The sequence below is a fragment of the Citrobacter sp. JGM124 genome, assembly GCF_018257795.1.
GTDB lineage: Bacteria > Pseudomonadota > Gammaproteobacteria > Enterobacterales > Enterobacteriaceae > JGM124.
In genome coordinates, this window is record NZ_JAERJD010000011.1 from 1 (window position 1) to 57,671 (window position 57,671).

Annotated in this window: 53 protein-coding genes and 1 riboswitch (1 of these 54 running past the window's edge); of the genes, 26 read left to right on the forward strand and 27 right to left on the reverse strand. The window is 48.6% G+C overall.

The annotated features are described in order from the left end of the window. Positions 1–88: 88 nt before the first annotated feature. Together murI and btuB are read right to left on the reverse strand one after the other, a co-directional pair. Positions 89–955: a glutamate racemase gene (gene murI, locus JK154_RS15110; protein ID WP_211993393.1), complete on the reverse strand. Its 867-nt coding sequence runs from the start codon at positions 953–955 to the stop codon at positions 89–91. Further along, positions 900–2,741, reverse strand: a complete 1,842-nt coding sequence (btuB, locus tag JK154_RS15115) for a TonB-dependent vitamin B12 receptor BtuB (protein WP_211993394.1) — start codon at positions 2,739–2,741, stop codon at positions 900–902. The genes murI and btuB overlap by 56 nt, the downstream gene beginning before the upstream one ends. Before the next feature lie 64 nt (positions 2,742–2,805). Then, a riboswitch (cobalamin riboswitch) is annotated at positions 2,806–2,992 on the reverse strand. Between the two features lie 121 nt (positions 2,993–3,113). Between btuB and trmA the strand changes: the two genes are divergently transcribed. Further along, positions 3,114–4,220 carry a tRNA (uridine(54)-C5)-methyltransferase TrmA gene (gene trmA / locus JK154_RS15120; protein ID WP_211993395.1) on the forward strand — a complete coding sequence of 369 codons (1,107 nt, stop codon included), beginning with the start codon at positions 3,114–3,116 and terminating at the stop codon, positions 4,218–4,220. Positions 4,221–4,433: 213 nt separating this feature from the next. Here the strand turns inward: trmA and JK154_RS15125 are convergent, their stop codons facing one another. The 5 genes from JK154_RS15125 to fabR form a co-directional block, all read right to left on the reverse strand. Beyond that, entirely contained in the window at positions 4,434–5,162 is a 729-nt protein-coding gene (locus tag JK154_RS15125; RefSeq protein WP_211993396.1) for a hypothetical protein, read from the reverse strand. A 760-nt stretch (positions 5,163–5,922) separates the two neighbouring features. After that, entirely contained in the window at positions 5,923–7,527 is a 1,605-nt protein-coding gene (locus JK154_RS15130; RefSeq protein WP_211993397.1) for an FGGY-family carbohydrate kinase, read from the reverse strand. A 12-nt stretch (positions 7,528–7,539) separates the two neighbouring features. Further along, on the reverse strand, positions 7,540–8,268 hold the full coding sequence (locus JK154_RS15135) for an SDR family oxidoreductase (RefSeq protein WP_211993398.1): 729 nt from the start codon (positions 8,266–8,268) through the stop codon (positions 7,540–7,542). Between the two features lie 490 nt (positions 8,269–8,758). Next, positions 8,759–9,142 carry a YijD family membrane protein gene (locus JK154_RS15140; protein WP_211993399.1) on the reverse strand — a complete coding sequence of 128 codons (384 nt, stop codon included), beginning with the start codon at positions 9,140–9,142 and terminating at the stop codon, positions 8,759–8,761. A 13-nt stretch (positions 9,143–9,155) separates the two neighbouring features. Then, positions 9,156–9,797, reverse strand: coding sequence for an HTH-type transcriptional repressor FabR (gene fabR, locus JK154_RS15145; RefSeq protein ID WP_211993492.1), 642 nt, complete (start codon positions 9,795–9,797; stop codon positions 9,156–9,158). Positions 9,798–9,995: 198 nt separating this feature from the next. Here fabR and sthA point away from each other — a divergent pair, with 198 nt between their 5' ends. Next, on the forward strand, positions 9,996–11,396 hold the full coding sequence (gene sthA, locus JK154_RS15150; RefSeq protein WP_211993400.1) for a Si-specific NAD(P)(+) transhydrogenase: 1,401 nt from the start codon (positions 9,996–9,998) through the stop codon (positions 11,394–11,396). Here sthA and oxyR read toward each other — a convergent pair. The 5 genes from oxyR to argC form a co-directional block, all read right to left on the reverse strand. Further along, entirely contained in the window at positions 11,379–12,293 is a 915-nt protein-coding gene (gene oxyR / locus JK154_RS15155) for a DNA-binding transcriptional regulator OxyR (RefSeq protein WP_211993401.1), read from the reverse strand. The genes sthA and oxyR overlap by 18 nt on opposite strands. Before the next feature lie 83 nt (positions 12,294–12,376). After that, positions 12,377–13,750, reverse strand: a complete 1,374-nt coding sequence (gene argH, locus JK154_RS15160) for an argininosuccinate lyase (RefSeq protein WP_211993402.1) — start codon at positions 13,748–13,750, stop codon at positions 12,377–12,379. A gap of 85 nt (positions 13,751–13,835) precedes the next feature. Continuing rightward, positions 13,836–15,053: an argininosuccinate synthase gene (locus tag JK154_RS15165; RefSeq protein ID WP_211993403.1), complete on the reverse strand. Its 1,218-nt coding sequence runs from the start codon at positions 15,051–15,053 to the stop codon at positions 13,836–13,838. Positions 15,054–15,081: 28 nt separating this feature from the next. Further along, a complete protein-coding gene (gene argB, locus JK154_RS15170; protein WP_211993404.1) occupies positions 15,082–15,858 on the reverse strand; it encodes an acetylglutamate kinase in 777 nt (258 codons plus the stop codon). A gap of 16 nt (positions 15,859–15,874) precedes the next feature. After that, positions 15,875–16,876 (reverse strand): N-acetyl-gamma-glutamyl-phosphate reductase, encoded by a 1,002-nt coding sequence (argC, locus tag JK154_RS15175; protein WP_211993405.1) that lies wholly within the window; start codon positions 16,874–16,876, stop codon positions 15,875–15,877. 183 nt (positions 16,877–17,059) lie between these two features. On the opposite strand from argC, the gene argE reads away from it, so the two are divergent. Both argE and ppc read left to right on the forward strand, forming a co-directional pair. Next, the gene (argE, locus tag JK154_RS15180) at positions 17,060–18,214 is read left to right on the forward strand and encodes an acetylornithine deacetylase (RefSeq protein WP_211993406.1); all 1,155 of its coding nucleotides are present in this window, start codon (positions 17,060–17,062) and stop codon (positions 18,212–18,214) included. 231 nt (positions 18,215–18,445) lie between these two features. Beyond that, on the forward strand, positions 18,446–21,097 hold the full coding sequence (ppc, locus tag JK154_RS15185) for a phosphoenolpyruvate carboxylase (RefSeq protein ID WP_211993407.1): 2,652 nt from the start codon (positions 18,446–18,448) through the stop codon (positions 21,095–21,097). Positions 21,098–21,238: 141 nt separating this feature from the next. Here ppc and metF read toward each other — a convergent pair whose 3' ends face one another. The 3 genes from metF to metB form a co-directional block, all read right to left on the reverse strand. Further along, entirely contained in the window at positions 21,239–22,129 is an 891-nt protein-coding gene (gene metF / locus JK154_RS15190; protein ID WP_211993408.1) for a methylenetetrahydrofolate reductase, read from the reverse strand. A 218-nt stretch (positions 22,130–22,347) separates the two neighbouring features. Beyond that, positions 22,348–24,780, reverse strand: a complete 2,433-nt coding sequence (locus JK154_RS15195; RefSeq protein ID WP_211993409.1) for a bifunctional aspartate kinase/homoserine dehydrogenase II — start codon at positions 24,778–24,780, stop codon at positions 22,348–22,350. 2 nt (positions 24,781–24,782) lie between these two features. Next, positions 24,783–25,943, reverse strand: coding sequence for a cystathionine gamma-synthase (gene metB, locus JK154_RS15200; protein ID WP_211993410.1), 1,161 nt, complete (start codon positions 25,941–25,943; stop codon positions 24,783–24,785). A 273-nt stretch (positions 25,944–26,216) separates the two neighbouring features. Between metB and metJ the strand changes: the two genes are divergently transcribed. Further along, on the forward strand, positions 26,217–26,534 hold the full coding sequence (gene metJ, locus JK154_RS15205) for a met regulon transcriptional regulator MetJ (RefSeq protein ID WP_008457553.1): 318 nt from the start codon (positions 26,217–26,219) through the stop codon (positions 26,532–26,534). A gap of 102 nt (positions 26,535–26,636) precedes the next feature. Here metJ and rpmE read toward each other — a convergent pair whose 3' ends face one another. After that, positions 26,637–26,852 carry a 50S ribosomal protein L31 gene (rpmE, locus tag JK154_RS15210; RefSeq protein WP_211993411.1) on the reverse strand — a complete coding sequence of 72 codons (216 nt, stop codon included), beginning with the start codon at positions 26,850–26,852 and terminating at the stop codon, positions 26,637–26,639. Between the two features lie 207 nt (positions 26,853–27,059). Here rpmE and priA point away from each other — a divergent pair, with 207 nt between their 5' ends. From priA to rraA, 7 genes are all read left to right on the forward strand, one after another. Beyond that, positions 27,060–29,255 (forward strand): primosomal protein N', encoded by a 2,196-nt coding sequence (gene priA / locus JK154_RS15215; protein ID WP_211993412.1) that lies wholly within the window; start codon positions 27,060–27,062, stop codon positions 29,253–29,255. Between the two features lie 167 nt (positions 29,256–29,422). After that, positions 29,423–30,457, forward strand: coding sequence for a DNA-binding transcriptional regulator CytR (cytR, locus tag JK154_RS15220; protein WP_211993413.1), 1,035 nt, complete (start codon positions 29,423–29,425; stop codon positions 30,455–30,457). Between the two features lie 83 nt (positions 30,458–30,540). Then, a complete protein-coding gene (gene ftsN, locus JK154_RS15225; protein WP_211993414.1) occupies positions 30,541–31,518 on the forward strand; it encodes a cell division protein FtsN in 978 nt (325 codons plus the stop codon). Between the two features lie 88 nt (positions 31,519–31,606). Continuing rightward, a complete protein-coding gene (gene hslV, locus JK154_RS15230) occupies positions 31,607–32,137 on the forward strand; it encodes an ATP-dependent protease subunit HslV (protein ID WP_211993415.1) in 531 nt (176 codons plus the stop codon). Between the two features lie 9 nt (positions 32,138–32,146). After that, complete coding sequence (gene hslU / locus JK154_RS15235) at positions 32,147–33,481, forward strand: HslU--HslV peptidase ATPase subunit (protein ID WP_211993416.1); 1,335 nt, start codon at positions 32,147–32,149, stop codon at positions 33,479–33,481. Between the two features lie 201 nt (positions 33,482–33,682). Further along, positions 33,683–34,612, forward strand: a complete 930-nt coding sequence (gene menA / locus JK154_RS15240) for a 1,4-dihydroxy-2-naphthoate polyprenyltransferase (protein WP_211993417.1) — start codon at positions 33,683–33,685, stop codon at positions 34,610–34,612. A 92-nt stretch (positions 34,613–34,704) separates the two neighbouring features. Beyond that, positions 34,705–35,190, forward strand: coding sequence for a ribonuclease E activity regulator RraA (gene rraA, locus JK154_RS15245; RefSeq protein ID WP_211993418.1), 486 nt, complete (start codon positions 34,705–34,707; stop codon positions 35,188–35,190). Positions 35,191–35,279: 89 nt separating this feature from the next. Here rraA and zapB read toward each other — a convergent pair whose 3' ends face one another. Then, entirely contained in the window at positions 35,280–35,519 is a 240-nt protein-coding gene (gene zapB, locus JK154_RS15250; protein WP_211993419.1) for a septal ring assembly protein ZapB, read from the reverse strand. Between the two features lie 456 nt (positions 35,520–35,975). Here zapB and glpK point away from each other — a divergent pair, with 456 nt between their 5' ends. The 3 genes from glpK to fpr all read left to right on the forward strand — a co-directional run bounded on the left by glpK (position 35,976) and on the right by fpr (position 39,423). After that, positions 35,976–37,490: a glycerol kinase GlpK gene (gene glpK, locus JK154_RS15255; RefSeq protein ID WP_211993420.1), complete on the forward strand. Its 1,515-nt coding sequence runs from the start codon at positions 35,976–35,978 to the stop codon at positions 37,488–37,490. Positions 37,491–37,567: 77 nt separating this feature from the next. Then, positions 37,568–38,578: a class II fructose-bisphosphatase gene (gene glpX / locus JK154_RS15260; RefSeq protein ID WP_211993421.1), complete on the forward strand. Its 1,011-nt coding sequence runs from the start codon at positions 37,568–37,570 to the stop codon at positions 38,576–38,578. A 98-nt stretch (positions 38,579–38,676) separates the two neighbouring features. Continuing rightward, complete coding sequence (gene fpr / locus JK154_RS15265) at positions 38,677–39,423, forward strand: ferredoxin--NADP(+) reductase (RefSeq protein ID WP_211993422.1); 747 nt, start codon at positions 38,677–38,679, stop codon at positions 39,421–39,423. A gap of 10 nt (positions 39,424–39,433) precedes the next feature. Here the strand turns inward: fpr and JK154_RS15270 are convergent, their stop codons facing one another. Then, entirely contained in the window at positions 39,434–39,853 is a 420-nt protein-coding gene (locus JK154_RS15270; RefSeq protein WP_211993423.1) for a DUF805 domain-containing protein, read from the reverse strand. 99 nt (positions 39,854–39,952) lie between these two features. On the opposite strand from JK154_RS15270, the gene JK154_RS15275 reads away from it, so the two are divergent. Together JK154_RS15275 and tpiA are read left to right on the forward strand one after the other, a co-directional pair. Further along, on the forward strand, positions 39,953–40,549 hold the full coding sequence (locus JK154_RS15275; protein ID WP_211993424.1) for a DUF1454 family protein: 597 nt from the start codon (positions 39,953–39,955) through the stop codon (positions 40,547–40,549). 108 nt (positions 40,550–40,657) lie between these two features. After that, entirely contained in the window at positions 40,658–41,425 is a 768-nt protein-coding gene (gene tpiA / locus JK154_RS15280; protein ID WP_211993425.1) for a triose-phosphate isomerase, read from the forward strand. 89 nt (positions 41,426–41,514) lie between these two features. Here the strand turns inward: tpiA and JK154_RS15285 are convergent, their stop codons facing one another. From JK154_RS15285 to cpxP, 4 genes are all read right to left on the reverse strand, one after another. Further along, positions 41,515–42,504 carry a sulfate ABC transporter substrate-binding protein gene (locus tag JK154_RS15285; RefSeq protein ID WP_211993426.1) on the reverse strand — a complete coding sequence of 330 codons (990 nt, stop codon included), beginning with the start codon at positions 42,502–42,504 and terminating at the stop codon, positions 41,515–41,517. A gap of 272 nt (positions 42,505–42,776) precedes the next feature. Next, positions 42,777–43,739 (reverse strand): 6-phosphofructokinase, encoded by a 963-nt coding sequence (pfkA, locus tag JK154_RS15290; RefSeq protein ID WP_211993427.1) that lies wholly within the window; start codon positions 43,737–43,739, stop codon positions 42,777–42,779. Between the two features lie 183 nt (positions 43,740–43,922). After that, positions 43,923–44,825, reverse strand: coding sequence for a CDF family cation-efflux transporter FieF (gene fieF, locus JK154_RS15295; RefSeq protein WP_211993428.1), 903 nt, complete (start codon positions 44,823–44,825; stop codon positions 43,923–43,925). A 234-nt stretch (positions 44,826–45,059) separates the two neighbouring features. Next, positions 45,060–45,515, reverse strand: coding sequence for a cell-envelope stress modulator CpxP (gene cpxP / locus JK154_RS15300; protein ID WP_211993493.1), 456 nt, complete (start codon positions 45,513–45,515; stop codon positions 45,060–45,062). A 150-nt stretch (positions 45,516–45,665) separates the two neighbouring features. Between cpxP and cpxR the strand changes: the two genes are divergently transcribed. The 3 genes from cpxR (at position 45,666) to trmL (ending at position 48,390) form a co-directional block, all read left to right on the forward strand. Further along, positions 45,666–46,364 (forward strand): envelope stress response regulator transcription factor CpxR, encoded by a 699-nt coding sequence (gene cpxR / locus JK154_RS15305; protein WP_211993429.1) that lies wholly within the window; start codon positions 45,666–45,668, stop codon positions 46,362–46,364. After that, positions 46,361–47,731 (forward strand): envelope stress sensor histidine kinase CpxA, encoded by a 1,371-nt coding sequence (gene cpxA, locus JK154_RS15310; protein ID WP_211993430.1) that lies wholly within the window; start codon positions 46,361–46,363, stop codon positions 47,729–47,731. Before cpxR ends, cpxA begins: the two co-directional genes overlap by 4 nt. Positions 47,732–47,916: 185 nt before the next feature. Further along, positions 47,917–48,390: a tRNA (uridine(34)/cytosine(34)/5-carboxymethylaminomethyluridine(34)-2'-O)-methyltransferase TrmL gene (trmL, locus tag JK154_RS15315; RefSeq protein WP_211993431.1), complete on the forward strand. Its 474-nt coding sequence runs from the start codon at positions 47,917–47,919 to the stop codon at positions 48,388–48,390. Here trmL and cysE read toward each other — a convergent pair. From cysE to JK154_RS15340, 5 genes are all read right to left on the reverse strand, one after another. Further along, the gene (gene cysE, locus JK154_RS15320; RefSeq protein WP_211993432.1) at positions 48,387–49,208 is read right to left on the reverse strand and encodes a serine O-acetyltransferase; all 822 of its coding nucleotides are present in this window, start codon (positions 49,206–49,208) and stop codon (positions 48,387–48,389) included. The genes trmL and cysE overlap by 4 nt on opposite strands. Before the next feature lie 75 nt (positions 49,209–49,283). Then, a complete protein-coding gene (gpsA, locus tag JK154_RS15325; protein WP_211993433.1) occupies positions 49,284–50,303 on the reverse strand; it encodes an NAD(P)H-dependent glycerol-3-phosphate dehydrogenase in 1,020 nt (339 codons plus the stop codon). Continuing rightward, the gene (secB, locus tag JK154_RS15330) at positions 50,303–50,770 is read right to left on the reverse strand and encodes a protein-export chaperone SecB (protein ID WP_211993434.1); all 468 of its coding nucleotides are present in this window, start codon (positions 50,768–50,770) and stop codon (positions 50,303–50,305) included. The genes gpsA and secB overlap by 1 nt, the downstream gene beginning before the upstream one ends. 180 nt (positions 50,771–50,950) lie before the next feature. Beyond that, positions 50,951–51,202, reverse strand: coding sequence for a glutaredoxin 3 (gene grxC / locus JK154_RS15335; RefSeq protein ID WP_211993435.1), 252 nt, complete (start codon positions 51,200–51,202; stop codon positions 50,951–50,953). Positions 51,203–51,225: 23 nt separating this feature from the next. Further along, positions 51,226–51,657 carry a rhodanese-like domain-containing protein gene (locus tag JK154_RS15340; RefSeq protein ID WP_211993436.1) on the reverse strand — a complete coding sequence of 144 codons (432 nt, stop codon included), beginning with the start codon at positions 51,655–51,657 and terminating at the stop codon, positions 51,226–51,228. Positions 51,658–52,118: 461 nt separating this feature from the next. Here JK154_RS15340 and envC point away from each other — a divergent pair, with 461 nt between their 5' ends. From envC to JK154_RS15370, 6 genes are all read left to right on the forward strand, one after another. After that, on the forward strand, positions 52,119–53,360 hold the full coding sequence (gene envC / locus JK154_RS15345; RefSeq protein WP_249215956.1) for a murein hydrolase activator EnvC: 1,242 nt from the start codon (positions 52,119–52,121) through the stop codon (positions 53,358–53,360). Between the two features lie 48 nt (positions 53,361–53,408). Then, on the forward strand, positions 53,409–54,335 hold the full coding sequence (locus JK154_RS15350) for a divergent polysaccharide deacetylase family protein (RefSeq protein ID WP_211993494.1): 927 nt from the start codon (positions 53,409–53,411) through the stop codon (positions 54,333–54,335). Between the two features lie 268 nt (positions 54,336–54,603). Continuing rightward, a complete protein-coding gene (gene rfaD, locus JK154_RS15355) occupies positions 54,604–55,536 on the forward strand; it encodes an ADP-glyceromanno-heptose 6-epimerase (RefSeq protein WP_211993438.1) in 933 nt (310 codons plus the stop codon). A gap of 16 nt (positions 55,537–55,552) precedes the next feature. Beyond that, on the forward strand, positions 55,553–56,602 hold the full coding sequence (gene rfaF, locus JK154_RS15360) for an ADP-heptose--LPS heptosyltransferase RfaF (protein WP_211993439.1): 1,050 nt from the start codon (positions 55,553–55,555) through the stop codon (positions 56,600–56,602). Continuing rightward, on the forward strand, positions 56,602–57,567 hold the full coding sequence (gene rfaC, locus JK154_RS15365; RefSeq protein ID WP_211993440.1) for a lipopolysaccharide heptosyltransferase RfaC: 966 nt from the start codon (positions 56,602–56,604) through the stop codon (positions 57,565–57,567). The genes rfaF and rfaC overlap by 1 nt, the downstream gene beginning before the upstream one ends. Continuing rightward, positions 57,564–57,671, forward strand: the start of a protein-coding gene (locus JK154_RS15370; RefSeq protein WP_211993441.1) for a sugar glycosyltransferase. It continues 789 nt past the right edge of the window; the window shows 108 of its 897 coding nt (coding positions 1–108); its start codon is at positions 57,564–57,566; its stop codon lies beyond the right edge, outside the window. Before rfaC ends, JK154_RS15370 begins: the two co-directional genes overlap by 4 nt.

A 57,671-nucleotide genomic window follows, 5' to 3' on the forward strand; every position in this document is an offset into this window, starting at 1 on the left:
GTTGTTCCGTGTCAGTGGAGGCGCATTATAGGGAGTTATTCTCAGCTGACAACCCCTATTTTAAAATAATTTACTGACCGTCGTTTTTTTACCCAAAATGCTCAGAAAGCGTCAGATCTTTCAGTTTTGAAAAACCATAACGGTGTAAAACGGGTATTAATTGTGCTGTTTCTGGAGTGAGAGCCAAACAATAAGCGGTATTTTCCTCTATTGAGCTCGCATCAGGGGCCTCATGCTCCAATAACCACACGGTACGACGAGCAATCGCAGCTCCTGAATCAATTAAGCGCGTTCCTGGTGGTAGCACTTCAAGCAGTTCTTCACGTAATAGAGGGAAATGAGTACAGCCTAATACGACCGTATCGGGCGGTTCGGACATTCTGAGCCAGGGTTTTAAAATTCGTCGCAGCTCATCCAGCGATACAGGCTCACCGTGCAGTTTGGCTTCGGCCAGTTCAACCAGTTCTGCCGAACCGAGCATCTCAATTTTGCATTCTGTCGCAAAACGAGCGATCAACTCATGGGTATAAGGCCGTTTAACCGTGCCGCGCGTGGCGAGCAAGCCGACGACGCCATTCGCCGTCATCCGTGCTGCCGGTTTTATTGCCGGGACGACGCCAACAACCGGGAAGTTGAATGCCTCACGTAATGCAGGCAACGAAACGGTACTGGCGGTATTACAGGCAACAACGGCCAGAGCAAGGGGAGATTGTTGCTGTACCGCAGTCACAATAGATAAGACACGTTCAACAATAAACTCTTCGCTCTTCTCACCATATGGAAAGGCAACGTTATCGAATACATAAATATAATGAAGATCCGGCAGTAACTGCCGGATTTCATCATAGACAGACAACCCACCCACACCGGAATCAAATACCAGCACGGTAGGGCGTGGATCAGAAGGTGTAGCCGCCAGACAAGTAGTATTCACGTCCTGGGGTTTGGTAGCCATAAGCTGTCTCGTAATCTTTATCGAACAGATTGGCTATTTTACCACGAATGGTGAGGTGTGAGGTGACAGGATATGAGACAGAAATGTCGACCAGGCTATAACTTGGTAATTGGTTTTGGCTTGTATTGTTATTAAGACGCTTACCATAGTACTGATAAGCCACATTCATCTCTGCTCCTAACATGTTCCAGTCCAGCTGATATTTATACTGGTGTCTGGAGCGGCGTGCCAGGACTTGATTATCGGAGTCACGACGCGGGTCAAGATAGCCGAAAGTCAGCTGATGGCTAAAAATACCGGTATCAAAGGAACCTGTCCACTCCACTCCCTTGATAGTCGCCGCTTGTAAATTACTGTAGTTACCAATCCAGTCATCTCCGACTTTGGTAGAATTATAATCTATTAAGTTGTTGATTTTATTTCTATATGCGGATAACTGCCAGTTGACTGGCCCCGTTTGCCCTTCAAAGCCGAGTTCAAACTGTTTAGATTTTTCTGGCTTTAAGCCGGGATTAGGGTCGATATTAAATCTTTTCTGACCAAAGAGTTGCCCCAGAGTTGGAGCCTGAAAACCCGTTCCATATGAAGCGGTTACACGATAGTCAGGAATAAACTGCCACCCAGCAGCTGCCTGCCAGGTCCCATTCCAGCCATACTGGTTGTTATCATCCCCACGGACAGACCCTTCGAGGGTAACGGTTTCAATCTGCTGTTGTCCGGTAAGGTAATACCCCGTGTTATTGCGGCTATAGTCCTGGGAAACGATTGTGTCTTCAGTGGTTAACTTTTGCTGTTGCCAGTCAATCCCTGCGCTAACCGTACCCTGTCCCAGCGCCAGGCTATTCCCCCACTGAAGATTACGTTGCGTCATATCATCAAGCGAGGACCCGGTATTGTAGAGCCCCTGAGTGGTCAAATAATTATAATCTTTATAATGCTGATAGCTCCCCCTCAGGAATGTGGAGTAAATATCGTTCGCATAGTTGATCCCGGTGTCATAAGTATGGTTATACAACTGGCGTTCATTTTTGCCTGCAGAATATCCCGTCTTATTGCTATAACCGTAACCACGGATAAAACCTGTTATATTCTCGTTAAAGGTGTGATTAACCCCTCCCCAGAAGGTTTTACTGTTAAAGCCACTTCGTCCATCACCCAACGGATCTTTTGCATCCGGCTGAACGTTAAATCCTTTGGTATCCTCGTAAGCACCAGCAAGGGTCAGCAACGTATTGTCACCCACTTTATGACGTAAGCTACCGTTATATTCCTGAAGACGATTAGACCCGACCCCAGCCTGAATTTGTCCACCGGGGGTGTCGTCCTGTGTAATGATATTTATTACCCCACCAATCGCATCAGCCCCATAAACTGCAGAGCGCGGCCCTCGAATGAGCTCAAGACGCTGAATCAGTGACACCGGGATCTGACTGAAATCCGCAGTCCCCGTAATACCCGCCTTAGCCAGTGGGATACCGTCAATTAGCACTAAGGTGTGACGAGCTTCAGCGCCACGAATATAGACAGAACTGCTTTGCCCTAACCCACCATTTGAAGCAATATCCACACCAGGTAAACGACGCAGAATATCGGTCAAGGATTTTGACTGCCATTGATCGATCTGTTCCCGAGTAACAACAGAGATGGGTGCCAGCACGGTATTTACCGGCTGCTGGAAACGGTTAGCAGTAATCACCATTGAATCTGCAGAATGGTTATCTTGCGCCCAGACGGAAAAAGCTGTGGCGGATAATACCGACAGCAGCGAAAGTTGCTTCATTATCATTTATAGAGCATCCACTTTATACCAGGATGCCGCAGACATAGCAGATAGCACGCGATTACTATGTTTATTGCGACGTTAGTCCGGCAGGTCTTCGGGCTTGGTGACATACTTCAGATGATAACTTCCCACCTTTTCAGGCAGTGTTTGCAGAATATGCGTTCATCTTGTCGCTCCTTACCGCTGCGCGTCAGCCCCAGAATTTCACTGGGTTCCCTTTTAACTCTCAGGAGGCCGGGCGCACATGCTAACGTCATTATCAGATAGATGTCCAGACTTCCATAAAGACTTATGCTGATATCGGGCTGGACATCCAGGGCTGAATCCCTACAATCGCCGCGTAATATGTATTCATTGACGACTGGATAGCTTGCCATGACCCCTGAACTTCTCCCGATAGAGCAGTACGATGCCCAGCTGGCTGACAAAATCTCACGCCTGAAAGCAATGATGGCCCCGTTTGCTGCCCCCGAACCGGAGGTATTTCGCTCCCCGGTAAGCCACTACCGGATGCGGGCAGAATTTCGTATCTGGCATGACGGCGATGATCTCTACCACATCATGTTCGATCAACAGACCAAGAGCCGCATACGCGTCGACAGCTTTCCTGCTGCCAGCGAGTTGATAAACCAGCTGATGCCCATCATGCTGGACGGAGTGCGTAACATTCCTGCTCTGCGCCATAAACTCTTTCAGATTGATTATTTGACCACAGTGAGTGGGCAGGCCATCGTTTCATTACTTTATCACCGCAAGCTGGATGATGAATGGCAACAGCATGCAGAAGCCTTACGCGATAGCCTGCGTCATGCTGGTTTCAATATTCATCTCATAGGCCGGGCCACAAAAACTAAAATCAGCCTCGATCAGGACTATGTGGACGAGTCCCTGGTTGTGGCAGGTAAGGCCATGATCTACCGGCAGATTGAGAACAGCTTTACCCAACCGAATGCGGCCGTAAATATTCATATGCTGGAGTGGGCGCTGGATGTTACTCAAAACGCTCGCGGGGACTTGCTTGAACTATATTGTGGAAACGGTAACTTTTCACTGGCATTAGCACGTAATTTTAACCGGGTACTGGCAACTGAGATTGCCAAGCCATCTGTGGCAGCAGCACAATATAATATTGATGCTAACCAGATTGATAATGTTGAAATCATCCGTATGGCGGCGGAAGAGTTCACACAGGCCATGAAGGGTGAACGTGAGTTTAATCGTTTGAAAGGTATCGATTTAAAAAGTTACCAGTGCGAAACCATTTTTGTCGATCCCCCACGCAGTGGCCTCGATCAAGAAACACTCACCATGGTACAAGCTTATCCGCGTATTCTGTATATTTCTTGTAACCCAGTCACTTTATGTGAAAACCTCGAAACCCTGGGCAAAACACACCACATTGAACGCCTCGCGTTGTTTGATCAGTTCCCTTATACCCACCATATGGAATCTGGGGTGCTCCTGACGCGCCGAGACATCTAATCGAGCCAGCTACCGTTGAAGGGCTATTCCAGCCCTTCTCTGTCTATCTATCAAGTAGCATCATACCGGCTCTATATATACACCAGCATATGGATGCCATTCAGCAGTCATGTTTTGAGACCGTCATCGTAATCATCCCGGACAGAAAACAGCATCCCCCGGAAAGGCCCCAACACTCTGCAGATCCCGACCACTCGGTTAGGGTCATTGCAATTATTTTTCCAGCTCGGGAGCCTGCCCCGTATGATAAATCTGCACTAAATTCAGTGCACGATTGTGTCCATAACGTTCATCAAAGCGTGCTTTTCCCTTCGTAGAGGATAAGTCATACACTCGTCCTGACTGCCCATCAATGACCAGATCAGCCGTTTCAGTCCTGACAAGATTCATGGCATGAGAAAAATATCTGTTTTTGACCGGCACCATAATAATATTTCTACTGTGTTCTCGTGTGCTGGCAAGAAGCTGACTGGAGAGGCTCTGGTCTGCTTGCATAACAAAAGCGTTGTAGTTTTCCTCTACGACATTTTGTGGCAATTGCCCCTGGCTGGTCTGCTTTGCGACCCAGAAATTATCCACTTTCCCTTTCGCCAGCTCCGCTAAATTCATATCGACAGCCTTACTACAAAAAACACAATTCTGATTCAGCGCCCCTGTTGAAAAGAAACTAAGAAGGTTGCGAAATATACCAAGGTAGTAATTTTGATTAACGTTTTTAGCAATATAAGAGAATGCCGACAAATAACCTTTGCGAGTACTTTCAGTAAAGGCACTGGCCTTACGTATATTACAGGACAGGCCCGATAAAAAAGAGGGTGATTCAGTGACTTTATTTATATATTGATTCGCCTGGCTATAATACTCGTTACGCCAGTCATCTCGTTTTCTGGCAATGTTCGCAGACAGTTTTTCATTGCGTGAGGCATCTGAAAATGGTGCCACTGTCTTGATTTCGGGCTGCTTACTATTATCAACAGCGTTTATAACTCGTGTATTAACTGCACACTTCAGGCTATCAACATTTTTAACTAATGATGGATGACATCTGGAATGGATAGTAGGTTGTAAAAGTAGCCCGGATACTGAAGAAGAACCTCCAGCCTTTTGTAGACTTAAAGACATAGTGCGTTTCCCTACAGACTATTCTTCTAAAATTTATATTTCAGTAAGTATATTAATAAAACTGTTTTTGAATGAAGCCACCAGAATATTTTCTGACTGGTGAAATTCAATGCTGTAATAAAAATCTGACATTCTGGAATTTTACATCACATAAGTTAACAGTGAATTGAATATTGAATGTGCTGACTATAGCCAAATCAATGAACAAAACAACCATTAAACAATCATTAATATTGCCGTATAGAATGACTGTACTGATGCTTTACCAGGATACCGTTGCCTGTCCTGTATCCTGAGATGCTATATCACAATACCTTATTATATCTTATGAAATAATTACCTCCATACCATACGAATATGCCCCCCGAGATAGGTAGTGCCTGATTACTCAATAAAATTACAGGTCTTTAATACTTCATTATACTTTCTTGGTTCAAGCAGTGACTTGGGGAATAACCCGGGTGAACACCATTCAAGGCCATCGCCTGGACACTTATCCTGTGACCCGGCGATAATGGCATGCATTCCAATATGCGGCCCCTGAATAGTACTACGCTGACAATGTACTCGCGTGAGCTTGTTAACCTTCAAGCCCTTTTGCAGTTTGTTGTAGCATAGTGAATGAGCGATAGCGCCGTTGATGCTGTTCCTGAACGCTATCGTCGGGCAAATACCGCAGGTCTATTGAAGTCAGGGCTGCCATACCTTCAGGAAGGTCCGCAAAAATCCCCCCCGCGACCGCTCCCAGAATCGCACTTCCTAATAGTACGGGTTCCGTCGTACGAGTCGATAATATCGGTTTACCACAAGCATCCGCCAGTAACTGGCGGATAAATGGATGCTGCCCGGCCCCTCCACTGATGACAATGTTGTCGACAGGTGCTCCCGCTTGTTCTTGTACTTCAAGAATTTGGCGTAGACCGTAGCCGATCCCGCAGACACCGGCGACGTAGAACTGCAGCAAATTTTCAAATGAGCCATCCATATCCAGACCCGCAATCACTGCCCTGGCATCTGGATCGGCGAAAGGTGCACGGTTTCCCAAAAATTCAGGGACAACATGGATCCCTTTAGCCAAATCAATTGTTTTTGAAATATCATCAACTTGCTCAACAAGCAAATCTGCCAGATAGACCGGTAACGCTTTACCAAAACGTTTAGCTTCTGCTTTCGCAGCCGGTGCTGCTGGATGCAAGGATAACAGCCGATCAATGGCTGCGCCGGCTGCACTTTGTCCCCCCTCATTGAGCCACATCCCGGGCACCATTGCAGAGAAGTAGGGGCCCCAGACCCCTGGAATAAATATGGGCGCTTCTGTGGTAGTCATCGTGCAAGAAGAAGTGCCAAAGACATAGGCCATGTTTCTTAATACACTCTTAAAAACCCCCAGACTGCCAATTCCCCCCGCATGTGCATCAATCATCCCTACAGCGACAGGCGTACCAGGTAGCAACCCAAGCTGATGAGCTGCTTCTGCTGTCACCCCCTTTCCACAAGCGGTACCCGGCGGCTGCATATTCTGCCCGATACGGGCGTACCCTTCCTGGGGGAATGCTTCCAGCCCAATGGACTCGAAGTAACTGTCATCCCATCGTTTCTCATGTGCAAGCCAGGTCCACTTACAGGTGAGGGTGCAGACAGACCGAACTAAATCACCACTAGCACGCCATGTGAGCCAGTCTGCCAAATCAAAAAATTGCCATGCGGCATTAAAGGTTTCTGGTAGGTTTTCCTTCAGCCACAGCAATTTTGGCGTCTGCATCTCGGGTGATATCTTGTCACCCACATAACGTAAAACGGGGTGGCCCATCTGATTAATGCGCCGGGCTTGTCCTGTGGCCCGGTGATCCATCCAGACAATGATATCGCGCTGGGTGTCATTGTCCGCATTCACTGGCAGTGGCTCACCATGATGGCCCACAACGACCAAAGAACAGGTCGCATCGAAACCAATCCCGGCAACAGATTGAGGACTGGCCCCTGATTCAGCAAGAGCTTGTTTGACGGAGTCACATATCGCTTGCCAAATTTCTGCCGATGATTGTTCAGCATAATGTGGTTGCGGCTGATAAAGCGTGATCTCACGTCGTGCCGTGGATAACATCTCCCCGGCGAGGTTAAAGACTCCTGCCCGCGCACTTCCCGTGCCGACATCAACGCCGATAACGACCTGATCTTTATTCATTCATTCTCCAGGTTATAAATCAACGCTGTTGGGTAAAATCACTAAATCACGAACCGTTACATGGCTTGGCCGTGTCAGCATAAAGAGTACGGCTTCGGCCACTTCAATCGGCTGCATCAGGCTACCGCTGGCTAAAGCTTCTTCCATTTTTTCTGGTGGCCAGTCAGCCAGCAGAGACGTCACTACTGGTCCAGGTAAGACCGCACCTACGCGTACACCATGGCTAAACACCTGGCGACGAGTTGAGTGGACAAAAGCCTGTACTGCGAATTTAGATGCGGTGTAAATCGGCTCCCAGATAACCGGAACGACTCCCGCGACAGAGCTGGTGAACAAGATATCACCCGATTTCTGTGCGATGAGATGCGGTAAAACGGCACGTACGGAACGGAATGCCGCATTAATGTTTAAATTCAATACATTATCCCACACATCTGGATCACCTTCCGCGACTAATCCACCAATATAGGCCCCCGCATTAGCATGGAAAATATCCAGCCGTCCAGCGGCTTCCAGGATACGTGGCAGCATGCTATCGACATCTTTCGGATTCAGAAGATCCACAACCAGTGGGATAGCATCAGGCCCCAGTTCTTTGACCCGCTCCTGAAGTTGATCGGCTGCACGGTCAATCAGAACCACTTTCACGCCAGCATCAATCAGTATTCTGGCACACTCAAGGCCGATCCCAGAAGCGGCCCCAGTAATGGCTGCAACTTTATTCGCAATCGAAACACCCATTTATGACTCCTTTAAAATCAAACTCGCCTGTAACTAACAGGGTAGCGGTGTACGAAATAACAATAACCGTATTAGCCAGGACGCCATCTGTAATCATTTAACGAAAGGAGGAGAAGATATTGAACAAGGTCAGCCTGTCAGAAATGGCTCGAATGACAATAACTCCTCATAAAACAGACTATGCATTATCGCAATCCCCGGCTGACTGGGAGCATAATGATGCAGCCAACATAACATCAAAGGTCACTGTTGTACTACAGGGCATGGAACCACTTAGGCAGGTTGCTTCTCTATTAATATCAAAAAGGTGAACTGCCTCAGGATTACCTACAATGGGATAGGCTGAACGTCACGACTTGAGGATGGAAACCGGGCGGGAGGCAATCCACTCGATCTGACCTGAGCCGGGACGGCTCAGGTGGGGGATTCTGCTTACTTGATAATGGGGTTAGGTATTCGTCATTTTCACTCAATGAATGACCTGACAACGCTACCCTTCGTTCATCTCGTCATGGTGCGGATCAGTAGTCTGTTTTTTCCGGGTACGCATCCTGGCGAAGATCCAAAACAGCAGCACAACAGACAAAATAGAGGGCACAAAATTAGAGCCAATATCCGGGTGTACAACCCGAATGAAAGTACTGTACAAGAGGATACCTAACACAAACCAGGCCACAGCCAGGCTCGGTAAACCTTCAGCCATGGTACTGTCCTTATAACGCTGACTCAGGGTATACACCGCCAGTACCAAGGCAATAATAGGGAAAATAGAAAATGGCACTAACCCACTAAACAAGGCAGCAAAAGAACCATTTATCGAAACACCAGCAATCAGTGCCAGCACTAAAGTTCCTCTTTCAGGTAACTGTTTCATTTATCTGTCATCCTTATTCTTCGGGTATTTGAGCCAGTGTTAATCTTTCTTGTTCTCGTCGATACCAGTAGTACGCACCTTTTGAAATCATACGTAACTGAAGGACTAATCGCTCTTCTAATTGGCGTCGCTGTTCAATATCCACATCTAATGCTTCTGCCCCAGCACTGAACACTATTGTAACCATGGCATCCGCTTGCGCCTCGGTAAAACTGCGCGGCATATGATTTTCGTGCTCCAGATAATCAGCCAGCTCGGCAATGAAATGCTGAATTTCCCGCACCACCGCTGCACGGAAAGCGGCAGACGTTCCGGATCGTTCACGCAGTAACAAACGGAATGCATTAGGATTATCACCAATAAATTCCATAAAGGTCGCAACAGAGGTACGAATGACACTGCCACCTTTAGCAATACGCTGACGCGCCTGCCGCATAAGCTGGCGCAGCATTAAACCACTTTCATCGACCATGGTTAACCCCAGCTCATCGACGTCACGAAAATGTCGATAAAATGATGTTGGGGCAATACCCGCCTCACGCGCGACTTCACGCAGACTCAGGCTGGCAAAACTCCTTTCCGCGCTTAACTGACTAAACGCAGCTTCCACTAAAGAACGTCGAGTTCTCTCTTTTTGTTGCGCTCGAACACCCATCATGTTGCCTGAATCCTTCAAACCAAGCCGGTACGATACCAAAGATTAAAACTACCCCTTTTACAATACAATGTGAATGATTGTTTACACCACGCTGAAATGCTAACGTCAGTAAAGAACACAATGATAATTGGGTTATTTTTCCGCTCATGTTACAGTTATGTTGTTTTTATGTATAAGAACAGGTAGGCGCTCACCATGTCTCACTCCTATGATTATGATGTAATCGTGATTGGTTCCGGTCCTGGAGGCGAAGGTGCCGCTATGGGCCTTGTTAAACAAGGTGCCAGGATAGCCGTAATTGAACGCTATCATAATGTCGGAGGTGGCTGTACCCACTGGGGTACTATTCCTTCTAAAGCCCTCCGCCACGCCGTTAGCCGTATCATTGAATTCAACCAAAACCCACTCTATAGCGACCACTCACACCCGCTTCGCTCTTCATTTTCTGACATCCTCAATCATGCAGACAGTGTCATCAACCAGCAAACCCGCATGCGTCAGGGTTTTTATGAACGTAACCACTGCGAAATATTACAGGGTGATGCTCGTTTTGTTGATGAGCACACTCTTGCCCTGGAATGCCCTGATGGTTCAGTGGAAACTTATACTGCAGAGAAATTTGTTATTGCCTGCGGTTCACGCCCTTACCGCCCCCCAGAAGTGGATTTTAACCACCCTCGTGTTTACGACAGTGATTCCATTCTGAGCCTGCAACATGACCCACGCCATGTCATTATTTATGGTGCCGGGGTTATTGGTTGCGAATACGCGTCTATCTTCCGGGGAATGAACGTTAAAGTTGACCTGATCAACACGCGTGATCGGCTACTGGCATTTCTCGATCAGGAAATGTCTGACTCTCTCTCCTACCACTTCTGGAATAACGGCGTTGTCATCCGCCATAACGAAGAGTTTGAATCTATTGAAGGTGTCGATGACGGTGTTATCGTCTCATTAAAATCCGGCAAGAAGGTAAAAGCGGACTGTTTACTGTATGCCAATGGCCGCACCGGGAATACAGACTCTTTAGCGCTCGAAAACATTGGGTTACCCGCCGATGGCCGTGGTCTGCTTAAAGTAAACAGTATGTATCAGACGGCGCTGCCTCATGTTTATGCCGTTGGGGATGTCATTGGCTATCCGAGCCTGGCTTCCGCTGCCTATGATCAAGGCCGTATTGCCGCACAAGCTATCGTGAAAGGGGAGTCTACCGCTCACCTGATCAAAGATATCCCGACCGGTATTTATACCATTCCAGAAATCAGTTCCGTCGGGCAGACCGAACAACAGCTCACGGAAATGAAAGTACCTTATGAAGTCGGGCGGGCACAATTTAAGCACCTGGCTCGTGCTCAGATTGTTGGCATGAATATCGGTACCCTGAAGATACTCTTTCATCGTGAAACAAAAGAGATCCTCGGTATTCACTGCTTTGGCGAACGTGCTGCGGAAATTATCCATATTGGCCAGGCCATTATGGAGCAGAAAGGTGGCGGAAACACGATTGAGTACTTCGTGAATACCACCTTTAACTACCCGACCATGGCCGAAGCCTATCGGGTCGCTGCATTAAATGGCTTAAACCGCCTCTTTTAAACGTGCAAAATGGCCATCCATCTGTTTTTGGATGGCTCCAGCCAGCTGTTCATAACGATTGCGCAACGGTGAGCCAGGACGATAAACCAGCCCTACAGTGCGCTGTGGTTCTGGTTTATAACATGGGATGTATACCACACCATCACGAACGCGTTCCTGAGGAACCGCCAGTGCCGGCAACAGAGTAATACCACTCCCCGCAGCCACCATGTTACGCAAAGTTTCCAGACTCGTCGCCCGGAAGTGAGTATCTTCATCGGCCCCTACGGCAAAACAGAACCCCATTGCCTGGTCACGTAAACAATGCCCATCTTCCAGCATCAGTAATTTCTCACCCGCCAGTTCAGACAAGGGGACACTTTCCCGATCAGCCCAGGGATGATCCTGATAAATAGCCAAAATCATCGGCTCATCAAATAGAGGGACTTCGATAAAGGCTTCGCTCTCTTTTACCAGTGCCAGAATGGCACAGTCGAGTTTACCACTGTCAAGTTGGGCAAGTAGTTGATGGGTTTGTGCTTCATGCAGATACATCTCAAGCTTAGGGAAAGCCTGGCGCAATGCGGGAATTATCAATGGCAATAAATAAGGCCCAATTGTCGGTATAATCCCAATGTGTAGTGGGCCCGACATGGTGTCACCCTGCTGGCTCGCCATCTCTTGTAATACTTTCACTTCACGCAGTACAGTACGTGCCTGCTCTACCAGCAGCAAACCCGCCTGAGTGAACAGCACCTTGCGACTGGTTCGCTCAAGTAACATGATGCCCAGCTCATCTTCCAGCTTACGAATCTGACCACTCAGTGTTGGCTGGCTGACATGACAGGCATCTGCTGCACGGCGAAAATGAAGATGTTCAGACAGCGCAACCAGATATTCAAGATCACGGATATTCATTATCTGTCGCCCTCGAAAAGATAGTTATTAACTATAGATATCATAACAACGAAAGTTAATAACTATCAATAGCGACAGAAAAATCAGATCAATCGCTGTTTGGCTTCAGCAATCGCCTTAGCAACCTGAAGAGGTGATACCCCTCCTTTAGCGGCACGCTTATCAAGGCAGGATTGCAATGACAACACGCCGTAAACATCATCACCAATCACCGGGCTAAACTTCTGCAGATCCTCAAGGGATAAGGCCTCAAGTGCTTTGCTCTGTTTAATGGCTTCCACAACCGCCTCACCGACAATATGGTGCGCCTCACGGAATGGTACACCTTTTGCGACCAGGTAATCCGCAAGCTCGGTCGAGTTGGCATAGCCTTGCTCTGCGGCTTCACGGCAGCGAGGACGTTTCACCTGAATGCCATCCAGAACTAATGTGGACATGTGCAAACAATCAAGCCAGGTATCCAGCGCGTCAAACAGCCCTTCTTTGTCTTCCTGCATGTCTTTGTTATAAGCCAGTGGCAGGCCTTTCAGAGTCATCATCATACCGGTTAAGGCACCTTGAACACGGCCTGTTTTACCCCGGATAAGCTCCAGTGCGTCCGGATTTTTCTTCTGTGGCATCAGGGAAGACCCGGATGTCACACGATCTGAAAGCTCAACAAAAGCGGCTTCGCCACTGTTGAAGAAAATGAGATCTTCAGCAAAGCGGGATAAATGCACCATCCCAATTGAAGCATCAGAGAGTAGCTCCAGCACGTGATCACGGTCAGAAACACTGTCCAGGCTATTACGGGTTGCAGCAGCAAAGCCCAGCCAGCCGGCCAGTTGTTCACGGTCAATTTCGTAAGCTGTGCCAGCCAGGGCACCGCTCCCTAATGGGCTGACATCGAGACGAGTCAGTGTATCTTGCAGGCGACTTTCGTCACGGGCCAGCATTTCAACATAGGCCAGACACCAGTGAGCAAAAGTGACGGGCTGGGCACGTTGTAAATGGGTATAGCCTGGCATCACTGCATCCTGGTTTACTTCTGCTGTTTCGACCAGGGCCTGTTGCAGATGGCGTGTCGCGACCAGTAACTCGCTGATCTGCATTTTGCACCACAGCTTCAGATCCGTCGCTACCTGATCATTACGACTACGCCCGGTATGCAGTTTCTTACCCAAGGCCCCCACTTTATCTATCAGCTTACCTTCGACCCAGCTATGAATATCTTCCGCATCACTTTTAAGGATTGCGTCAGGATCAGCCTGCACTTCGGTCAGTAAAGTCTGTAGTGCTTCTTCCAGCTGCTGCTGCTCGGTAGCCGTCAGCACGCCTACGGTAACTAATGCTTTGGACCAGGCAACAGAACCGACGATATCTTGCTCTGCCAGACGATAGTCAAAGCGTAAAGAATCATTGAACTGTTTAAACCGTTGATCGGCTGCCTGTGTAAAACGTCCACCCCAAAGTGCCATAGCCATGCTCCATTATTCGTTTTCATTATGACTTTTAAAACAGGGAACCTGAGGTTCCCCGATTTCAACCACTACTATGCTGTGATTATTTCTTCAGCTCGTTCAGTGCACGAATACGTGAAGAGAGTGAGAACAGACGGATAAAGCCACCTGCATGACTGTGGTCGTACACTTCATCTTCACCAAAGGTAGCAAACTCTTCGCTATACAGGCTGTTTGGTGATTTTTTCTGAATGGCAGTCACCTGCCCTTTGTAAAGCTGCAGAACGACTTCACCGTTAACCTCTTCAGCCAGCGATTCTGCAGCGGCCTGCAAAGATTTACGCAGTGGTGCAAACCAGCGACCATCGTAAACCACGTAAGACATTTCCAGGCCCAGCTGTTCACGCCATTTGAAAGAATCACGATCCAGAACCAGTTGCTCAACACCACGCAGTGCAGCCATGATGATGGTGCCCCCCGGGGTTTCATAGCAGCCACGAGATTTAATACCTACCAGACGGTTCTCAACAATATCGATACGACCAATACCGTGTTTGGCGCCAATGGCATTCAGTGCTTCCAGACACTTGAACGGGCTGAGAGCCTCCCCATTAACCGCAACCACTTTGCCTTGTTTAACGGTGACGGTCACCTGTTCAGCCTGATCCGGAGCTTCCTGCGGGTCAACAGTCCAGACCCAGCAATCTTTGTTTGGAGCATTCCATGGGCTTTCCAGCACGCCACCTTCGGTGGAGATATGCCAGGCGTTTTCGTCACGGCTGTAGATTTTTTCCAGTGAGGCGGTGGTAGGGATATCACGCTCTTTCAGATAGTCCAGCAGAGCTTCACGGGAACGCAGGTTCCACTCGCGCCACGGAGCAACGACTTTCAGATGTGGTGCCAGTGCAGCCCAAGTGGACTCGAAACGTACCTGATCATTACCTTTACCGGTGGCACCGTGGCATAAAGCATCAGCACCGACTTTGTTCGCGACATCCACCAGCGCTTTAGCAATCAGTGGACGTGCCATGGATGTACCCAGCAGATAGCTGCCTTCATACAATGCGCCGGTCTGCAGAACAGGATAAACATAATCACTGATAAACTCTTCACGAGCATCAACGACATAACATTCACTGGCCCCAGAACGCAGCGCTTTTTGCTCAACACCTTTCAGATCTTCACGATCCTGACCGATATCCACTACACAAGCGACCACTTCACAATCGCCGTAATTCTCCTTGAGCCATGGAATAATGGCTGAAGTATCAAGGCCGCCTGAGTATGCGAGAACAATTTTTTTGATGCCGTGGTTTTGCATTATCGTTTCCTTTAAACCTGTTCTTTGTCTATGCCAGAATCCGGGTGCCAATGGCAACGCCGTTAAATAAAGCCGGAAGTTGTTCTGCGTGACGCCAGGAAGCAATATCGACTGGGCGCTGCAACGTGCGCGCGGCGTCGAGTGCCGCATTCACTTTAACAATCATACCGTCAGTAATAATACCCTGCTGAATAAGTTGCTCCGCTTTTTCTGCTGTCATTTCAGCGATACGTTGTCCTTTGCCATCCAGAATACCGCTCACATCTGACAGCAAAATTAAGTCCGCACCCAATGTTGCAGCCAGGGCGGTTGCTGCCTGATCCGCATTCACGTTCATTAGTTCACCTTCTGCCGTCACCCCAATGGAGCTGACAATCGGCAGAAAATTACTCGCCAACAGAGCCTGAATCAACGCCGGTGAACCTGGGGTTGCCAGGCCAACATGGCCTAATGACTCATCAAGCTGAGTGACATTGACGCTGTCACCATCTCCGAGGCACAAACCGACACCATTGATGCCATATTTCTTCGCCCAGGCTAACAGAGTTTTATTCGCCGTCCCTGCCAATGCGCCGGTGATAATGTCTATTTGATCCGCGGGAGTGACACGCAGACCCTTTTTTTTCTCGACGGGTAGCGCCAGCTTTTTCATTAGTTCGTCTACCAGGCAGCCACCACCATGCACAATAACCAGTGGCCGTTGGTGCGACTGGCGATAAGTCATCAAGGCAGTAAACAGGCGCGCTAGCGCCTCTTCGCTATCCAGTAACACGCCACCTAGTTTGATAATTAAAGGATTCATCATTTCACCCAACTGACGGTTAAATAAGAGACTGAGTTTCAGCAAAGCCAAAACGAATATTCAAACACTGAACTGCCTGCGCTGCGGCGCCTTTTAACAGGTTATCCTCTGTACCAACAACGATGATATGGTCATCCTGTACAGCAAAACCGATATCACAGAAGGGCAAACCCACCACGTTTTTCAGTGCAGGGACACCTTTGTCATACAGCCGTACTAGTGGCTTATTACTGTATGCTTGTTTAAATGTTTCAGCGACAATTTCGGCAGTCACTGCTGGCTTCAGACGCGCAGTAATGGTTGCCAGTATACCCCGGGGGAAATTGCCTAAATGGGGAGTGAAGATGACCGATGTCCCCAAGTGTGCTGCAATTTCCGGATGATGGCGATGGTTAAAAATACCGTAAGGTTGCAGGCTTACCTCACAAAAACTATTGGAGATAGCCGCTTTGCGCCCTGCACCACTCACACCACTGGTGGCATTAATCACCGGCCACTGATTCAAATCCAGCAGATCTGCTTCGATAAGGGGTTTCAAAGCCAGCTGAGAAACGGTTGGATAGCAGCCTGGAACAGCAATTAACCGTGCGCTTTTAATGTCATCATGCTGCCATTCTGCGAGGCCGTATACGGCCTCATCCAGTAAGTCCCCATGTTGATGGGTAAAGCCATAATAACGTTGATAGAAGTCACCATCGTTAACGCGAAATGCCCCTGAGAGGTCAATAACGGTACAACCTGCTGCCAGAAACTGCGGTGCCAGGTCATGGCTCACTTCATGAGCTGTTGCCAGGAACACCACATCCACATGACTAAATTCACTGATGTCCGACATCGCCTGTAATGGCATATCGACAATACCTTTTAAATGCGGATGCAAATCGGATATTAACTTTCCTGCATCTGAACTTTGCGCTGATACCGTTAAAGCGGTTATGTTCATATGAGGATGGCGATTTAAATAGGTTACAAGCTCCACACCTGCATAGCCGCTAGCACCCACAATCAGTGTATTTAACATCTGGGCAGTTCACCTTCTTCGTCGGTCTGTTTAAGGTGACAGCCTGAAGCTTTCACCCACGTCTGCGTGCGTGGTGTTCATCACCGGAACAATTAATGGTTCCTTTACGCTCAATGCTAATGTATTTTTATTCACAATTAGTGCATGAATATTGATACTATCCTAACCTAAGGGCTGTCAACAGTGAAGATGAAATTACCCCCTTTTATCGAGATTTACCGCGCTTTGATCGCAATACCTTCTATCAGTGCCACCGACAGCGCACTCGATCAGAGTAATGAGTCTTTAATCAATTTACTGGCTGGCTGGTTTCGTGACCTGAATTTTCATGTAGAAATTCAGCCAGTGCCCGGTACGCGCAACAAATTCAATATGCTGGCCAGTACTGGGCAGGGGGCGGGCGGTCTATTACTGGCTGGCCATACCGATACGGTTCCGTTTGATGATGGCCGCTGGACTCGTGACCCCTTCACATTAACTGAACATGACAATAAACTTTATGGCTTGGGTAGTGCGGACATGAAGGGGTTTTTTGCCTTTATTCTTGACGCATTGCGTGATATCGACGTAACGCGGCTGAAAAAACCGCTCTATATCCTCGCGACTGCCGATGAAGAAACTACGATGGCAGGGGCCCGTTATTTCTCTGAAAACACGCATATTCGCCCGGATTTTGCCATTATCGGTGAACCTACCTCCCTGCAGCCAGTGCGTGCCCATAAAGGCCATATTTCTAATGCCATTCGTATCCTGGGCCAGTCAGGCCACTCCAGTGACCCTGCTCGGGGAGTGAATGCCATTGAACTGATGCACGAGGCAATTGGCCAGATTCTAACCTTGCGCGACAATTTTAAAGAGCGTTACCACTATGCCGCATTCGCGGTACCTTATCCAACGCTTAACCTTGGCTATATTAATGGTGGCGATGCCCCTAACCGGATTTGTGCCTGCTGTGAGCTGCATATGGATATTCGCCCTTTGCCAGGAATGTCACTCACTAATCTGGAAGAGTTGCTGGTTGAAGCGTTAGAACCCGTCAGCCAACGCTACCCTGGACGCCTGACAGTCTCCGAACTACACCCGCCGATCCCTGGATATGAATGCCCACAAGATAGCCAGCTGGTACAGGTTATTGAGAAATTACTGAACACAAAAACAGAGGTGGTCAATTATTGTACTGAAGCACCGTTTATTCAGGCTCTTTGCCCAACACTGGTATTAGGCCCGGGTTCTATCAATCAAGCTCATCAGCCCGATGAATACATAGAAACACGCTTTATTAAGCCCACCCGTGAGCTTATTTCTCAAGTTGTTCATCATTTTTGTTGGCATGAGTAAATCGGGGGAAAAGGGGGTTTTCCCTCCTTTTATTCTGGTTTTAGCGCTATTTTAATAAGAACTACTTATACATTTAGCCCGCAATTAAATTTCATGTATTAAAGCCCGTTAATCGTTTGCTGAAACGATTTCGTAGTAATTGACGAATGAGTAATGACGTGGCTTTATAAAAGGCGGTGTTGAACCTTCACGGGTGAAATTAAGTCACATATTAGATTGGGTCTTGATCTTATGAACGAACGTTATTCAGCTTTGCGAAGTAATGTCAGTATGCTCGGTACACTGCTCGGAGATACGATTAAAGACACGCTCGGAGAAAATATTCTCGATCGTGTCGAGACTATCCGTAAGCTGTCTAAATCTTCCCGTGCAGGTAATGAAGCGAATCGCCAGGAATTATTAACGACGCTACAGAATCTCTCTAATGATGAACTGCTACCCGTTGCCCGCGCGTTCAGCCAATTTTTGAACCTGGCGAATACCGCCGAACAATATCACAGTATTTCCGCTAATGGTGAAGCGGCTGGTAGCCCGGAAGTCATAGCTAACACACTGAAAAAATTAAAAGAACAGCCTAACATCAGTGAAGATGATATTAAACATGCCGTTGAATCCCTGTCTCTGGAATTAGTACTGACAGCCCACCCGACTGAAATTACCCGCCGGACTCTGATTCACAAACTGGTCGAAGTAAATAACTGCCTGAAGCAACTCGACCACAGCGATGTTGCAGATTACGAACGTAACCAGATAATGCGTCGTCTGCGCCAGCTACTGGCCCAGGCCTGGCATACAGATGAAATTCGTAAGCAACGCCCTTCCCCAGTGGATGAAGCTAAATGGGGCTTTGCTGTCGTAGAAAACAGCCTGTGGGAAGGAGTACCAAACTACCTCCGGGAACTGAATGAACAAATTGAAGAACAGCTGAACTACAAATTACCCGTAGACTTCGTCCCTGTTCGTTTCACGTCCTGGATGGGGGGAGATCGTGATGGTAACCCCAATGTGACGGCTGATATTACCCGCCATGTCCTGTTATTGAGCCGCTGGAAAGCAACCGATCTGTTCCTGCGTGATATTCAGGTGCTGGTTTCTGAATTGTCGATGGTGCGATGTACGCCAGAACTCAGCGCGCTGGCCGGAGAAAACGCAGATCAAGAACCCTACCGTCAGATAATGAAGGGGCTGCGTCAGCAATTAATATCAACCCAGGCCTGGCTGGAAGCCCGCCTTAAAGGGCAACGCCTGCCAAAACCTGAGGATTTGATTACCGAAAACGAGCAGCTTTGGGCTCCGCTTTACGCCTGTTATCAGTCCCTGCAGGCCTGCGGGATGGGTATTATCGCTAATGGTCAATTGCTCGATACACTACGTCGTGTAAAAAGCTTTGGTGTCCCTCTGGTGCGTATCGATATCCGTCAGGAAAGTACTCGCCATACCGAAGCATTGGGTGAAATGACCCGCTATCTCGGTCTTGGAGATTATGAAAGCTGGTCAGAAGCTGACAAACAAGCCTTCCTGATCCGTGAACTGAATTCTAAACGTCCGCTGTTACCACGCCAGTGGGAACCCAGCCCGGATACCCAGGAAGTTCTGGAAACCTGTAAAGTGGTGGCAGAAGCCCCACAGGGTTCTATTGCTGCCTATGTTATCTCTATGGCAAAAACACCCTCTGATGTACTGGCTGTTCACTTGCTACTCAAAGAAGCGGGTTGTACCTTTGCCCTGCCTGTAGCGCCTTTGTTTGAAACGCTGGACGATCTGAACAATGCTGACGATGTCATGACGCAGCTACTGAGCATCGACTGGTATCGTGGCTTTATTCAGGGCAAGCAGATGGTCATGATTGGCTACTCTGACTCCGCTAAAGATGCGGGAGTAATGGCAGCATCATGGGCACAGTATGAAGCCCAAGACGCACTGATAAAAACCTGTGAAAAAGCTGGTATTGCACTGACACTGTTCCATGGTCGTGGCGGCTCTATTGGTCGTGGTGGTGCTCCGGCCCATGCGGCATTGCTCTCTCAGCCTCCTGGTAGCCTGAAAGGCGGCCTGCGAGTAACAGAACAAGGGGAGATGATCCGCTTCAAGTACGGCTTGCCTGAAGTCACTATCAGTAGCCTGTCGCTCTATACCAGTGCCATTCTGGAAGCAAACTTGCTGCCACCGCCGGAGCCCAAGCAAGACTGGATCCGTATCATGGAAGAACTGTCCGCCATTTCTTGCGAAATGTATCGTGGCTATATTCGTGAAAATAAAGAGTTTGTACCCTATTTCCGTTCCGCCACACCAGAGCTGGAGCTCGGTAAACTACCATTAGGTTCACGCCCGGCGAAACGCCGTCCAAATGGTGGCGTGGAGTCATTACGCGCTATCCCATGGATTTTTGCCTGGACCCAGAACCGCCTGATGCTCCCTGCCTGGCTGGGTGCCGGTGCCGCTCTGCAGAAAGTGGTCGAAGATGGCAAGCAAGATATCCTCGAAACCATGTGTCGCGACTGGCCGTTCTTCTCGACCCGTTTAGGCATGCTGGAGATGGTTTTCGCCAAAGCCGACTTGTGGCTGGCGGAGTACTACGATCAGCGTCTGGTGACATCAGAACTGTGGCCACTGGGTAAACAATTGCGTGATCAGCTTGCTGCGGATATTAAAGTGGTCCTGGATATCGCCAATGATTCCCACCTGATGGCCGATTTGCCCTGGATTGCTGAATCCATCACACTCCGAAATATCTATACCGACCCACTGAACGTGCTTCAGGCGGAGTTGCTTTCGCGTTCACGTCTTTCTGATGAAAAAGGTGAAACCCCTGATGCACGTGTTGAACAAGCACTCATGGTGACGATTGCAGGTATTGCGGCAGGGATGCGTAATACGGGTTAAGCAGCGAGTTCCTGATTCGGTACCGAGATGCTTACCGCTCGGTACCTTATTTGACCAGCCTGTCCTGTTCGCCTGTCGCAAAAAGGGAAAAGCATCGCTTTTCCCTTTTTCAGATAGCAACATGGCTTTCTCGCCCATGCATTAAGGTGCCGGGCGCACCCCCAGGGTATGGCAGATGGCGTAACTCATCTCAGCACGGTTAAGGGTGTAGAAATGGAAATCTTTCACCCCCTCGCGACTTAAAATTTTCACCATATCCATCGCAATATTCGCTCCCACCAGCTTGCGGGTCTCAGCATCATCATCCAGCCCTTCAAACATGCTTTGCATCCAGTGTGGGATGCGCACATTCGTCATAGGGGCAAAACGTTGCAGTTGCTTGTAATTACTGACGGGCAAAATTCCGGGTACGATTTCCACATCAATCCCTGCCGCGGCACAACGGTCACGAAAACGCAGGTAACTTTCCACATCGAAAAAGAACTGAGTAATAGCACGGTTAGCCCCGGCATCAATTTTGCGCTTCAGGTTAATCAAATCAGCCTGTGCACTTTTCGCTTCGGGATGCACTTCAGGATAGGCAGCCACAGAGATATCAAAATCTCCCACCTCCTTTAACAGTGACACCAGATCCGCTGCATGGATATTGGGTCGCACGCTGCCTTCCGGCAAATCGCCACGTAAGGCAACAATATGACGAATCCCGTTATCCCAGTAGTCACGTGCAATACCCAGTAATTCATCCCGGGTCGCATCAACACAGGTCAGGTGGGGTGCAGCCTCAAGACCTGTTCGATCTTTAATGCCTTTGATAATGCTATGGGTCCGTTCACGCTCCCCTGAGTTGGCCCCATAGGTAACGGAAACAAATTTGGGTTTCAGACTGCTGAGTCTGTCGATGGAGCTCCAGAGGGTCTGCTCCATTTCACTGGTACGTGGCGGGAAAAATTCAAAGGAGACGTTAATCTGCCCGGCGACTTCCGCCAGACTTTGGTTCAATGCTTCCCGCTGGTTGGCGTGAAAAAAGCTCATACCTTTACCTCATCAATCGCATCGTTATTATATATTATATTTTTCTATCCAGACGTTTAGACGTCTAAATAAAAGATGACGTAAAAGCAGTAAAGCGTCAACAGAAATCTCGTTATACGTTTTGATTAATTCTCAAACATGATGCGATTTTTTCATGTCAGGCAGGGGGGGCCACGACAACAGAGTCACTCCCCCCCAGAGTCTGGAGGGGAGGAGAACTACAGCAATTGTGCCAGGCGGTTGACGTCTGACTGTATCGCTCCCGCGGTGACATCACGCCCTGCACCAGGACCACGGATCACCAGCGGATTATCACGATACCAACGGCTTTCAATGGCAAAGACATTATCGCAAGGGAGCAACGCTGCCAGCGGGTGCTCCGCACGCACGGCTTCGACCCCTACGCGCGCCTTACCATTTGCGTCAAAACGGGCAACATAGCGCAGTACCAACCCTAACTCCTGGGCTGCTTCAAAGCGCTGTATCATCTGTTCATTTAGCGCATCACCATTCTCAAAAAAGTGATCGATAGAATCATCCTCACTTCCGGCAGGAACCAATGATTCAACCCGTACCTGATCGGGTTCGATATCGTACCCTGCTTCACGCGCCAGGATGACCAGTTTGCGCATCACATCTTTACCAGACAGATCCACACGCGGGTCTGGTTCCGTCAATCCCTGCTGCCAGGCTTGCTCAACCAATTCAGTAAAGGGCACCGTGCCATCAAACTGCAGGAAGAGCCACGAGAGCGTCCCGGAGAAAATACCACTAAGGGAAAGAATCGAGTCGCCGCTATCGCGCAGATCACGTACCGTATAGTTAACCGGCAGGCCAGCGCCCACGGTGGCGTTATACAACCAGTGGCTGCCCGTTTTCTCAAAAGCGTCACGAATCTGGCGATACTGATGACCGTTTCCAGCACCCGCTACCTTATTCGCACTAATCACGTGAAAACCGTAGCTGGCAAAATCAAGATACTGGTTAGCCAGCTGTTCACTCGCCGTCACGTCGAGAACCACTAAGTCATCATAGGGGTGAGCACGCATCCACAGAAACAGAGACTCTTCATCCAGTTCCGTTGCCTCATCATTGAAAAAAGCCAGAGCATGGCTGGCATCCAGCCCTTTTTCATTCAGCAAACTGCGGCGGCTGTCCACGACCCCCGCAAGAATAAATTCAAAGCCGGTACGGGCAGAGAGTGTTTTCTGCTCACGGGCGAAGAGTTCAAGCCAGCGTGAACCAATATTGCCCTTGCCAAATAGCACCAATCCGATACGTTTTTCAGCGCGGAATAATGAGGTATGCAGCCCTTGGATCAGGTTTTGAGTCGGGCCTGTGCGCAATACCGCAACCAGGCTTATCCCCTCCTCTGACTGCCACGTAAACTCAACCGGCTGGTCGGTTAACTGCTGCCAGAAACGATGACTATGGAGTGGGTTACGGCATACACCAGCCCCAACAATTGCAACTAACGCCAGCCCGTTACGCAGGCTAAATTTGCCGGGCAATCCGGCACTCTCAAGAGTGTGTAATGCACTGTGCACTAACTCGCTGGTATAACAAAATTGCAGTAAGTTACGATCAGGGTGTGATCCCACGGCCAGGGGACGGATCTGATGGCGTTCAAGGATCTGCCCCAAATCTTTTTTCAGTGCGTTAAAATCTTGTTGGCTTGGAAGCGTCAGTTCTATCAGGCAAACGTCATCATGACTGGTCACAATACGTGCCCCTGTGCCAGAGGCCAGCACCCGTTCAATACGGGTCGAGCCTTGCTCCGGGGTATAGCTGCAACGTAATTGCAGGTCTATGTCGCTACCAGATACGGGTTGTAACGTACGGGTGTGTAGTACTGGTGCTGCCAAGCGAGCCAACTCACTGGCTTCGTCCAGACGCAGTAAAGGTAACAGACAGGCATCTTTAACCTTACGCGGATCAGCACTGTATACCCCAGCAACGTCACTCCAGATAGTTACCCGGGAGACGCCTGCCAGTGCCCCCACCTGTGTCGCGGAATAGTCAGAACCATTCCGCCCCAGCAACACCGTTTCCCCCGCATCATTGCGACAGATAAACCCAGTGACGACAAAGCGTTTCTGGGGATGTTGCACCAGTATATTCTGTAATAACGGGCGGGAATGCGCTTCATCAACCTGTGGCTGGGCCGCGCGCTCTGCTCGCAGAAACTGACGGGAATCCAGCCAGACAGCTTCAATGTTCTGCAAATTAAGTACCGCAGACATCAAACGGGCAGACCAAATCTCACCATGACCGACCACCTCAGCATAAACTGCCTCGGTGATTTTTGTATCCAGCAACCCAGCAAGGTGCTCAAGATCATGGATAAACTCCCCCACTAACGCTTCGGCTTGCTCAGGTGGAAGTAAATCCGTGATAAGTTCGCTTTGATAACGTCGCAATGCTTGCTGTGCTTGATGCGCAGACAGGCGATCGCTCTGACTCAGCTTGAGCCAATTGATCAACTGGTTCGTGGTACTTCCGGCGGCGGAAACCACCATTAAGTCACCAGGCCGTGAATACTCATTCATGATACCTGCGACTCGCAGATAGCATTTCACATCGGCCAGACTACTCCCACCAAACTTATGCAGTTGACGAACTGACGCCCCTGCTGGTGCTGAAACACTCATGCTTACCCCTCAGCAGCGATCCGAAAAGCATTTTCCAGATCAGCAATTAAATCTTCGCTATCTTCTATTCCTGTGGAAATACGTAATAGCGTCTCAGAAATACCGGCAGCAGCGCGCGCCTCTGGCGCCATTCCCGCATGAGTCATCGTTGCAGCATGGGAAATAAGGCTTTCCACACCACCCAGTGACTCAGCCAGGGTAAACAGCGTCAGACTATCCAGAAAACGGCGTAGCGTTTGTTCGTCGCCTTCCAGTTCAAAACTCAGCATCGCCCCAAACCCTTTCTGCTGACGCGCGGCAATTTCATGCCCCTGGTTTCCCGGTAAAGAGGGATGATACAACTTTTTCACTAAAGGTTGTTGTTGCAGGAAGGAGACTATTGCCTGGGCATTACGCTGGGCGACTTCCATACGTGGCGAGAGGGTGCGCAAACCACGTAATAGCAAATAGCTATCAAAGGCACTGCTGGTTACACCAATGTTATTAGCCCACCAAGCCAGTTCCGTCACCAGTTCGGGATCTTTTGCAATAACTACACCAGCCAGGACATCCGAGTGACCGTTCAGGTACTTAGTACAAGAATGGAGTACCAAGTCAGCGCCTAACGCCAGTGGGTTTTGCAGGGCTGGGCTCAGGAAGGTGTTATCCACGACACTGATCGCACTAGCGTCACGTGCTGCCACACAAATTTTTTCAATATCAACGACACGCAACAAGGGATTACTTGGCGTTTCTACCCATACCAGTTTCGGCTTTTCTGCCAGAGCAGCCTGCAGTGCACGTTCATCCCCCTGGTCCACAAACAACACCCGATAAGCACCACGTTTTGCCAGGCTATCAAATAAACGATAACTGCCGCCGTAACAGTCATGGGGGGCAACCAATAAATCACCCGGTTTTAAAAATACGGTAGTCACTAAATGGATGGCAGACATGCCAGTATTGGTGAGTACAGCACCAGCACCACCTTCAAGCTCAGCCAGGGCTCGCTGTGTTACATCACGCGTTGGATTACCACGTCGCGAATAGTCGTGAGCGCGCGGTTCATTAAAACCGGTAAAATTATAAGTACTGGACAGATGGATTGGTGGCACCACACAACCGTACTGTTCATCATCGTTCAAACCGCTGCGTACTGCTATCGTTGCCTGTTTACGCGTCATGGAGCCTCACCTGAGTCATTGAAGAAAACTGGCTCCAGATTAAACAAGGACAATATAGACGTCAATACATCTGGACATCTAAACTGCTTTGCGTGTAGATTGAGCAAAATCCAAATACCCGCTAAAATTACCTGTTTTAGGTGTCTGCGTCTTAGTTTCACGCAGCAAAACCGTTTATTCTATTGGTTAAACGAACAAAAAAGATTATCGCTAATATCGCGCTGTCAGGTGGTGTTAGGTTATTTTCACAGATTAAGAGGACTAAGGTATCTCATGGCTGAATGGAGCGGCGAGTATATCAGCCCCTACGCTGAACACGGTAAGAAGAGTGAACAAGTAAAGAAAATTACGGTTTCCATTCCTCTGAAGGTATTAAAGATCCTTACTGACGAACGAACACGTCGACAGGTTAACAACCTGCGTCATGCGACAAACAGTGAGTTGCTGTGCGAAGCTTTTCTGCACGCTTTTACCGGCCAACCGTTACCGAACGATGCAGACCTGCGTAAAGAACGCAGTGATGAGATCCCGGAAGATGCCAAGGTTATTATGCGCGAGCTGGGAATTGATCCCGACACGTGGGAATATTAATTTACATCAAGAGGTACTCCTGAGTACCTTTCTGACTTGAATGGGTTAAACGACAAAAACAAAAAAGGCGCCAACGGCGCCTTTTTCTTTCCGGGTGCAAACTTATTTGCTGGCACCTGGTACGCTGAAGCGTTTGTTGAAACGCTCAACACGACCACCGGTATCAACAACACGCTGTTTACCAGTATAGAATGGGTGGCAGTTACCACACACGTCCAGGTTCAGATCGTGACCCAGTGTAGAATGGGTTTTGATAACGTTACCGCAAGAACAAGTTGCAGTAATCGCAGTGTAATTCGGGTGAATATTCTTTTTCATGGTAAACCTCAATATAAGGCCGCGTCGCTCTTCCAGCCCTAACGCCGGACACCACGCGATGTTAATAAATGGATAAATTTGGATATTCGAATTGAACACCAAAGGCGGCATATTATACAGAACCACCACTAAAGGTGCAAACTGATCCGCATTTTTAGCGGTGTGCAGTGTACACTATTACGTCATTTTTCCTGTCAGGATGTTTTCATGCTTATCGCCCAAGTCGCCCTTCAGGTTCCACTCGCTCGCACCTTTGATTACCTGATTCCGGAAGGAATACAGGTCACCGCAGGCTGCCGGGTGCAAGTCGCATTTGGTAAACAGCGTCAAGCTATGGGTATCGTGATGGCGATAAAAGAACACAGTGAACTGGCGGTAGAAAACCTTAAACCAATCTCCCTGGCTCTGGATAACACGCCCTTATTCCCCATGCCTCTGTGGCGTGTGCTGCTATGGGCCGCTGATTACTACCACTATCCGATTGGCGAAGTTCTGTTTCATGCTCTGCCCATTCTATTACGTCAGGGAAAACCAGCCCATCACGCGCCATTGTGGTACTGGTTTGCCACTGATCAGGGTAAAGCTATCGACCTGAATAGCCTGAAACGAGCGCCGAAACAGCAGCAAGCCCTGGCCGCACTGCGCCAGGGAAATATTTGGCGTCATCAGAATCACCTTGAGATCAATGAAACTGCTCTCCAGGCATTAAAAGCCAAAGGATTATGTGAACTGCATAGTGCCACCCCGGATTGTGAAGACTGGCGTAAAAATTACGCCGTAACGGGGGAACGATTAAAACTTAATACCGAGCAAGCAACCGCGGTGGGCGCAATACATAGTGATGCGGGGCATTTCTCTTGCTGGCTGCTGGCGGGGATCACGGGTTCTGGTAAAACAGAGGTTTATCTCAGTGTCCTGGAAAATGTGCTGGCCCAGGGTAAACAGGCTTTAGTGCTGGTACCCGAAATAGGCCTGACACCGCAAACTATTGCCCGCTTCAGAGAACGTTTCAATGCCCCAGTGGAAGTATTACATTCCGGTTTAAATGACAGTGAACGGCTGAATGTCTGGTTAAAAGCACGCAACGGGGAAGCGGCTATTGTTATTGGTACCCGCTCTGCTCTGTTTACCCCTTTTAATCGTCTTGGGGTGATTGTGATAGATGAAGAGCATGATGCCTCTTATAAACAACAAGATGGCTGGCGTTATCACGCCCGTGACTTAGCCATTTATCGTGCTTATACCGAAGACATTCCCATTATTCTGGGTTCAGCAACCCCAGCGCTGGAAACACTGCACAATGTTCAGCGAGGAAAATACCGCCAGTTACGCCTGACCAGGCGTGCCGGTAATGCCACACCTGCGACGCAGCAAGTGATTGACCTCAAAGGGCAGACCCTGACATCAGGCCTGTCGCCCGCACTGATTAAAAGTATCGGTAAGCATTTAGCCGCAAATAACCAAGTTATCCTCTTTCTTAACCGCCGCGGTTATGCCCCTGCGCTGTTATGTCATGATTGTGGCTGGATTGCCGAGTGTACGCGTTGTGATAGCTATTACACCCTGCATCAGGGGCAACGAATGCTACGCTGCCATCATTGTGACAGCCAGCGCGCTATTCCCAGTCAATGCCCACAATGTGGATCAACCCATCTGCTCCCTGTCGGTATGGGTACTGAACAACTTGAGCATAGCCTGCAACCATTATTTCCTGATATTCCCATATCACGTATTGACCGTGATACGACCAGCCGTAAAGGTGCACTAGAACAGCAACTGGCAGAGGTACATCAAGGTGGAGCCCGCATTCTGATTGGTACCCAAATGTTAGCCAAAGGACACCATTTTCCCGATGTCACGCTGGTGGCCTTACTGGATGTCGACGGCGCGCTCTTCTCTGGTGATTTTCGCGCGGCAGAACGTTTTGCCCAGCTTTATGTGCAAGTTTCTGGACGTGCCGGGCGCGCGGGGAAACAAGGGGAAGTATTACTGCAGACGCATCACCCGGAACATCCGTTATTGCAAACTTTGCTCACTAAAGGCTATGACGCTTTTGCCAGTGAAACCCTGAAAGAGCGCGAGGCTGTTTTTTTGCCGCCGTTCACCAGCCATGTGATGTTCCGTGCCGAAGACCAGAATAATCGTCAGGCAGCACTGTTTCTGCAGCAACTGCGTAATTTGCTGGAAGCCAGCCCTCTGCATGATGATCAGCTCTGGATCATGGGCCCTGTTCCCGCACTGCAAGCCAAGCGAGGGGGGCGCTTTCGCTGGCAACTACTGCTTCAGCACCCTTCCCGGGCCAGATTACAGAAACTGATCAGCCATACGCTTGTCTTGATCAATACCCTGCCAGAAGCACGTAAGGTCAAATGGATGCTCGACGTTGATCCGATCGAGAGTTAGCACAATAAGTGTCAGGTTATGAGAAGTAGATCGAAAAATTAAATATCCATCACATTTTTAATGAAATTATTGTAACTGTGCGCCGGTTTATTCTGCTAAGAATGGGGGGTTCTGCCATTAACACCGGATGTGCTGGTGGCAGCGTAGCACCCGTAAGGAGGAAGACGTTGAAGCCGACTAAACCGGTGGAAAATCCCACCATGAAGGATGTTGCAGCCCGGGCTAAAGTCTCGACAGCAACAGTATCACGCGCGCTGATGAACCCTGATAAAGTATCCCAGCATACCCGTCATCGCGTGGAACAAGCCGCTATTGAGGTCGGCTACTTACCTCACTCTTTAGGCAGAAATATCAAACGTAATGAATCACGAACGTTACTGGTCATTGTTCCAGATATTTGTGATCCCTTTTTTAGTGAGATTATCCGCGGAATTGAGATCACCGCAGCCAGCCACGGATATCTGGTCCTGATTGGCGATTGCGCTCACCAGAATCAACAAGAAAAGACCTTTATTGACCTTATCATCACGAAGCAGATAGATGGAATGTTACTGCTAGGTTCTCACCTGCCTTTTGGTGCCAGCAAAGAAGATCAGCGCCATCTTCCCCCTATGGTAATGGCGAATGAGTTCGCTCCCGAACTTGAATTACCCACTGTCCATATAGATAACCTGACAGCCGCTTTTAATGCCGTCTCTTATTTACAGAAGCTGGGACATAAACGTATTGCCTGTATTGCTGGCCCGGAAGAAATGCCTCATTGTCGCTATCGTTCACAAGGCTATATCCAGGCATTACGTCGCAACGGTATTGACGTTGACCCACATTATATTGCTCGGGGTGATTTTACCTTTGAGGCCGGATCTACTGCGCTGGAACAGCTACTGGCACTGCCTCAGCCCCCTACGGCTGTCTTCTGCCATACCGATGTGATGGCCATGGGCGCAATATCCTGTGCCAAGCATCACGGGCTTAGAGTGCCAGAAGACCTGTCAATTATGGGGTTTGATGATATTGCCCAGGCTAAATTTTGTGATCCACCTCTCACTACTGTTGCACAGCCCCGCTTCAGTATTGGTAAGGAAGCTATGCTCCTGTTACTGGAGCAATTGCAAGGGCACACCGTCAGCAATGGATCCCGTCTGCTGGAGTGCGTTCTGGTTGAACGTGGCAGTACCAGCCCACCAGGCAAAGGAAAATGAGCCGCTTTGCACTCGCATAAACTGGTCAAAGACCTGTCCCTTAAGTAACATAGGGGGCTATTAAACGAATGAAGACAGCATAAGTGGCACAACGAGATTATGTACGCCGCGCGCAATCACCCAGTGCGCGGCGCAAAAAGAGTACTTCCCGTAAAACGCAACGCCGTTCCTCTGTTTCTCCTGCAATGGTCATCATTGCAGCAGCAGCGGTAGTGGCGTTCGTCAGCGCTCTTTATTTCATTACGCATCGCAAAGTCGAAGAAGTCAGTGTCATTCCTGGCCATAAAACGACAAATGGTCTGCCACCGAAACCAGAAGAACGCTGGCGTTATATTAAAGAACTGGAAAATCGCCAGACAGGGGTGCGCACGCCAACAGAGCCAACGGCGGGGGGTGAAGTAATAAACTCACGCCAGCTGACTGATGAGCAACGTCAGTTACTGGAACAAATGCAATCTGACATGCGACAGCAGCCGACTCAGCTCAGTGAAGTTCCGTGGAATGAACAGACGACGGCCCAGCGCCAGAAACAGTCCCAATACCAGTCACAGCCCGTGACGCCCCAAACATCCCCCCGGGTAGTGGAAGCACCTCGCACGCAACCGCGGGTCGTGGAAAAAACAGTGCAACAGCCCCGAGTGGTGCAGAGTCAGCCACCGAGAACTGCGGGTAATAATACTACGGCACAGCCCTATCAAGATGCTGTACAACCCCCTCCCCATACTCAACAAACCAAGCCTGTGCCACGTGAAGTGGCCCCGGCCCCGGTCACCACTGTCACCCGTGAACCTGAACCGGCACCACGGGCAGCAGAACCCCAGGTAAAAAAAGATGAGAAACGCTGGATGGTTCAGTGTGGTTCATTCAAAGGAAGTGAACAGGCTGAAACAGTACGCGCTCAGTTGGCATTTGAAGGCTTTGATTCCCATATTACAGCCAATAATGGCTGGAATCGTGTGGTGATCGGCCCCTTGAAAGGCAAGGAAAACGCGGACAACACTATCAATCGTCTAAAAATCGCGGGGCACGCTAACTGCATTCGTCTCGCTTTCGGGGGTTGAAACCCTAAAAACCTCCCCCATTTATAACTGAATTATGTCCTGTGCGTCGCACAGGGCTGAAATTTAGCTGATGCAAAGGGGTCTGCTCGTGACAACAATAGTAAGTGTACGCCGTAACGGCAAAGTAGTAATCGGTGGCGATGGCCAGGCGACTCTCGGCAATACCGTGATGAAAGGTAATGTCAAAAAAGTGCGTCGTTTATATAATGATAAAGTGATTGCAGGCTTTGCCGGTGGTACTGCGGATGCTTTTACACTGTTTGAACTCTTTGAGCGTAAACTCGAAATGCACCAGGGACACTTGGTGAAAGCTGCCGTTGAGCTAGCAAAAGACTGGCGTACCGATCGTATGCTGCGCAAGCTTGAAGCTTTGCTGGCCGTTGCAGATGAAAATGCCTCATTGATTATCACCGGTAATGGTGACGTTATTCAGCCAGAAGATGATTTAATCGCTATTGGTTCAGGTGGGCCCTATGCCCAGGCAGCCGCCCGTGCGCTGCTGAATAACACAGAATTAGGTGCTCGTGATATTGTTGAGAAATCGCTGGGGATTGCCGGTGACATCTGTATCTACACCAACCATTTCCACACTATTGAAGAATTATCGTCTAAGGCGTAAGGATCTCCCATGTCTGAAATGACTCCACGCGAAATTGTCAGCGAGCTAAATAAACACATTATTGGCCAGGATAACGCCAAGCGTTCAGTTGCTATCGCACTGCGTAACCGCTGGCGCCGTATGCAGCTCAGTGAAGAGCTGCGTCATGAAGTGACACCAAAAAATATCCTGATGATCGGGCCAACGGGTGTGGGTAAAACAGAAATTGCTCGTCGCCTGGCAAAACTGGCTAACGCGCCATTTATCAAAGTGGAAGCGACTAAATTTACCGAAGTCGGTTATGTCGGCAAGGAAGTAGATTCAATCATCCGTGACCTGACGGATGCGGCTGTCAAAATCGTGCGCATACAGTCTATTGAGAAAAACCGCTTCCGGGCTGAAGAGATGGCCGAAGAACGTGTTCTGGACGCATTGATCCCACCAGCCAAAAATAACTGGGGCCAGTCTGAAGCGCAAGCAGAACCCTCTGCGGCTCGTCAGAGTTTCCGTAAAAAGCTGCGTGAAGGCCAGCTCGACGATAAAGAAATTGAAATCGACCTTGCTGCAGCACCACTTGGTGTAGAGATCATGGCACCTCCAGGAATGGAGGAGATGACCAGCCAGTTACAGTCCATGTTCCAGAACCTTGGTGGCCAGAAACAGAAACCTCGTAAGCTGAAAATCAAAGATGCGATGAAGTTACTGATAGAAGAAGAGGCTGCAAAACTGGTCAACCCAGAAGAGCTAAAACAGGATGCTATCGACGCGGTTGAACAACACGGTATTGTGTTTATTGATGAAATAGACAAAATCTGTAAGCGTGGTGGTAATGCTTCCGGCCCTGATGTCTCCCGCGAAGGCGTGCAGCGTGACCTGCTACCACTCGTGGAAGGCTGCACGGTGTCCACTAAACATGGCATGGTTAAAACTGACCATATCCTGTTTATCGCATCCGGTGCTTTCCAGGTTGCCAGCCCTTCTGACTTAATCCCTGAATTGCAGGGTCGTCTGCCTATCCGTGTTGAATTACAAGCCCTGACGGTGGAAGATTTCGAGCGTATTCTGACCGAGCCAAATGCTTCTATTACCGTACAGTATAAAGCACTGATGGCAACGGAAGGAGTGAGTATCGATTTTACCAATGACGGTATTCGTCGTATTGCTGAAGCTGCATGGCAGGTCAATGAATCCACCGAAAATATCGGTGCTCGCCGCCTGCATACAGTACTTGAGCGTCTGGTAGAAGATATCTCTTACGATGCCAGTGAACTGAGTGGGCAAACTATTCTTATTGATGCCGACTATGTCAGTAAGCACTTGGATGAGCTGGTTGCAGATGAAGACCTGAGTCGGTTTATTCTGTAACGCCCAGTGGGCACATTTTATTTTTTTGGGGAGGCCTTTGCCTCCCCTTTCATTTAAACAGACGAAATGAAAATAGGGTTTCCTGGATTTATACTTAACCGTCTACAATCATCTCATTACTATTACTGATAACAATTATTCCTGTTTGTTATTAACCTTAAAGGGTAATCCATAACCCTTTTTTATCTGGCGTCTGAAATAATGAGCAATCCGCAATCTGTGAGTACGACCCAGGCCTGGCTTGAAAGCCTGCGCCCAAGAACCCTCCCCCTGGCGTTTGCTTCTATCGTTTGTGGTTCCACACTTGCCTACTGGCAAAATGTGTTTAACCCCGCCATAGCGCTGTTAGCCCTGCTAACCGCGGGTTTGCTGCAAATCTTATCAAATCTGGCTAATGACTATGGTGATGCCGTTAAAGGCAGTGATAAAGAGGACAGAATAGGCCCATTACGCGGTATGCAAAAAGGGTTGATAACTCAAGCGCAAATGAAACGAGCGTTAGTGGTTACCGTTACCCTGATTTGCCTGTCTGGCTTTTCACTCGTCGCATTGGCCTGTGAAACCTTTACTGACTTCATGGGCTTCTTATTGTTAGGGATACTGTCTATTGTCGCTGCCATTACCTATACCGTCGGCACACGTCCTTATGGCTATATGGGACTGGGTGATATTTCGGTTCTGATCTTTTTTGGCTGGATTAGCGTCGCTGGAACTTGGTATCTGCAAGCCCACACCCTCGAATTGCTGGTTATTTTTCCTGCAACAGCCTGCGGTTTACTGGCAACAGCCGTACTTAATATTAATAATTTACGCGATATCGACAGTGACAGTGAGAATGGCAAGAATACCCTCGCCGTTCGTCTGGGCCCTGTGCTTGCCCGTCGCTACCACGTCTGTCTGCTGATGGGAGCACTGCTCTGTTTCGCGCTGTTTAATATTTTTTGGCTCAATAGCCTATGGGGTTGGTTGTTTATTCTGGCGGCGCCACTTCTGGTCAAACAGGCCTGCTACGTTGTGCGTGAACAAGACCCGGTGGCCATGCGCCCAATGCTCGAACGTACCGTCAAAGGGGCATTGTTAACCAACCTGTTATTTTCAGCAGGAGTGGTCATCAGTACCGTGTTGTCGTAGAGAATAAACACCAATTAACAATTGATGGTTTTGCAAACAGTGAAGGTTCCGCTATATACTGGAGCACCCTGTAGCAGATGAACCTGAATCCTATGAAATATGATACTTCCGAACTTTGCGATATCTACCAGGAAGAGGTCAACGTCGTTGAACCGCTATTTTCTAATTTTGGCGGACGGTCGTCGTTTGGCGGGCAAGTCATTACGGTAAAATGCTTTGAAGATAATGGGCTACTATACAGCCTGCTTGAAGAAAATGGTCGTGGGCACGTTTTACTCGTCGATGGTGGTGGCTCAGTTCGTCGGGCACTGATTGATGCTGACCTGGCTCGTCTTGCACAAAAGAACGAGTGGGAAGGTATTGTGGTTTACGGTGCCGTACGTCAGGTCGATGACCTGGAAGAGCTGGATATTGGTATTCAGGCGATTGCTGCAACCCCTGCAGGAGTACCAAGTGAAGGAACAGGTGAAAGTGATGTCCGGGTTAACTTCGGCGGTGTGACGTTTTTCTCAGGTGATCACCTGTATGCGGATAACACGGGTATTATTCTGTCGGAAGACGCGCTGGATATTGAATAACCGGTGGCAAGCCCGATCACGAATCAGTGCAGAAAATAAAACAGGCCTCTTAAGACGCCTGTTTTGAAAAGCTTTATTGCCAGCCGGTATTACACTTCTTCCATTTTACCCAGCAGTGCGTGCAAACGGTCTTGCCAGCCTTGCAGTTGCTCTTTCAGTGAGCCATTTTCACGCACCAGCTCGGCTTTCTGACCTTCTGCCTGTTGCAGTTCTTGCGACGCCAGGTTGTTTTTCTCTTTCAGCTCTTCGATTTCCATCTGTAACAGAGTGATCGTATCAACAGCCTGCTGAACTTTTGCTTCAAGTTTCTCAAACACTTCAAATGACATTATAAACCTCTCCTGAATGGCCAGGCGTTGATGGATATGCTACCCAATACGCTTCAAGCTATCATACCCATGCGTTAGGGCTACCCTCGCCTCGATTCTTCGATGACGCCTTTATGAGCCTATATTTAACATATAGCGTTAACCGATTGTAAGTAGCGCCGATGCTTGTGTCCAGCGGCGTACTCTGCTCTTTGCGTAACATAACATGTGTCGGCCCCCGGGCGTCATGTTCTTCACCAAAAACCTCCACTTCTCAGCCTATTTTATTTAGTAACTGACTGAATTTGCCTCACGATCCCCCCTTTTTTCATTCGCTACTGCGCCTTATGCCCGCGATGGGGATAAAATCAGTCATTATTACCGTGCCATGACAGTGTCAAGGCATAAAGCAGTGACTCAAATTGATGAGGGGCTGGCAGGCAATCAGCCATGAAAATCTTAATTCAGGACCGGATTATGACTACAGAAAAGAAATATATCGTCGCGCTCGATCAGGGGACGACAAGCTCACGCGCCATTGTCCTGGATAATAATGCCAATATCATCAGTATCGCCCAGCATGAATTTACCCAAATCTACCCTAAGTCGGGCTGGGTTGAGCATGACCCTCTGGAAATCTGGGCATCACAAAGTTCCACGCTGGTTGAAGCTCTCGCAAAAGCAGACATCAACTCTGACCAAGTAGCCGCCATAGGTATCACTAATCAGCGTGAAACCACTGTGGTCTGGGAACGTGAGACAGGCAAACCGATTTACAATGCCATCGTCTGGCAATGTCGACGTACCGCTGATATCTGTGAGCAGCTTAAGCGGGAAGGCATGGAAGAATATATCCGCCATCATACCGGGCTGGTTGTTGACCCCTACTTTTCCGCGACCAAACTGAAATGGATCCTCGATAATATTGATGGAGCCCGGGAGCGAGCCTACCGTGGAGAGCTGCTTTTTGGCACCATCGATACTTGGCTTATCTGGAAAATGACCCAGGGTCGAGTCCATGTGACCGACTACACGAATGCCTCCCGTACGATGCTGTTCAATATCCGGGAGCTGGACTGGGATGAACGATTACTGAAACATCTTGATATCCCTCGCATCATGCTGCCATCCGTTCGCAAGTCATCGGAAGTATACGGCCAAACAAATATTGGTGGTAAAGGAGGGACACGCATTCCAATTGCCGGTATTGCAGGGGATCAACAGGCTGCGCTATTTGGTCAGCGCTGTGTACAGCCGGGTATGGCAAAGAATACCTATGGTACCGGTTGTTTTATGTTGATGCATACCGGTGAAAAGATAGTGACCTCAAACCATGGCTTATTAACCACCATCACTTGTGGCCCACAAGGTGAGGTGAACTATGCACTAGAAGGGGCTGTATTTATGGCCGGGGCCTCCATTCAGTGGCTACGGGATGAGATGAAACTGATCCGTGATGCTGATGACTCTGAATATTTCGCCAGTAAAGTCTCCGACAGTAATGGGGTCTACGTGGTGCCCGCATTTACCGGACTCGGTGCTCCTTACTGGGACCCTTATGCCCGTGGCGCTATTTTAGGCCTGACACGAGGGGTAAATGGGAACCATATTATCCGCGCCACACTGGAGTCTATCGCCTACCAAACCCGGGATATTCTGGAAGCCATGCAGGCTGACGCCGGAATACATTTACACGCACTGCGGGTCGATGGCGGGGCTGTAGTCAATAATTTCCTGATGCAGTTTCAGGCGGATATTCTCGGCACCCCAGTAGAGCGGCCTGTCATACGTGAAGTTACCGCTTTGGGCGCGGCTTATCTCGCGGGGTTGGCTGTCGGTTTCTGGCAAAGCCTCGATGAACTCCATGACAAGACGGCCATCGAAAGAACCTTTCTGCCCAGTATAAAAAAAGCTGAACGTAATGCCCTTTACGCGGGCTGGCAAAAAGCGGTCAATCGCACCCTGTTGTGGGAAGATGGCCGTGGCAACTAATGTCTTCCATTCCCACTCTGGTCATTTTAGCTCTGTGCTAAACTCCAGCGTAATTCCATCTGACAAGCGAGTACGTGATGAAACGAGAACTGGCCATCGAATTTTCCCGTGTGACCGAAGCTGCCGCCCTGGCAGGTTATAAGTGGTTAGGTCGCGGTGATAAAAATACCGCTGACGGCGCAGCGGTGCATGCCATGCGGATTATGCTTAACCAGATTAACATTGACGGGCAAATCGTGATTGGCGAAGGTGAAATTGATGATGCTCCCATGCTCTATATCGGTGAAAAAGTCGGTACTGGGCAGGGTGATGCCGTAGATATTGCCGTTGATCCCATCGAAGGGACTCGGATGACGGCTATGGGTCAGGCAAATGCCCTGGCAGTGATGGCTGTTGGCGATAAAGGCACCTTCCTGCATGCACCGGATATGTACATGGAAAAACTGGTCGTCGGTCCGGGAGCTAAAGGGGTTATCGATCTCAGTCTCAGTCTTGAGGTTAATCTGCGCCATATTGCAAAGGCACTCAATAAGCCACTCAGCGAACTGACCGTCACTATCTTAGCCAAGCCCCGTCATGATGCCATTATCAATGAAATGCAGCAGCTTGGCGTGCGTGTTTTCACTGTACCTGATGGGGATGTGGCCGCCTCAATCCTGACCTGTATGCCAGACAGTGAAGTGGATGTGCTGTATGGCATCGGTGGTGCACCAGAAGGCGTCGTGTCTGCCGCGGTCATTCGCGCACTGGATGGTGACATGCAAGGGCGTTTACTGGCACGTCATCACGTGAAAGGAGACAACGAAGAAAATCGCCGCTTAGGTGAGGTGGAGCTGGAACGCTGCCAGGCTATGGGCATCCACGCGGGTGAAGTACTGAAACTCGAAGATATGGCCCGCAATGACAATGTTATTTTCTCGGCAACAGGTATTACGAAAGGGGATTTGCTTGAGGGTATTACCCGTAAAGGCAATATAGCGACTACCGAAACACTACTGATTCGCGGTAAATCTCGCACGATTCGCCGTATCAAGTCCATTCACTATTTAGACCGTAAAGATACCAACGTTCAGAAGTATATCCTGTAATACGGAGATTTGTTGGTTCGAGCTTTCATCCAGATTCGGACTGGAAATATCCCACAAAGCAGGTAAAGATAGGCAAAATATCGTAACGGGAGCATGACATGGCAGACTGGGTCACAGGTAAAGTTACCAATATTCAACACTGGACTGACTCACTTTTCAGTCTTACGGTACATGCCCCTGTCGCTCCCTTTAGCGCAGGGCAGTTTACCAAAATTGGGCTGGAGATCGACGGGGAACGCGTACAGCGTGCTTATTCTTACGTAAACGCACCACACAGCGCTAATCTCGAGTTTTACTTGGTCAATGTACCAGAAGGTAAGCTCAGTCCCCGCCTGCATGTTATGCAACCGGGGGATGACATTCTGCTGGTCAATGAAGCGGCCGGGTTCTTTGTGCTCGATGAAATCCCGGATTGTAATACCCTGTGGATGCTGGCGACAGGTACCGCCTTAGGGCCTTATTTGTCGATCCTTCAGGAAGGTAAGGACCTGGAGCGTTTTGATAATATCGTTTTACTCCATGCCGTGCGCTACGCCAGCGACTTAAGTTATTTACCTCTGATGCAGCAATTGCAGGAACGCTACGCGGGTAAATTACAGATTCAAACTGTGGTGAGCCGCGAAAAGGCTGAGGGGGCGCTGTTTGGCCGTGTTCCTGCGCTGATTACCAGCGGTGAACTGGAAGCCGTCGTTGGTTTACCCATGACACCTGAGACCAGCCACGTGATGTTATGTGGTAATCCACAAATGGTACGAGATACTCAGCAGTTACTGAAAGAGACCCGACAGATGACTAAACATTTACGTCGTCGGCCAGGCCATATTACTGCAGAGCACTATTGGTAAGATGGGTAAGTTAACGGTATTTGACCCTGCTGGTCTCTTTACCAAAACGATTACTCCCTTGGGTGCCGATAAAGCTTCCCAGGTCTATCAACATCATCACGATAATCAATGTTGGCAGGAAACGCCCCAGACCCCATTGCCAGAAACTCCCAAAGACTTCCCAGTTACCAGCAAAGAGTAACCAGGCAGGGATAAAAAGCAGGGCCCACCCGCCTTTTTTATTCCTGTCATGCAGCCGTTTGACGACCACCGCAGCTGTCGGAATAAGCGAACCAGACAAAAACAGCCCGGCAGTAGAGTACGGCATGATTTCTGCGCCAGCCAGGGTGAACAACACTGCCAGGCCAACAAACCATACGCCTATCCAGATCCAGAAATCACGACGTCCAATACGCCCTTTAAAAGAAAACAACCATTGTTGTAGGGTCATTACTCAAATCCTTGCTATCGTCTTGCCTGTCAGTGTACCTGTTTTGACAAGCCCGCGGATTGCCGATTTAATCATGTAGGTAAAATTACCAGGAGAAGCATGTTGATAAAGTATCTGCTGCCAGCCATCGCCTTGTTATTTGTCAGCCCTGTTGCGCTAAGTCAGACAGGAGGGGCATCTGTCATGAAGGTAGCCCCTTACCTACTACCGAATGCCCCAACGTTTGATTTAACTATCACGCAGTTTCGTAACGCCTTTAATAACGATAATCCGACGTTACCACTCAATGAATTCAGAGCAATCGAATCCAGCCGTGATAAAGCAAATCTGACTCGTGCGGCGACAACCATCAACGAACGCCTGTATGCTTCAGCGGCTCTTGAACGTGGGACGTTAAAAATTAAATCGCTTCAAATTACCTGGTTGCCAGCTAAATCATCAGAACAAAAAACAACCAAGGAAAAAGCGACAGAATATATTGCCGCCATCATTCGTAGTTTCACACCGTCATTATCAAAGCAACAAAGCCTGGAAAAAACTAACAAATTGCTTAATGACAGCAGAAATAAACGCTATTTTTCGCAGAATGATGGCCCATTACGGTATGTGATCGTAGATAACGGCGATAAAGGGCTTACTTTCGCGGTTGAACCGATTAAGCTGATGCTATCAGACACATTGAGCAACAACGGATAATTGATAAAAAACAGAGTTATTCCTCCGTTGAGTCTTTATACTCTTTAGTACACCATGCTGCCCTGAGGGCAGCCATTCTTTTTAATGCTTACCGCGTGGAGAATTGAAATGAGACATCCTTTAGTGATGGGTAACTGGAAGCTGAACGGCAGCAAACATATGGTTCATGAACTGGTTGCTGAAATTCGTAAAGAACTGTCTGCTGTTGATGGCTGTGGCGTTGCTATCGCCCCGCCGGCACTGTATCTGGACATGGCAAAACATGCTGCTTCCGGTAGCCATATCATTATTGGCGCCCAGAACGTTGACACTAACCTGTCTGGTGCCTTTACCGGTGAAACGTCTGCCACCATGCTGAAAGATATCGGTGCTCAGTACATCATTATTGGTCACTCAGAGCGTCGTACTTACCATGCTGAGTCTGATGAGCTGATCGCCAAAAAATTTGCGGTACTGAAAGAGGCAGGCTTGACCCCAGTACTCTGTATCGGTGAAACCGAAGCAGAAAACGAAGCGGGTAAAACTGAAGAAGTTTGTGCACGTCAAATTGACGCGGTGCTGAAAACCCAAGGCGCAGAAGCATTCAAAGGCGCGGTTATCGCTTATGAGCCTATCTGGGCTATCGGCACGGGCAAATCAGCCACTCCGGCACAAGCTCAGGCTGTTCATAAATTTATCCGTGACCACATTGCGAAAGTGGATGCTGATGTGGCCCAGCAAGTCATCATCCAGTACGGCGGCTCTGTTAATGCGAGCAACGCTGCAGAACTGTTCACCCAGCCCGATATTGACGGCGCGCTGGTTGGCGGAGCTTCCCTGAAAGCAGATGCCTTTGCCGTTATCGTAAAAGCTGCAGCAGCGGCTAAGAAAGCCTAATTTTTGCCGTGGTGCCTTGGCACCACTCAATAATAAAGAGCGGGAAACACTGAATGTTCCCCGCTCTTTTTTTGACCCAAAAAGACGATCTATCTTTTACTTATTTGATCAAATGTCCCACCGTTAGAGAAGTGATCCTTCTGGGCTTTTGCCCAACCACCAAACTCTTCATCAATGGTGTAAAGCTTCAGTTTCGGGAAAGTATTTTCATATTTTGCCGCCACTTCAGGCAAACGTGGACGATAATAGTTTTTCGCCGCAATTTCCTGACCTTCTGGTGAATAGAGGTACTTCAGATAGGCTTCTGCCACTTCCTGAGTCCCTTTCTTATCAACGACTTTATCCACGACGGCTACGGTTGGCTCCGCGAGAATAGACTCACTCGGGGTGATAATTTCAAATTTATCTTGTCCCAGCTCACGGGTTGCTAACAAGGCTTCATTTTCCCATGCAATCAGAACGTCACCAATACCACGTTCCACAAAGGTATTGGTTGAACCACGGGCCCCGGAGTCGAGTACCTCAACATTCTTAAACAGGTCTTTCACAAACTCCTGAGCCTTAACCGGGTCGTTATTGTTATGGTGTAATGCATAGCCCCAGGCAGCCAAGTAATTCCAGCGGGCACCACCAGAACTTTTAGGATTTGGAGTAATGACTGACACTCCAGGTTTAATCAAGTCGTTCCAGTCATGAATCTGTTTAGGGTTACCTTTACGCACCAGGAAGACAATGGTTGAAGTATAAGGTGCAGAGTTATCCGGCAAGCGTTTAATCCAGTCTTTATCAATACGACCACGTTCCGCTATGGCATCAACGTCATAAGCCAGTGCCAGGGTAACCACATCAGCCTCAATACCATTGATAACTGAGGTTGCTTGCTTACCGGAGCCCCCATGGGACTGACGAACAATAACATTATCCCCAGTCTGCTGTTTCCAGTGGGCATTAAACGCTTTGTTGTATTCATCATACAGCTCTCGCGTCGGATCATAAGATACGTTCAGTAACTGAATATCTTTCGCCAGTACACCGCCTGACGCCAATAATAATGTGAGCCCTACACCCCATTTGTTCATTGCATGTTCTCTCTGTCAGAATTAATAGAGTCAGCCTGCCAGAAACAAATTACGTAAATAAAGAATAAAAATAGATTTGATATTCACTAAAGGAATAATAAAATGCGACTCGTCATATAAAAACAACGAAATTATTCATAATAATGATTAAAAATCATTATGTTAACGATTCTAAAATAAAATAAATAACCACCATAAACGCTGTTTTTTAAATACAAAAAAGGGAAAACCATGTTTTCCCTTTATCAAACAGCAACCCTGACGGCTGCTTTTTAGTAAAGTTTTTTAGCGCACTCAAACCAGTCGCCCTTAAAGGGGCGTTTCATATTTTCGATAGCATCAATAATGTCATGATGAACCAGTTTTTCGTTCTGGATACCAACACAACGGCCACCGTAACCCTGCAGCAATAATTCGATTGCATATGCCCCCATGCGCGAGGCCAGGATGCGATCGTAAGCAACAGGAGAGCCACCACGCTGGATATGACCCAGTACCGTAGCACGGGTTTCACGTTTGGTGCCTATTTCAATATATTTTGCCAGTTCGTCAACATCACAGATGTGTTCAGTAATCGCAACGATGGCATGCTTTTTACCCTTAGCAATACCGGCTTTAATCTCAGCGACCAAATCTTCACGGTTAAACTCAACTTCAGGCAATACAACAAACTCGCAGCCCCCTGCAATCGCCGCAGCCAGAGTCAGATCCCCACAATAACGTCCCATCACTTCAACGATAGAGATACGTTGATGAGAAGAGGAGGTATCACGCAGGCGGTCAATGGCCTCAACCACAGTTTCCAGCGCAGTAAAATAACCGATAGTATAATCAGTACCTTTAATATCGTTATCGATAGTACCTGGTAAGCCAATACAAGGGAAACCGGTTTCGGTCAAACGCTGGGCACCTAAGTAAGAACCGTCACCACCAATCACCACCAGTGCATCAATACCACGATTTCTCAGGTTCTGAATGGCAACTTCACGCACTTTTTCATCACGGAATTCAGGAAAACGCGCAGAACCCAGGAAAGTACCGCCACGATTTATCATATCTGAGACGCTGTAGCGATCCAGCTGAACCATGCGGTCTTCATACAGCCCGAGGTAGCCATCATAGATCCCCATGACTTCCAGACCTTCTGATAACGCAGCACGTACCACACCACGAATCGCCGCATTCATACCCGGCGCATCACCGCCACTCGTCAACACACCAATTTTTTTGATCATGACTACCTCTGAACTTTGAAAGCAAAATTAATCCTGTGACCAGAAACCGCTGCCAGTAGCTCTGTACCTCTACACGATACAGTTAGCTTATTAAAGGTCTCCAGCTGAATTGATTCAGGCCAAGCCAAATGCCGATATATTACGCAAAAAATGGTCCAACAGTGCCAATTTTCCGATAAAAAATTACCGCTCAAAACGCCCCTGTCGTTCAGCAGGGACAACAGAGCAAGGATCCTGATGAATAATGATATCTGACCCTGGGAATTGCTGCAGAATCCCTTGCTGTACTTCATCGGCAATACGATGTGCCTGCACTAAAGGTAAACTATCATCCAGTTCTATATGAAACTGGATAAAACGAGTCGGTCCTGATTGTCTCGTTCTGAGGTCATGTGTGCCCCGAACATTAGGCCAGGTATTGATAATGTTAATAATCGCCTGCCGTTCAGTATCTGGCAATGCCCTGTCGAGCAGTGCCTGCACGGCGTTATACCCCATACGCAGTGCACAATATAAAATATAGACACCAATCCCTAAAGCAAACAATGAATCAGCGCGATGCCATCCAAGCCATGACAAAACTAAGGCCATTAGAATAGCACCGTTCATCATAACATCAGACTGGTAATGAAGCATATCGGCACGGATGATCTGGCTTTGTGTTTTTCTCACGACCCAACGCTGAAATGTCACTAATAACAAAGTACTAATCAGGGCAATAATGGTCACCCCGATCCCTAACCCCGCATCCTGCATTGGCTCTGGATTGACCAAGTGTTGAAAACCAGTCAAAAATAAGAATAAGGCCGAACCAGCAATAAACATACTCTGGGCTAAAACAGCCAATGACTCAGCTTTACCGTGACCGAAAGTGTGCTCATCATCCGCAGGCTGTAGTGAGTAGTGAACAACAAATAGATTAGTAAAAGCGGCGGCAATATCCACAACTGAGTCCACCAGCGCGGCCAAAATACTCACCGCCCCCGTGACCCACCAGGCAAAAATTTTTATGATTAATAACACTGAAGCCACAATTGTGGCGGTAATGGCTGCTTTATGTACCAGACGCCCATACTGTTGATTCATGAGGCCCCCCGCTATTCAATACGGGTAGTATAGTGTACGGATGATGATTTTTTGATAAAAACACTGAATCATATCAGGAAGATCTGGACAAACGTAAAGACGATTCACAGACAAAAAAAACCCGCCGGTTAGGCGGGGAAGACAGGGATGGTGTCTATGGCAAGGAAAACAGGTGGTACTAGGGTGGTACTAGTTGCTACGGGTGTCACTCACAGCCTGCAGCCCATTACTCTGCTACCGCTCTGAAAGCTCACGATACTGTTCCATTCGTTGCTGATGTTTTTGTGCTAAAACGGCCTGCTGCTCTGGTGTGAGCAAGCGATACATCTGATTACGTACTTTCGCCATTTCCACTTGTCTGGCGACCTGCTCATGTAACATCTTTTCAGTCAGTATTTTTACGGCCGTTTCATCAAAATGTTCTGCGGTAACGAGACTGTGCATCGTCTCCATTTCGCTAATATTAACAGGTGGGCTATCATGCCTTGCCCGCTGCATAAGATCGCGCATTTGCTGGCGCTGTTGTTCAGTCAAATTAATGCCATCAAACATATGGTTCTGAACACTGCTACGCTTCATCATATCTGTATCTTGATTCAAGCCAACGCGCATCGGTAAATCAGCGGCTCGACTGGCGAAAGAGCTGAGTGCCAGTGTTGAGGCTATGACGGCGATGATAACCTTGCGCATCATTTGCTCCCAAAATATTGTGTGCTGCGATTCAACGAGAGCCAGTCTACGATTTCAGCTGCAAACTAGCGTCAGAGGGTGTAAAACAACGTAAAGTCATAGATTAGCAAGCTCTGATGACGTACTTTCTGCCTCGGAGGTAATTTAATAATGAATAAAATACTGCTAGTTGATGATGACCGTGAGCTCACTTCATTACTGAAGGAGCTGCTCGATATGGAAGGTTTTAACGTTATTGTGGCCCACGATGGTGAGCAAGCTTTAGCGCTGCTGGACGACAGTATCGACCTGTTATTACTTGATGTAATGATGCCAAAGAAAAACGGCATCGATACGCTAAAAGAGCTACGCCAGACTCACCAGACACCCGTCATCATGCTGACTGCCCGTGGCAGTGAACTTGACCGGGTTCTTGGGCTTGAGCTGGGTGCTGATGATTACTTACCTAAACCGTTTAATGACCGTGAACTGGTCGCCCGTATTCGTGCTATTTTGCGACGTTCTCACTGGAGTGAACAACAACAAAGCAGCGAAGGGAATTCCAGTAGCATTGAGGTTGATGGCCTGAGCGTGAATCCAGGGCGTCAGGAGGCGAGCTTTGATGGTCAGGCCCTGGACTTAACCGGGACTGAATTTACTTTACTCTATCTGCTGGCCCAGCATTTAGGCCAGGTTGTCTCACGTGAACATTTAAGTCAGGAAGTTCTCGGGAAAAGACTGACACCTTTTGATCGAGCGATTGATATGCACATCTCGAATCTACGTCGCAAACTGCCGGACCGTAAAGATGGGCATCCCTGGTTTAAAACGCTGCGTGGTCGCGGGTATCTGATGGTTTCAGCTTCATGATAGGTAGCCTTACCGCGCGAATTTTTGCCATCTTCTGGCTCACGCTGGCTTTGGTGCTGATGCTGGTCTTAATGCTGCCCAAGCTGGACTCACGTCAGATGACCGAACTGATGGAAAATGAACAACGTCAAGGCTACATGATTGAACAGCATGTTGAGGCCGAGTTGGCAGCTGATCCGCCAAACGACTTAATGTGGTGGCGTCGCCTGTTTCGCGCTATTGATAAATGGGCACCACCCGGACAACGCTTGCTGCTGGTCACCAGTGAAGGGCGTGTTATCGGTGCCCAGCATAACGAAATGCAGATAATCCGTAACTTTATCGGGCAATCTGATAGTACCGATCACCCACAAAAAAAGAAGTATGGTCGTGTTGAACTGGTCGGCCCTTTCTCAGTTGAAGATGGTGAAGATCACTACCAGCTCTATCTGATTCGTCCTGCCAGTAGTTCCCAGTCAGACTTTATTAATCTGTTGTTTGACCGCCCGTTGTTACTGTTAATTGTCACCATGCTAGTGAGTGCCCCCCTACTTTTATGGCTGGCATGGAGCCTCGCAAAACCGGCCCGCAAACTTAAAAATGCTGCCGACGACGTCGCTCAGGGGAATTTGCGACAACATCCAGAACTGGAAGCGGGGCCCCAGGAGTTTCAGGCCGCAGGTTCCAGCTTTAATCAGATGGTTAGCGCACTGGAAAGGATGATGACAGCACAACAACGTCTGCTATCAGATATATCCCATGAGCTGCGTACCCCATTAACCCGCCTGCAATTAGGCACAGCGTTGCTGCGTCGTCGGAACGGTGAAAGCAAGGAACTGGAACGTATTGAAACAGAAGCACAGCGGCTGGACGGAATGATTAATGACTTGCTCGTGATGTCTCGTAATCAACAACAGAATGCCCTGGTCAGTGAGACGTTCAAAGCTAACCAGATCTGGTCTGAAATGCTGGATAACGCCGCTTTTGAAGCCGAGCAAATGGGTAAATCACTGGAGGTCACTTACCCACCTGGCCCTTGGCTCATGCACGGTAACCCCAATGCGCTAGATAGCGCGCTGGAGAATATCGTGCGTAATGCGCTACGCTATTCACATAATAAAATAGCAGTTAATTTTTCAGTTGATAATCAAGGCATTACTGTAACTGTCGATGATGATGGCCCCGGCGTCAGTCCAGAAGACAGGGAGCAAATCTTCCGTCCCTTCTATCGTACCGATGAAGCTCGCGACCGTGAATCGGGCGGCACAGGATTAGGGCTGGCCATTGTTGAAACGGCAGTACAGCAGAATCGAGGCTGGGTAAAAGCTGAAGACAGCCCCCTTGGAGGACTTCGTTTAGTGCTCTGGCTACCGCTGTACCATCGCTAAAGACAGGGGAAGGTCATTATCAGACTGGCATTCACAAGCGTTTATCCTCCTGTCTGGCGGCGACAAAGCACATTTTGTCGCCGCCAAAAAATGGTCACGCCTCGCTTATCTACTTTCTGGTTGCGGTTTCCATTTCTGCCTGCCGTCCATTTTGCTATTCTGTCCCTCTTGCTGATGAGGGTTGTATGCTAAATATCGTTTTATTTGAACCAGAGATCCCACCAAATACCGGGAATATTATTCGCTTATGTGCAAATACCGGTTTCCGCCTGCATATTATCGAGCCGATGGGCTTTACCTGGGATGATAAACGGTTACGCCGCGCAGGGCTGGATTACCACGAGTTTACGGCGGTTCTTCGCCATGCTGATTATCAGGCATTCGTTGAAACTGAACAGCCTCAACGTCTGTTCGCCTTAACCACTAAGGGCACACCAGCACACAGTGCCGTGAGTTATCAGGATGGGGACTATTTGATGTTTGGCCCGGAGACGCGTGGCCTGCCCGCGAGCATATTAGATGCCCTGCCTCCGGAACAAAAAATACGTATTCCGATGATGCCTGACAGTCGCAGTATGAACCTCTCAAATGCGGTATCTGTGGTGGTTTACGAGGCCTGGCGCCAGTTAGGTTATCCTGGCGCACAGCTTAAACGCTAGATACCATCACCGTATTCAAAACCGCCATTAATGCCATTAAAGTGTTGATCCATATCCATTGATGGCTTGTCGCTGGTAGGCTTGCCCACTATTCTGGCAGGAACACCAGCGGCAGTGGTGTGAGGGGGGACAGGCTGTAACACTACCGAACCTGCGCCAATTTTGGCTCCGGTTCCGACTTCAATATTACCCAGAATTTTTGCTCCAGCACCAATCATGACCCCTTCACGAATTTTAGGGTGGCGATCGCCACTGGTTTTTCCTGTTCCCCCCAGTGTCACGCCTTGTAAAATCGATACATCATTCTCAATGACCGCAGTTTCCCCCACCACAATAGCAGTAGCATGGTCCAGCATAATGCCGCAGCCAATTTTCGCCGCCGGGTGAATATCAACCTGAAATGAAACAGAGACCTGATTCTGTAAAAAAATTGCCAGTGCCTGGCGCCCTTCATTCCAGAGCCAGTGACCAATTCGGTAGGCCTGAAGTGCATGGAAACCTTTCAGGTAGAGTAATGGCGTAGAGTATTTGTCCACTGCCGGATCACGGGTGCGCACTGCGCCGATATCAAACGCAGCTGACTCGATCATTTTAGGGTCAGCTTTATACGCTTCTTCGACAATTTCGCGAATCGCAATAGCAGGCATAATCGGAGAGGCGAGTTTATTGGCCAGCATATAGCTCAATGCGCTACCAAGATTGTCATGCTTAAGCAATGTCGAGTGATAAAAACTGGCCAACATCGGTTCACAATCTGCTAGCGCTCGCGCTTCAGCTTTAATATTGTTCCACACCCAATCCAGCTCTTCAGACGGCATTGCTCTCTCCAGATAAAAATAACGCCCGACAACCAGTGTCAGGGCGCTTTGATTACAGCATAACGATATGATTCATCACTGATGACTTCTTTCGTCTTTACGCGTACGACCCAGCAAAGTTAATGCTGCCTCGCGCGCATTTTTTCCGCAATACAGTACCTGATAAATTTCTTCGGTAATGGGCATTTCAACACCGACTCGTGAAGCGAGCTCGCGAACTTCTTTAGTATTGCGATACCCTTCCACGACCTGACCTATCTGTTGTTGTGCAGTATCAACATCAAGGCCTTTCCCCAGCGCCATACCAAAACGACGGTTACGGGACTGGTTGTCAGTACAGGTCAGTACTAAATCCCCCAGACCAGCCATTCCCATAAAGGTTTCCGGCGAAGCGCCTAGCGCAGTCCCCAGACGGCTCATTTCAGCCAAACCACGAGTAATAAGCGCAGTGCGGGCATTAGCACCAAAACCAATACCATCCGACATACCGGCGCCAATAGCGATAACATTTTTTACTGCACCGCCAAGCTGAACACCAATAAAATCTGGGTTACTGTAAACGCGAAAGCTTTTACCACAATGAAGTAAACGCTGTAGATCATCAGTGAACTGACTATCTGTTGCTGCCAACGAGATAGCAGTTGGTAAACCCGCAGCCAGTTCTTTAGCAAAACTGGGGCCTGAAATCACTGCGAGCGGGATATCATCACCCAATACTTCACGAGCCACATCCTGCAGTAATCGCCCCGTTTCAGCCTCAAGCCCTTTCGTTGCCCAGACGATACGTGCATCCGAACGCATCAGGGGCTTAATTTGGTGTAGTACATTACCAAATACATGACTGGGCACGACTACCAGAATATTACGACTCGCGGCTAAAGCCGTCGCCAGATCGCTCTCCAGATGCAGCGTCTCAGGAAAAGGAACATCCGGGAGAAAAGCAACATTACAGCGAACCGCCTGAAGCGTTGCGATGTGCTCAGGGTCATGCCCCCATAGCACAACTTGGTGACCATTTCTGGCAAGCGTAATAGCTAAAGCGGTGCCGTAAGAACCGGCACCGATCACTGTCATTGACGCATCAAGACTGTTCATCAGGCATCCTGATGATTCGCTGCACCTTCGCCCGTTTGCTGCTGTAAATAGCTCATAAACAGTGCATCAAAATTAACTGGGGCAAGGTTTAGCTGCGGGAAAGTACCGCGAGAAACAAGACTGGTGATGCATTCCCGTGCATATGGGAACAGAATGTTCGGGCAATATGCACCCAGGCAATGTGCCAGTTGATTGCCTTCAATACCACCGATAGAGAAAATACCTGCTTGCTGAACTTCGCAAAGGAAAGCCGTGTCTTCGCCCAGCGTCGCTGTCACTGTGACACGCAGAACAACTTCATAAACATCATCAGCCAGCTGGCTGGATGCGGTGTCCAGGTCCAGTTTCACTTCTGGCTGCCAATCTTTTTGGAATACGTGCGGAGCAGAAGGCGCTTCAAAAGAAACATCTTTGGTATAAACACGCTGAATCTGGAAAGCCATTTCGGTACTGTTTTGTTCTGACATTGTTAATCCTTTCACTTTGAATGTGCATAAATCTGCGATACGAAACGTAGATATCCTGAATAACTCAAGTGGCCCTCAACATTGCACCTGCATGACAGAGACACAAGGACTCACCCTGTGATTTTACACGCTATGTTGCAACCCCAGGGAGCGACTTAAAATATGAAGAACATACTTGCCTTAGCTGATCAGTGGATCAAGTCCACCACGAGCATCTAATGCATACAAGTCATCGCAGCCACCAATGTGCTGTGTATCAATAAAAATCTGTGGCACCGTCGTTCTGCCACTGCGGTTGATCATCTCTTCCCGCTTTACTGCATTACCATCAATGGGTAATTCCTGAAAAACGACACCTTTACTGTTGAGCAGTGCTTTTGCACGGTGGCAAAATGGGCATGTCGCTTTGGTATAGATTTCAATATTCGCCATGATTTACCTGAGTATCTTGCAGATTACTTGCCCTGCACTAACGGCAGATTCTCACCCGACCAGCCAGCGACCCCTTCTTTCAACAAAGAGACTTTCACAAAACCAGCCTTATTCAGTAAGGTGGCAGGTTCCTGAGAAGAGATACCATTGCTACAAACCACAATGATGGATTTCTCTTTATATTTGTCCAGCTCACCCAAATTACCTTTTTTAATATCACCAGCGGGAACGTTGATTGCGTTGGCAATGTGCCCTTTACGGAAATCATCCCGTGAACGCACATCAACGACGACAGCATCGTCCTGGTTAATTAAACGGGTCGTTTCGCCACGAGTAATCACTTTGACTTTAGAGGCTAAACCCTTAAAGGTGGTGAACAGTACGGCGGCCAGTAAGCCAATCCACGCCAGGCTCAATATGGGATGGCGGCCAACGAATTGCATGATGTCTTGCATGGGGGGTAGTCACTCCCGACTAAGGATTAAATAAGAAAACCAAATAAGGAGTATACATTCGCGTTGCGTCAATTACAGCCAGTCTGAATGATGTTATGCATATTCTGCGCTTTGTGACTGAAAAAAATTTGTTTCTGAATAAAACCCGCAGTAATTCAAGCCATTTTTGAAAAGCTATCGCGATTTATTGGAAAGATAATGCCCGTTGACAGATACTTGTCTCGTATCATGTTATCTGCTGCCATTACGTGGATACAAAAAACTGACTGTGCTTCGGAACAATACCCCAGGCATTTTGTCTCACAGTCGAACAAGTGGGGCATCCGTTAATCAGCATAACCCTCCATGTTGCCAGCTAAAAAAGATACCAATAATCGAGACAAGGGCAAGATTAAGAGATGACTGGTAAGCCGCTGTTCATCGTGAAATAATCCCAAATCATGAGGGAAACAACGATTTTATTGAAATCCTGGGCTATCAAACCCGTCATCCGTGCCAGCCTGCTCAGTGCTGGTGTTTTGTTGTGTGTCCTTCCAGCCCATGCAAATAATACGGATCAGTTAAAATCCCTCCAGCAGGATATCGCCTCCCAGGAGCGTCAAGTTCGCCAGCAGCAGCAACAACGTTCCGTGTTACTGAACCAACTAAAGGCCCAGGAACAAGAGATTGCCGCCGCCAGCAGTAAGCTGCGTGAAACTCGCAATACACTCTCAGTATTAAATCGACAAATAAGTGAAATGAATGCGTCCCTGGCACGACTGCAAAAACAACAGGCAACGCAGGAACGTAATCTGGCGGCCCAGCTGGACGCCGCTTTTCGCCAGGGTGAACACAGTGGCCTGCAATTTATTTTAAGTGGTGAAGAAGGCCAGCGCGGACAGCGTTTACAGGCTTACTTTGGTTATCTGAATACCGCACGCCAGCAAACTATTGCTGACCTGAAACAAACCAAGGAAGAAGTCGCCACCCAGAAAGCGGGGGTTGAAGAAAAACAAAGTGAGCAGCAGACCTTACTTTATGAACAACAAGCCCAGCAAACCAAACTGGAAAGTGCACGTAATGAACGACAGAAGACACTTACCAGCCTGGAATCATCCCTGCAGCAAGGGCAGCAAAAATTAACAGAGATGCGTCAGAATGAGACGCGGCTGCAAAACCAGATAGCTCGTGCAGCCGCTGCGGCCAAGGCCCGGGCTGAACAAGAAGCACGTGAAGCGCAAAAAGTACGTGAGCGCCAGCAGGAAGCCACCAGCAAAGGCTCAACCTATAAACCAACAGACAGTGAACGCTCACTGATCTCCCGGACTGGTGGTCTGGGGGCTCCCCGGGGAGATGCATACTGGCCTGTACGTGGTTCATTACTACATCGCTATGGCGAACAGCTGCAAGGTGAGCTACGTTGGAAAGGGATTGTTATTTCCGCGGCGGAAGGGTCTGAAGTTAAAGCCATTGCCGATGGCCGTGTGATCCTGGCAGACTGGCTACAGGGTTATGGGTTAGTCGTCGTCGTGGAACATGGTAAAGGTGATATGAGCCTCTATGGCTACAACCAGAGTGCTCTGGTCAAAGTAGGTAGTCAAGTACGTGCCGGTCAGCCAATTGCTCTGGTCGGTAGCAGTGGTGGTCAGGGCCGCCCATCACTCTATTTTGAAATCCGTCGCCAAGGCCAGGCCGTGAACCCACAACCGTGGTTGGGGAAATAAGTTTTGCCATTGCTTCGTACATTTTGCTTCACCATTGCCTGTGGATTAATGCCAGTCGGTGCTGCTTTCGCCGGAAAGCTTGCCATTGTCATTGATGACTTCGGTTATCGTCCACAACAGGAAAACCAAGTTCTGGCTTTGCCCGCCAATGTTTCTGTTGCGGTGCTGCCCAATGCCCCCCACGCCAGAGAGATGGCAATCAAAGCACATAATCAAGGGCATGAGGTTTTAATTCATCTCCCTATGGCCCCGCTCAGTAAACAACCCCTGGAAAAAGATACTCTACGACCAGAGATGAGCAGCAGTGAAATAGCACGTATCATTCGTGAGGCGGTCGATAAAGTTCCCCATGCTGTGGGTCTGAATAACCATATGGGAAGCGCCATGACGTCAAGTCTGCCGGGTATGCAGAAAGTCATGCAGGCACTGGAGCAATATAACCTCTATTTCCTTGATAGCATGACCATCGGCAACAGTCAGGCCATGCGTGCCGCAAACGGTACCGGTGTTAAGGTCATCAAACGCAAAGTGTTTCTCGATGACAGTCAGAAAGAAGCGGATATTCGCATGCAATTTAATCGGGCGATCCAGGTCGCCCGGCGTGATGGTTCTGCCATCGCCATTGGTCACCCTCATCCGTCAACGGTACGGGTACTACAACAAATGGTCTATAATCTGCCATCCGATATCACTCTGGTTCGCCCGGGGAGTTTGTTGAACGAAAGCTACACTGACCATTCCGTTCCTTCCACGACCATAACGCCACAATCTCCCCCCACCAAAGCATCGCCGCATAATCCATTCCGTGGTGTAGCGCTTTGTAAGCCTAAAAAGCCAATCGCACCGGTATATGCAGTCACTTATTTCAACATTGTGACTGACAGCCTCAGTGCGACGAAAAATCAGGCACTAAAGGCATTGCAGCGAATCTGGACTGGATCATCGACGCAACCTCAGGCGACAGAACCAAAGTAATAGTGTGTACTTTTGGCTATGAATGCTGATGGCAGAAAGACAGACTCAAAATAGAGTCTGTCTTTCTGAAGATGGCTTGCCATGAGATTCAATCTCATTATCGTTAATTAGATAACATGGTGTATTAAAGACTACCCTTAACTGGGCCCGGTCAGCTATTTCTAATAATCCCTCGTCATTATGCGGGAAGAAATTGTAATGTTATAATTGGGCTAATTTCGCCTGAGACATACGGTCTTGTGGCGCTCATTTTCTAAAGGTTAAACATATGATTATTGTGACTGGCGGCGCTGGCATGATCGGCAGCAACATTATTAAGTCTCTTAACGAAAAAGGTTACAGAGATATTTTAGTCGTTGATAACCTGAAAGACGGCACCAAATTCGCCAACCTTGCTGACCTCGATATTGCTGACTACATGGATAAGGAAGACTTCCTTATTCAGCTGTTAGCCGACGAATCATTCGGTGATGTAGAAGCGGTATTCCATGAGGGTGCCTGCTCTTCAACAACAGAGTGGGATGGTAAGTACATGATGGATAATAACTATCAGTACTCCAAAGAACTGCTCCATTACTGTCTGGATCGTGAAATTCCCTTTCTTTATGCTTCTTCTGCGGCAACCTACGGTGGTCGTAACCAGGACTTTATTGAATCACGGCAGTATGAGCAGCCACTCAATGTCTATGGTTACTCAAAGTTCCTGTTTGACGAATATGTCCGCCAAATTTTGCCAGAAGCGAACTCGCAGGTAACAGGTTTTCGCTATTTCAACGTCTATGGGCCACGTGAAGGGCACAAGGGCAGTATGGCAAGTGTCGCTTTCCATCTGAACAACCAATTAAATGCCGGCGAAAATCCAAAGCTGTTTGAAGGTAGCGATGGCTTTAAACGTGATTTTGTCTATGTCGGTGATGTCGCGGCAGTCAATCTGTGGTTTTTAGAAAATGGAGTTTCAGGTATTTATAACTGCGGAACCGGACGCGCAGAATCGTTCCAGGAAGTGGCTGATGCCGCACTAGCCTTCCATAAAAAAGGCAGTATTGAATACATTCCTTTCCCGGATAAGCTAAAGGGGCGCTATCAGGCATTTACCCAGGCGGATCTGACTAATTTACGCGCTGCAGGGTACGATAAACCCTTTAAAACGGTCGCAGAAGGCGTTGCGGAATATATGGAATGGTTAAATCGTGGCGTATAAGCAGGTTAACTGAAGCATGAAAATTCTGGTGATTGGCCCGTCATGGGTAGGTGACATGATGATGTCACAAAGTCTTTACCGCACACTCAAGGCGCGTTATCCCCAGGCGATAATCGATGTAATGGCACCAGCATGGTGCCGTCCTTTGTTAGCGCGCATGCCTGAAGTTAATGAAGCAATTGCCATGCCATTAGGGCATGGCACCCTTGGGCTGACCGAACGCAGGCGCCTGGGGCATAGCTTACGCAGTAACGGTTATGACAAAGCGTACGTCTTACCTAATTCGTTTAAATCAGCCTTAGTACCCTTTTTTGCCGGGATCACACAGCGTGTAGGCTGGCGGGGTGAAATGCGGTATGGATTGCTAAATGATTTACGCATTTTGCATAAACCTGCATTTCCATTGATGGTGCAACGTTATGTGGCACTGGCGTACGATAAATCAACCATCACATCTGCCAAAGATATCCCCCAGCCACTGCTATGGCCAATGCTCAACGTCACTGATGATGAACAGAAACGCACCTGTGCCGCGTTCTCAATTGACAGAGCAAGGCCTGTTATCGGTTTCTGCCCCGGCGCTGAGTTTGGCCCGGCCAAACGCTGGCCACATTATCACTACGGTACGCTTGCCGGGAAACTTATCGATGCGGGCTATCAAATTATTCTATTCGGTTCAGCGAAAGATAAAGAGGCCGGCAGCGAAATTATTGCGGCACTGACACCATCACAACAAGAATGGTGCCGTAATCTGGCTGGCGACACACAACTTGAAGAAGCGGTGATTCTGCTATCGGCATGCCAGGGTGTCGTGACGAATGACTCCGGTTTAATGCATGTTGCCGCCGCGCTGAACCGCCCCCTGGTGGCCCTTTATGGACCAAGCAGTCCTGACTTTACGCCGCCCCTTTCACATCAGGCCAAAGTGATTCGACTAATAGAAGGCTATCATAAGGTTCGTAAGGGCGACGCTGCCGAAGGCTATCACCAAAGCCTGATTGATATTACCCCGGACAGCGTACTGGCTGCGTTAACGGATTTGCTGGCTGCCAGTAAGGATAACTAATGCGGGTACTTATTGTTAAAACGTCCTCAATGGGGGATATTCTGCATTCTCTCCCGGCACTCACCGATGCCATGACAGCATTGCCAGGCATCCGTTTTGACTGGGTCGTTGAAGAAGGCTTTGCGCAAATTCCAGGCTGGCACCCGGCGGTGGATAAAGTCATACCTATTGCTATCCGCCGCTGGCGAAAGCATTGGTTTTCTGGCGAAAATCGAGCCGACAGAGCAAAATTCTATCAAGAGTTACATAGCCGACACTATGACTGCGTCATCGATGCACAGGGCCTTATTAAAAGTGCACTGCTGGTGACCCGTAAAGCTTATGGTGTCAAGCACGGCATGGACTGGCGTAGTGCCCGGGAACCCTTGGCTTGCCTGTTTTATAACTATCGCCACCATGCTAGCTGGCAGCTCCATGCCGTAGAACGTATTCGCGAGCTGTTTGCTCAAAGTCTGGGTTATAACAAGCCTGAACAGCAAGGTGATTATGCGATTGCCCGTCATTTTCCGACTCTTCTGAATGATAATAGTGCGGGCTATGCAGTATTTTTACACGCGACAACACGAGATGATAAACACTGGCCTGAAACTCAGTGGCGAAAACTGCTCAGTTTAATGGCAAATAGTGGATTACGCGTTAAGCTTCCATGGGGTGCAGCCCATGAAGAAGCCCGGGCGAAAAGACTGGCTGAAGGCTACGACTTTGTTGAGGTATTACCTCGCCTGAGTCTTGAAGATGTTGCCAAAGTTATCGCCGGTGCGCAGTTTGTTGTATCCGTTGATACTGGACTAAGCCATCTTACGGCAGCACTCGGACGCCCTAATATCACGCTCTATGGACCAACAGACCCGGGGTTAATTGGGGGTTATGGAAAAAATCAGTTTGCTTTACGTCGGGGAACCACCATGGCGGAAATTTCGCCCGAAGACGTAATAGCAGCATTAAAGGATGAATTGAACATATGAATAGTATATTCAAACAGCTCTATCGCTACTCTCATCCGCGATCCTACAGGCATAATGAAAACCTATGGCCTTATGTAAAAATAAACCGGGCCAGCACGGGCGAT

Excerpts from the sequence above, each read along its gene's own strand:
- murI (WP_211993393.1), bottom strand. The coding sequence starts at position 955 with ATGGCTACCAAACCCCAGGACGTGAATACTACTTGTCTGGCGGCTACA.
- btuB (WP_211993394.1), bottom strand. The coding sequence starts at position 2,741 with ATGATAATGAAGCAACTTTCGCTGCTGTCGGTATTATCCGCCACAGCT.
- trmA (WP_211993395.1), top strand. The coding sequence starts at position 3,114 with ATGACCCCTGAACTTCTCCCGATAGAGCAGTACGATGCCCAGCTGGCT.
- JK154_RS15130 (WP_211993397.1), bottom strand. The coding sequence starts at position 7,527 with ATGAATAAAGATCAGGTCGTTATCGGCGTTGATGTCGGCACGGGAAGT.
- JK154_RS15135 (WP_211993398.1), bottom strand. The coding sequence starts at position 8,268 with ATGGGTGTTTCGATTGCGAATAAAGTTGCAGCCATTACTGGGGCCGCT.
- JK154_RS15140 (WP_211993399.1), bottom strand. The coding sequence starts at position 9,142 with ATGAAACAGTTACCTGAAAGAGGAACTTTAGTGCTGGCACTGATTGCT.
- fabR (WP_211993492.1), bottom strand. The coding sequence starts at position 9,797 with ATGGGTGTTCGAGCGCAACAAAAAGAGAGAACTCGACGTTCTTTAGTG.
- sthA (WP_211993400.1), top strand. The coding sequence starts at position 9,996 with ATGTCTCACTCCTATGATTATGATGTAATCGTGATTGGTTCCGGTCCT.
- oxyR (WP_211993401.1), bottom strand. The coding sequence starts at position 12,293 with ATGAATATCCGTGATCTTGAATATCTGGTTGCGCTGTCTGAACATCTT.
- argH (WP_211993402.1), bottom strand. The coding sequence starts at position 13,750 with ATGGCACTTTGGGGTGGACGTTTTACACAGGCAGCCGATCAACGGTTT.
- JK154_RS15165 (WP_211993403.1), bottom strand. The coding sequence starts at position 15,053 with ATGCAAAACCACGGCATCAAAAAAATTGTTCTCGCATACTCAGGCGGC.
- argB (WP_211993404.1), bottom strand. The coding sequence starts at position 15,858 with ATGATGAATCCTTTAATTATCAAACTAGGTGGCGTGTTACTGGATAGC.
- argC (WP_211993405.1), bottom strand. The coding sequence starts at position 16,876 with ATGTTAAATACACTGATTGTGGGTGCTAGCGGCTATGCAGGTGTGGAG.
- ppc (WP_211993407.1), top strand. The coding sequence starts at position 18,446 with ATGAACGAACGTTATTCAGCTTTGCGAAGTAATGTCAGTATGCTCGGT.
- metF (WP_211993408.1), bottom strand. The coding sequence starts at position 22,129 with ATGAGCTTTTTTCACGCCAACCAGCGGGAAGCATTGAACCAAAGTCTG.
- JK154_RS15195 (WP_211993409.1), bottom strand. The coding sequence starts at position 24,780 with ATGAGTGTTTCAGCACCAGCAGGGGCGTCAGTTCGTCAACTGCATAAG.
- metB (WP_211993410.1), bottom strand. The coding sequence starts at position 25,943 with ATGACGCGTAAACAGGCAACGATAGCAGTACGCAGCGGTTTGAACGAT.
- metJ (WP_008457553.1), top strand. The coding sequence starts at position 26,217 with ATGGCTGAATGGAGCGGCGAGTATATCAGCCCCTACGCTGAACACGGT.
- rpmE (WP_211993411.1), bottom strand. The coding sequence starts at position 26,852 with ATGAAAAAGAATATTCACCCGAATTACACTGCGATTACTGCAACTTGT.
- priA (WP_211993412.1), top strand. The coding sequence starts at position 27,060 with ATGCTTATCGCCCAAGTCGCCCTTCAGGTTCCACTCGCTCGCACCTTT.
- hslU (WP_211993416.1), top strand. The coding sequence starts at position 32,147 with ATGTCTGAAATGACTCCACGCGAAATTGTCAGCGAGCTAAATAAACAC.
- menA (WP_211993417.1), top strand. The coding sequence starts at position 33,683 with ATGAGCAATCCGCAATCTGTGAGTACGACCCAGGCCTGGCTTGAAAGC.
- rraA (WP_211993418.1), top strand. The coding sequence starts at position 34,705 with ATGAAATATGATACTTCCGAACTTTGCGATATCTACCAGGAAGAGGTC.
- zapB (WP_211993419.1), bottom strand. The coding sequence starts at position 35,519 with ATGTCATTTGAAGTGTTTGAGAAACTTGAAGCAAAAGTTCAGCAGGCT.
- glpK (WP_211993420.1), top strand. The coding sequence starts at position 35,976 with ATGACTACAGAAAAGAAATATATCGTCGCGCTCGATCAGGGGACGACA.
- glpX (WP_211993421.1), top strand. The coding sequence starts at position 37,568 with ATGAAACGAGAACTGGCCATCGAATTTTCCCGTGTGACCGAAGCTGCC.
- fpr (WP_211993422.1), top strand. The coding sequence starts at position 38,677 with ATGGCAGACTGGGTCACAGGTAAAGTTACCAATATTCAACACTGGACT.
- JK154_RS15270 (WP_211993423.1), bottom strand. The coding sequence starts at position 39,853 with ATGACCCTACAACAATGGTTGTTTTCTTTTAAAGGGCGTATTGGACGT.
- JK154_RS15275 (WP_211993424.1), top strand. The coding sequence starts at position 39,953 with ATGTTGATAAAGTATCTGCTGCCAGCCATCGCCTTGTTATTTGTCAGC.
- tpiA (WP_211993425.1), top strand. The coding sequence starts at position 40,658 with ATGAGACATCCTTTAGTGATGGGTAACTGGAAGCTGAACGGCAGCAAA.
- JK154_RS15285 (WP_211993426.1), bottom strand. The coding sequence starts at position 42,504 with ATGAACAAATGGGGTGTAGGGCTCACATTATTATTGGCGTCAGGCGGT.
- pfkA (WP_211993427.1), bottom strand. The coding sequence starts at position 43,739 with ATGATCAAAAAAATTGGTGTGTTGACGAGTGGCGGTGATGCGCCGGGT.
- fieF (WP_211993428.1), bottom strand. The coding sequence starts at position 44,825 with ATGAATCAACAGTATGGGCGTCTGGTACATAAAGCAGCCATTACCGCC.
- cpxP (WP_211993493.1), bottom strand. The coding sequence starts at position 45,515 with ATGCGCAAGGTTATCATCGCCGTCATAGCCTCAACACTGGCACTCAGC.
- cpxR (WP_211993429.1), top strand. The coding sequence starts at position 45,666 with ATGAATAAAATACTGCTAGTTGATGATGACCGTGAGCTCACTTCATTA.
- cpxA (WP_211993430.1), top strand. The coding sequence starts at position 46,361 with ATGATAGGTAGCCTTACCGCGCGAATTTTTGCCATCTTCTGGCTCACG.
- trmL (WP_211993431.1), top strand. The coding sequence starts at position 47,917 with ATGCTAAATATCGTTTTATTTGAACCAGAGATCCCACCAAATACCGGG.
- cysE (WP_211993432.1), bottom strand. The coding sequence starts at position 49,208 with ATGCCGTCTGAAGAGCTGGATTGGGTGTGGAACAATATTAAAGCTGAA.
- gpsA (WP_211993433.1), bottom strand. The coding sequence starts at position 50,303 with ATGAACAGTCTTGATGCGTCAATGACAGTGATCGGTGCCGGTTCTTAC.
- secB (WP_211993434.1), bottom strand. The coding sequence starts at position 50,770 with ATGTCAGAACAAAACAGTACCGAAATGGCTTTCCAGATTCAGCGTGTT.
- grxC (WP_211993435.1), bottom strand. The coding sequence starts at position 51,202 with ATGGCGAATATTGAAATCTATACCAAAGCGACATGCCCATTTTGCCAC.
- JK154_RS15340 (WP_211993436.1), bottom strand. The coding sequence starts at position 51,657 with ATGCAAGACATCATGCAATTCGTTGGCCGCCATCCCATATTGAGCCTG.
- JK154_RS15350 (WP_211993494.1), top strand. The coding sequence starts at position 53,409 with ATGCCAGTCGGTGCTGCTTTCGCCGGAAAGCTTGCCATTGTCATTGAT.
- rfaD (WP_211993438.1), top strand. The coding sequence starts at position 54,604 with ATGATTATTGTGACTGGCGGCGCTGGCATGATCGGCAGCAACATTATT.
- rfaF (WP_211993439.1), top strand. The coding sequence starts at position 55,553 with ATGAAAATTCTGGTGATTGGCCCGTCATGGGTAGGTGACATGATGATG.
- rfaC (WP_211993440.1), top strand. The coding sequence starts at position 56,602 with ATGCGGGTACTTATTGTTAAAACGTCCTCAATGGGGGATATTCTGCAT.